Source organism: Cupriavidus numazuensis (assembly GCF_905397435.1).
Classification (GTDB): Bacteria; Pseudomonadota; Gammaproteobacteria; order Burkholderiales; family Burkholderiaceae; genus Cupriavidus; species Cupriavidus numazuensis.
The window spans coordinates 57,672-101,688 of sequence record NZ_CAJPVI010000035.1 but is presented as its reverse complement, the minus strand read 5'-3'; the positions used below and the strand labels follow the sequence as shown (position 1 = coordinate 101,688).

Annotated in this window: 44 protein-coding genes (1 of these 44 running past the window's edge); 13 read left to right on the top strand and 31 right to left on the bottom strand. The window is 66.0% G+C overall.

Features of this window, described 5'->3' with window-relative positions; all coding sequences use genetic code 11:
- Positions 1 to 230: 230 nt before the first annotated feature.
- Positions 231 to 1,631 carry a multidrug transporter subunit MdtD gene (gene mdtD, locus KHO41_RS25500; RefSeq protein ID WP_211956039.1) on the bottom strand — a complete coding sequence of 467 codons (1,401 nt, stop codon included), beginning with the start codon at positions 1,629 to 1,631 and terminating at the stop codon, positions 231 to 233.
- A gap of 164 nt (positions 1,632 to 1,795) precedes the next feature.
- Between mdtD and KHO41_RS25495 the strand changes: the two genes are divergently transcribed.
- On the top strand, positions 1,796 to 2,662 hold the full coding sequence (locus tag KHO41_RS25495) for a LysR family transcriptional regulator (protein WP_211956048.1): 867 nt from the start codon (positions 1,796 to 1,798) through the stop codon (positions 2,660 to 2,662).
- Here the strand turns inward: KHO41_RS25495 and KHO41_RS25490 are convergent.
- A complete protein-coding gene (locus KHO41_RS25490) occupies positions 2,659 to 3,762 on the bottom strand; it encodes an AGE family epimerase/isomerase (RefSeq protein WP_211956038.1) in 1,104 nt (367 codons plus the stop codon). The genes KHO41_RS25495 and KHO41_RS25490 overlap by 4 nt on opposite strands.
- Before the next feature lie 173 nt (positions 3,763 to 3,935).
- On the opposite strand from KHO41_RS25490, the gene KHO41_RS25485 reads away from it, so the two are divergent.
- The 3 genes from KHO41_RS25485 (at position 3,936) to KHO41_RS25475 (ending at position 4,964) form a co-directional block, all read left to right on the top strand.
- A complete protein-coding gene (locus tag KHO41_RS25485) occupies positions 3,936 to 4,184 on the top strand; it encodes a hypothetical protein (RefSeq protein WP_211956037.1) in 249 nt (82 codons plus the stop codon).
- 219 nt (positions 4,185 to 4,403) lie between these two features.
- Positions 4,404 to 4,679, top strand: a complete 276-nt coding sequence (locus KHO41_RS25480; protein ID WP_211956036.1) for a hypothetical protein — start codon at positions 4,404 to 4,406, stop codon at positions 4,677 to 4,679.
- Positions 4,680 to 4,691: 12 nt separating this feature from the next.
- Positions 4,692 to 4,964 carry a DUF6566 family protein gene (locus KHO41_RS25475; protein ID WP_211956035.1) on the top strand — a complete coding sequence of 91 codons (273 nt, stop codon included), beginning with the start codon at positions 4,692 to 4,694 and terminating at the stop codon, positions 4,962 to 4,964.
- Positions 4,965 to 4,972: 8 nt separating this feature from the next.
- On the opposite strand, the gene KHO41_RS25470 is transcribed toward KHO41_RS25475, so the two are convergent.
- Complete coding sequence (locus KHO41_RS25470) at positions 4,973 to 6,607, bottom strand: acyl-CoA synthetase (RefSeq protein ID WP_211956034.1); 1,635 nt, start codon at positions 6,605 to 6,607, stop codon at positions 4,973 to 4,975.
- Between the two features lie 137 nt (positions 6,608 to 6,744).
- Here KHO41_RS25470 and KHO41_RS25465 point away from each other — a divergent pair, with 137 nt between their 5' ends.
- Both KHO41_RS25465 and KHO41_RS25460 read left to right on the top strand, forming a co-directional pair.
- Positions 6,745 to 7,512, top strand: a complete 768-nt coding sequence (locus tag KHO41_RS25465; protein ID WP_376989705.1) for a Crp/Fnr family transcriptional regulator — start codon at positions 6,745 to 6,747, stop codon at positions 7,510 to 7,512.
- A 17-nt stretch (positions 7,513 to 7,529) separates the two neighbouring features.
- Entirely contained in the window at positions 7,530 to 8,270 is a 741-nt protein-coding gene (locus KHO41_RS25460; RefSeq protein WP_211956032.1) for an AraC family transcriptional regulator, read from the top strand.
- On the opposite strand, the gene KHO41_RS25455 is transcribed toward KHO41_RS25460, so the two are convergent.
- Positions 8,267 to 8,572 carry a hypothetical protein gene (locus KHO41_RS25455; RefSeq protein WP_211956031.1) on the bottom strand — a complete coding sequence of 102 codons (306 nt, stop codon included), beginning with the start codon at positions 8,570 to 8,572 and terminating at the stop codon, positions 8,267 to 8,269. The two genes, KHO41_RS25460 and KHO41_RS25455, sit on opposite strands and share 4 nt — an antisense overlap.
- Positions 8,573 to 8,752: 180 nt before the next feature.
- Between KHO41_RS25455 and KHO41_RS25450 the strand changes: the two genes are divergently transcribed.
- Positions 8,753 to 11,854, top strand: a complete 3,102-nt coding sequence (locus KHO41_RS25450) for an ATP-binding protein (protein WP_211956030.1) — start codon at positions 8,753 to 8,755, stop codon at positions 11,852 to 11,854.
- Positions 11,855 to 11,897: 43 nt separating this feature from the next.
- Positions 11,898 to 12,146, top strand: coding sequence for a nickel-binding protein (locus tag KHO41_RS25445; RefSeq protein WP_211956029.1), 249 nt, complete (start codon positions 11,898 to 11,900; stop codon positions 12,144 to 12,146).
- A 17-nt stretch (positions 12,147 to 12,163) separates the two neighbouring features.
- Here the strand turns inward: KHO41_RS25445 and KHO41_RS25440 are convergent, their stop codons facing one another.
- The 10 genes from KHO41_RS25440 to KHO41_RS25395 all read right to left on the bottom strand — a co-directional run bounded on the left by KHO41_RS25440 (position 12,164) and on the right by KHO41_RS25395 (position 21,752).
- The gene (locus tag KHO41_RS25440; RefSeq protein ID WP_376989704.1) at positions 12,164 to 12,601 is read right to left on the bottom strand and encodes an EamA family transporter; all 438 of its coding nucleotides are present in this window, start codon (positions 12,599 to 12,601) and stop codon (positions 12,164 to 12,166) included.
- Positions 12,602 to 12,676: 75 nt separating this feature from the next.
- Positions 12,677 to 13,972 (bottom strand): MFS transporter, encoded by a 1,296-nt coding sequence (locus KHO41_RS25435; protein WP_211956028.1) that lies wholly within the window; start codon positions 13,970 to 13,972, stop codon positions 12,677 to 12,679.
- Positions 13,973 to 14,772: 800 nt separating this feature from the next.
- The gene (locus tag KHO41_RS25430) at positions 14,773 to 14,940 is read right to left on the bottom strand and encodes a hypothetical protein (protein ID WP_011300433.1); all 168 of its coding nucleotides are present in this window, start codon (positions 14,938 to 14,940) and stop codon (positions 14,773 to 14,775) included.
- A gap of 207 nt (positions 14,941 to 15,147) precedes the next feature.
- Entirely contained in the window at positions 15,148 to 15,624 is a 477-nt protein-coding gene (locus KHO41_RS25425) for a DUF2501 domain-containing protein (protein ID WP_211956027.1), read from the bottom strand.
- Positions 15,625 to 15,719: 95 nt separating this feature from the next.
- Positions 15,720 to 16,142: a VOC family protein gene (locus KHO41_RS25420; protein ID WP_211956026.1), complete on the bottom strand. Its 423-nt coding sequence runs from the start codon at positions 16,140 to 16,142 to the stop codon at positions 15,720 to 15,722.
- A 42-nt stretch (positions 16,143 to 16,184) separates the two neighbouring features.
- Positions 16,185 to 17,300 (bottom strand): NADH:flavin oxidoreductase/NADH oxidase, encoded by a 1,116-nt coding sequence (locus KHO41_RS25415; RefSeq protein WP_211956025.1) that lies wholly within the window; start codon positions 17,298 to 17,300, stop codon positions 16,185 to 16,187.
- An 80-nt stretch (positions 17,301 to 17,380) separates the two neighbouring features.
- A complete protein-coding gene (locus KHO41_RS25410; RefSeq protein ID WP_211956024.1) occupies positions 17,381 to 18,610 on the bottom strand; it encodes a YbfB/YjiJ family MFS transporter in 1,230 nt (409 codons plus the stop codon).
- 132 nt (positions 18,611 to 18,742) lie between these two features.
- Positions 18,743 to 19,366 (bottom strand): TetR/AcrR family transcriptional regulator, encoded by a 624-nt coding sequence (locus KHO41_RS25405; RefSeq protein WP_211956023.1) that lies wholly within the window; start codon positions 19,364 to 19,366, stop codon positions 18,743 to 18,745.
- Positions 19,367 to 19,458: 92 nt separating this feature from the next.
- The gene (locus KHO41_RS25400; protein ID WP_211956046.1) at positions 19,459 to 20,799 is read right to left on the bottom strand and encodes an MFS transporter; all 1,341 of its coding nucleotides are present in this window, start codon (positions 20,797 to 20,799) and stop codon (positions 19,459 to 19,461) included.
- Positions 20,800 to 20,984: 185 nt separating this feature from the next.
- A complete protein-coding gene (locus KHO41_RS25395) occupies positions 20,985 to 21,752 on the bottom strand; it encodes an SDR family NAD(P)-dependent oxidoreductase (RefSeq protein WP_211956022.1) in 768 nt (255 codons plus the stop codon).
- A 141-nt stretch (positions 21,753 to 21,893) separates the two neighbouring features.
- On the opposite strand from KHO41_RS25395, the gene KHO41_RS25390 reads away from it, so the two are divergent.
- Positions 21,894 to 22,490 carry a TetR/AcrR family transcriptional regulator gene (locus KHO41_RS25390; protein WP_211956021.1) on the top strand — a complete coding sequence of 199 codons (597 nt, stop codon included), beginning with the start codon at positions 21,894 to 21,896 and terminating at the stop codon, positions 22,488 to 22,490.
- A gap of 124 nt (positions 22,491 to 22,614) precedes the next feature.
- Entirely contained in the window at positions 22,615 to 23,925 is a 1,311-nt protein-coding gene (locus KHO41_RS25385; protein ID WP_211956020.1) for an MFS transporter, read from the top strand.
- Positions 23,926 to 23,938: 13 nt separating this feature from the next.
- On the opposite strand, the gene KHO41_RS25380 is transcribed toward KHO41_RS25385, so the two are convergent.
- From KHO41_RS25380 to KHO41_RS25330, 11 genes are all read right to left on the bottom strand, one after another.
- The gene (locus KHO41_RS25380) at positions 23,939 to 25,804 is read right to left on the bottom strand and encodes an alpha-L-fucosidase (RefSeq protein ID WP_211956019.1); all 1,866 of its coding nucleotides are present in this window, start codon (positions 25,802 to 25,804) and stop codon (positions 23,939 to 23,941) included.
- A 59-nt stretch (positions 25,805 to 25,863) separates the two neighbouring features.
- Entirely contained in the window at positions 25,864 to 26,916 is a 1,053-nt protein-coding gene (locus tag KHO41_RS25375; RefSeq protein ID WP_376989703.1) for a porin, read from the bottom strand.
- Positions 26,917 to 27,132: 216 nt separating this feature from the next.
- Entirely contained in the window at positions 27,133 to 27,471 is a 339-nt protein-coding gene (locus KHO41_RS25370) for an L-rhamnose mutarotase (protein ID WP_211956018.1), read from the bottom strand.
- Positions 27,472 to 27,478: 7 nt separating this feature from the next.
- Positions 27,479 to 28,255, bottom strand: coding sequence for an SDR family oxidoreductase (locus KHO41_RS25365; RefSeq protein WP_211956017.1), 777 nt, complete (start codon positions 28,253 to 28,255; stop codon positions 27,479 to 27,481).
- Between the two features lie 14 nt (positions 28,256 to 28,269).
- Positions 28,270 to 29,151 carry an L-fucono-1,5-lactonase gene (locus KHO41_RS25360; RefSeq protein ID WP_211956016.1) on the bottom strand — a complete coding sequence of 294 codons (882 nt, stop codon included), beginning with the start codon at positions 29,149 to 29,151 and terminating at the stop codon, positions 28,270 to 28,272.
- 3 nt (positions 29,152 to 29,154) lie between these two features.
- Entirely contained in the window at positions 29,155 to 30,432 is a 1,278-nt protein-coding gene (locus KHO41_RS25355; RefSeq protein ID WP_211956015.1) for an L-fuconate dehydratase, read from the bottom strand.
- Between the two features lie 16 nt (positions 30,433 to 30,448).
- The gene (locus KHO41_RS25350) at positions 30,449 to 31,342 is read right to left on the bottom strand and encodes an ureidoglycolate lyase (RefSeq protein WP_211956014.1); all 894 of its coding nucleotides are present in this window, start codon (positions 31,340 to 31,342) and stop codon (positions 30,449 to 30,451) included.
- A 44-nt stretch (positions 31,343 to 31,386) separates the two neighbouring features.
- Complete coding sequence (locus KHO41_RS25345) at positions 31,387 to 32,136, bottom strand: SDR family oxidoreductase (protein WP_211956013.1); 750 nt, start codon at positions 32,134 to 32,136, stop codon at positions 31,387 to 31,389.
- A gap of 61 nt (positions 32,137 to 32,197) precedes the next feature.
- On the bottom strand, positions 32,198 to 33,181 hold the full coding sequence (locus tag KHO41_RS25340) for an ABC transporter permease (protein WP_244874022.1): 984 nt from the start codon (positions 33,179 to 33,181) through the stop codon (positions 32,198 to 32,200).
- Positions 33,182 to 33,226: 45 nt separating this feature from the next.
- The gene (locus KHO41_RS25335; RefSeq protein WP_244874021.1) at positions 33,227 to 34,735 is read right to left on the bottom strand and encodes a sugar ABC transporter ATP-binding protein; all 1,509 of its coding nucleotides are present in this window, start codon (positions 34,733 to 34,735) and stop codon (positions 33,227 to 33,229) included.
- Between the two features lie 8 nt (positions 34,736 to 34,743).
- Positions 34,744 to 35,799 carry a sugar ABC transporter substrate-binding protein gene (locus KHO41_RS25330; RefSeq protein ID WP_211956010.1) on the bottom strand — a complete coding sequence of 352 codons (1,056 nt, stop codon included), beginning with the start codon at positions 35,797 to 35,799 and terminating at the stop codon, positions 34,744 to 34,746.
- Positions 35,800 to 36,057: 258 nt separating this feature from the next.
- Here KHO41_RS25330 and KHO41_RS25325 point away from each other — a divergent pair, with 258 nt between their 5' ends.
- A complete protein-coding gene (locus tag KHO41_RS25325) occupies positions 36,058 to 36,852 on the top strand; it encodes an IclR family transcriptional regulator (RefSeq protein ID WP_244874020.1) in 795 nt (264 codons plus the stop codon).
- A 39-nt stretch (positions 36,853 to 36,891) separates the two neighbouring features.
- Here the strand turns inward: KHO41_RS25325 and KHO41_RS25320 are convergent, their stop codons facing one another.
- Both KHO41_RS25320 and KHO41_RS25315 read right to left on the bottom strand, forming a co-directional pair.
- The gene (locus KHO41_RS25320; RefSeq protein ID WP_211956009.1) at positions 36,892 to 37,524 is read right to left on the bottom strand and encodes a CDP-alcohol phosphatidyltransferase family protein; all 633 of its coding nucleotides are present in this window, start codon (positions 37,522 to 37,524) and stop codon (positions 36,892 to 36,894) included.
- Between the two features lie 11 nt (positions 37,525 to 37,535).
- Positions 37,536 to 37,826 carry an antibiotic biosynthesis monooxygenase family protein gene (locus KHO41_RS25315; RefSeq protein ID WP_211956008.1) on the bottom strand — a complete coding sequence of 97 codons (291 nt, stop codon included), beginning with the start codon at positions 37,824 to 37,826 and terminating at the stop codon, positions 37,536 to 37,538.
- A 154-nt stretch (positions 37,827 to 37,980) separates the two neighbouring features.
- Here KHO41_RS25315 and KHO41_RS25310 point away from each other — a divergent pair, with 154 nt between their 5' ends.
- Positions 37,981 to 39,942, top strand: a complete 1,962-nt coding sequence (locus KHO41_RS25310; protein WP_211956007.1) for an ExeM/NucH family extracellular endonuclease — start codon at positions 37,981 to 37,983, stop codon at positions 39,940 to 39,942.
- On the opposite strand, the gene KHO41_RS25305 is transcribed toward KHO41_RS25310, so the two are convergent.
- Positions 39,918 to 40,622 (bottom strand): copper resistance protein CopQ, encoded by a 705-nt coding sequence (locus KHO41_RS25305; protein WP_211956006.1) that lies wholly within the window; start codon positions 40,620 to 40,622, stop codon positions 39,918 to 39,920. The genes KHO41_RS25310 and KHO41_RS25305 overlap by 25 nt on opposite strands.
- Positions 40,623 to 41,469: 847 nt before the next feature.
- On the opposite strand from KHO41_RS25305, the gene oxlT reads away from it, so the two are divergent.
- Positions 41,470 to 42,786, top strand: coding sequence for an oxalate/formate MFS antiporter (gene oxlT, locus KHO41_RS25300; protein ID WP_211956005.1), 1,317 nt, complete (start codon positions 41,470 to 41,472; stop codon positions 42,784 to 42,786).
- A gap of 93 nt (positions 42,787 to 42,879) precedes the next feature.
- Here the strand turns inward: oxlT and KHO41_RS25295 are convergent, their stop codons facing one another.
- The 3 genes from KHO41_RS25295 to KHO41_RS25285 form a co-directional block, all read right to left on the bottom strand.
- The gene (locus tag KHO41_RS25295; protein ID WP_211956004.1) at positions 42,880 to 43,341 is read right to left on the bottom strand and encodes a DUF2127 domain-containing protein; all 462 of its coding nucleotides are present in this window, start codon (positions 43,339 to 43,341) and stop codon (positions 42,880 to 42,882) included.
- 98 nt (positions 43,342 to 43,439) lie between these two features.
- The gene (locus KHO41_RS25290; RefSeq protein WP_211956003.1) at positions 43,440 to 43,874 is read right to left on the bottom strand and encodes a hypothetical protein; all 435 of its coding nucleotides are present in this window, start codon (positions 43,872 to 43,874) and stop codon (positions 43,440 to 43,442) included.
- Positions 43,875 to 43,972: 98 nt separating this feature from the next.
- Positions 43,973 to 44,017: the 3' portion of an SRPBCC family protein gene (locus tag KHO41_RS25285; RefSeq protein WP_244874019.1), read on the bottom strand. 513 nt of this gene lie beyond the right edge of the window; only the last 45 of its 558 coding nucleotides appear in the window; the start codon falls outside the window, past its right edge — the gene reads right to left on this strand; the stop codon is at positions 43,973 to 43,975.

The following is a 44,017-nucleotide window of genomic DNA, read 5'->3' as shown; positions in this document are numbered from 1 at the left end:
TGGAATCTGGATGCCGTGGTCTACCTGAACCCCGAACGGGCCGAGCCGCAAACCACGGAGTACAGGAAAGCAGCATAGCGGCGGACGCGACAACTACCTTGACACACGCCGAAGCGCCAAAAAAACAGAAAACAAGCTGCACGCCCCATAGACCAAAGCGGTGCATCGTCTTGACCATATGGCCACGGGGACAGAGATGTTGGTTCTGAAGCTACACAAGCTTATTCAACTCAAGGCGCGCGCGCCGCAGCCGCGCGCCGCCCTTTTCCAAGTTCTGCAGTATCCAGGCGCCGGAACACCAGCGCCGACAGAAGCGTGATCGTGCCGACCACCACAAAGGCCAGCCGATAAGCGGGACCCGCATCCCCGATCCGATCGGAGAACAAGGTCACGAGCCCGCCGCCAACGGTCACGCCCAGGCCAATGGCCAACATCTGCACCATCGAGAACAAGCTGTTGCCGCTGCCCGCGTCCTCGACGCTGAGGCCTTTTAGCGTGACGCTGTTCATGGCAGCGAACTGCATCGAGTTGGTCGCGCCGAACAGCGCCAGTTGCGCAATGGAGAGCGCCAGCGGCCAGCCCGGGGACATCGCACCAAACGACGCGATCGATGCGCCGACCAGCGCGGTGTTGACGAGCAGGAAGTTGTCATAGCCGAAGCGTTTCACCAGCGGCACGATCCAGCGTTTGGACACCGCGCCCGCCAGCGCGGCCGGCAGCAGCATCAGCCCCGCGTGGAACGGCGAGTAGCCGAGCTGCAGTTGCATCAGCAGCGGCAGCAGGAACGGCACAGCGCCGGAACCGATGCGGCACACCAGGTTGCCGACCAGCCCCACGCTGAAATTCGGCTCGCGGAACAGTGCCAGCCGGAACAGCGGCGCACGGCTGCGGCGCGCATGCGGGATATACAGCAGCGCGGCAGCCACGCTGATCGCGGCAAGGCCGGCGCTCCAGCCTGCGTGGCTTTCCTGCAGCGGCGCATCGAGTGCGAGCGAGAACGCCACCATGCACAGCGACAGCAGGCCGCAGCCGATCCAGTCGAACGCCGGCGCGCCCCCTGTGTCGCCGACCGGCAGATAGCGCCGCACGGCGAGCAAACCCACAACGCCGACGGGCACGTTGATCAGGAAGATCCAGTGCCACGAAACGTGCTGCACCAGCCAGCCGCCCAGCACCGGCCCGAAGATCGGTCCCACCTGCCCGGCCACCGAGACAAAGGCGAGCGCGGCAATGTACTGCTCGCCCGATACATTGCGCAGCACGGCGAGCCGGCCGATCGGCAGCAGCATGGAGCCGCCGATGCCTTGCAGGACCCGGGCCACCACGAGTTCCGGCAACGTCTGCGCGCCAGCGCAGAACAGCGAACCGAGCACGAAGATCAGGATGGCGCAGAAGTAGACGCGCCGCGTGCCGAAGCGGTCGGCAAGCCAGCCCGACGCCGGGGTCAGCATCGCCATGGTCAGCGTGTACGCGACAACCACGGGTTGCAGCTCCAGTGGCTTGCGCCCGAGGCTGTGTGCCATCGAAGGCAGTGCGGTGTTGACGATGGTGGTATCGAGCGTCTGCATGAAGAAACCCGCAGCGACGATCCACAACATGGCCTTGAGAGAGGGGGCGGAAGCTTGGCTCATGGGCGTTGGGATTGTGCTTGGCAAGGCATGCAAACAAGGCAGGAGGAGATTCTGCAAAGCCCTGGCAGCCAGGCCATGGAACCGATCATAGTCACCACCCTTCCGATCGGGAACCCCGCTGGAGATATTGACTGCGATCGGATTTGCCGATGACAATCGCTTCCATGCTAAACCCGGTCTGGATTCAAACCTTCGCCACCGTGGCCGCCGCGCGCAGCTTTACCGAAGCGGGTCGGCAGCTTGGCTTGTCTCAGTCGAGCGTCAGCGACCATATCCGCCGCCTGGAACAAAGCGTGGGGCGCCGCCTGTTCGTGCGCGATACCCATTCGCTGTCGATGACGCCTGACGGCGAAGCGCTGCTCGTGCATGCGCGGCTCATCCTGGAGGCGCTCGCGCGCGCGGAATCCCAGTTCACAGCGCCACGGCTGCGCGGCCGCGTGCGGCTCGGCACATCGGAAGATCTGGCGCAGGGACCGCTGTCGGGCGTGTTGTCGGCGTTCCGCAATACGCACCCCGACGTGGAGATGGAGATCACCATCGCCATGACCAGCAAGCTGTACGAACTGATGGATGCCGGCTCGCTCGACCTGATGCTGGGCAAGCGTCGCCAGGGCGACCGCCGTGGCGTGCCGCTGTTCCGCGGCTCGCTGGAATGGCTGGCACGCCCCGGGACGGTGGTGGACTTGTCGCAGCCGCTGCCGCTGATCCTGGTGTACGAGCCGAGCGTGACACGCTCGGTCGTGCTCGATACGCTGGCCAAGGCCGGCTGCCAGTGGCAAGTCGTCTGCAGCAGCAGTAGCCATTCCGGATGCCTTGCCGCCGCTCGCGGCGGGCTGGGGCTGACCGTGCGCTCGCGCTACCTGTATGGCGAAGGCGTCGCGCCGCCGCTCAACTGGGAAAAGCTGCCGGTGCTGCCCGAGGTCGAGTTTATTTCCTTGTCTGCGCGCCGGCTGAGCCAGCCGGCCGAGACACTGCTGCGGCTGCTGCAGAAGAGCGATCTGCGCGCCGCCAGTAGCTGGACAGGCGCCTAGCTCTCCAGATCCGGCAGCTCGGCGTAGGCCGTGCAGAGGTGGTACGGCGACGTTGACGGCATTTCTGCCCGCACCACCTCGCCCGAGGGCGCCAGGCATTCGTGCCAGCCACCCTTGTGCAGGAAACGGGTGCGGTACTGGCGCAACTGCGCTTCGAGCGTCGCCAGCGATTCGGGCGTCCCATGCACGGCCAGCGCACGCGCATATTCCGTCTGGGCCCAGATGCGCTCGGTGCCATCAAGCAACGCGCCATGCTCGTCGAGCGCCGCGCTGACGCCGAACGTCCCGGGCACCACGCCGTGCGTCTGCGCAAACACGAAGGCCCGCTGCAGGGACTCGGTGAGCGGCGAGCCCTCGAACAGATCATGATTGCCCGCAACCAGTGAAAACCACTCGAACTGATGGCCAGGTTCGATGCGGTTACCGGGAGTACCCTTTGGCAGTTCGGCAATGCAGCCGGTGGCCGGATCGACGAATCGGCCATGCACCGCCGCGGCGATCTCGCGCAGGCGATCTGCATACCAAAGGTCGCCGATCGTTCCGAATGCCGCGAGGTAAGCCTCGGTCAGATGCATGATGGGATTCTGCTGCAAGCCAGCGCCCTGGTCCTTGAAGGATTCGGACAGCGCCGCATGGTACAGGCCCGTGCCATCCGCAAAGCGCTGTTCGATCACATCGCGTGTTTCCTCCAGCACATCGAGCGCATCGCCATTACGGCTGATGAGGTAGTAATGCGCGCACGCGAAGATCACGAAGGCATGCGTGTACAGATCCCGCGTGGAATCCAGCGGCATCCCCGCCGGATCCACGCTGTAGATCCATCCTCCCTCGCCATTGCCGAAGTAGGCCTGCAGTGAGCCGAACAGCGTATCGGCATGGCGCAGCATCCCCGCCATCGAAAAAACGTAGAGCTGGCGCGCGCAGGCCATGGCGCGATAGCGCACCGGGGGCAAAGCAGTGCCGGTGGCGCCGTCCAGCGCCTCATATGGCAGCATCAGGTCGGTATTCCAGCCGTTGCCCATCCAGGGCGGCACAACGGTGGTGGCATAGTGTGCGTGCAGCGACGCAACCAGTTCGGCGAGTTGAGGCGAGATGGGCATGCGAGTCTGGAAAAGCGGGCGCCACCCGGCGCCTCCGCGCAGAAGATACTGGAAACCGCGCCGCGACGGAAGATGCACAGCCAGTCACTGCCTTGGCTCAGCCTGGATAACCGGCTGGAATTGGGCCTGCACAGTTGCTAGCATCTAAGTCGTCGCCGTTCCCGGAGACTGTCATGTCGACTCAGCCCCTTACCCTGGCCGACAGCCACCGCACGCTCGTGCTCCATGTCCTGGAAGATCCGCCGGGCCTTTACACCTGGCGCATCGTGATGGAAGAGCACTGCGGCGCGGCCGATGCTGACTGCACCATCGAAGCCAGTTCTTCCTACCCCTCGGAGGCCGAAGCCGAAGCCGCCTGCTGGGCAGCAGGCAACTACATGCTCGACGGGCCACGTGCCGCCGGAGAAGTGCGGCCTTCCTGACCTGAGGCGTCCGGCGGCTTTTCTCCGCCGGACGTATCGCCTAACCTGAAATCGTTGGCAGTGGCAACGCGGGCGGCTTTTTTGTTCGCGCTTCCTCCGGCCACCCCGCTACCGCGCGGGGCTCACGCCACTTGCCCGAAATCTTCCTGGCCTTTACTACGCGTATGCCGGCCCCGTGCACGCATCGTGCGCCCGACGGCAGCGCCGCAGGAGCTCGCTATGGAAAAGCCGGTCGTCAGTCCCCAGCGTTTCGTCGAGTTGATGAACGAGCGCCTGGTGAAACACCCTCTGTTCCAGGAGGGCATGCACGTGTACGCCATTCCGCAGCACACCGACCATCCGCGCAGCCTGGTCTGCGTCGGGCCGCGTGGCACGGCGGGCGTATGCACCACCATCGAGAACATCGTGCGTGGTGAATTCGAGGTGTTCCCGGAAATCTCACAGGAATGGCACAGGCCCGGGCCGCCGCCGCCACAGCACGCCGGCCTGCGTTGATTTGCATCTGCCATGCCCAGCGGTTCACACGAGCACAGCGCCCCCTATCGCGGCTACCGCATCCACATTGCGGCACTTCGCTACGGGGGCCTGCATGACGGCTGGTGGACGCTGCGCGTGCACATCTGGCAGCAAGGCCACGCCCTGCCCGACCATTACCCGGACAGTGGCGTGCGCTTTGCGTGTGCTGCCGACGCCAGCCGCGCAGGGCTGGCGTGGGGCCGCGAAACGATCGACCGGCTCATCGCCAGCCGGCAAGCCGAGGAAGAGGCTTCCTTCTCCTGATCGTCGCGTCAGACGTCGATTGCCGAATCCGACTTGACCTTGCGCCGCAGCTCGAACTTCTGGATCTTGCCGGTCGAGGTCTTCGGCAGCGGACCGAAATACACCGCCTTGGGCACCTTGAAGCCCGCCAGCAACGTGCGGCAATGGGCCATCAGTTCCTCCGCCGTCGCACTCGCGCCATCCTTCAACTCGACGAACGCACACGGCGTTTCGCCCCACTTGGCGTCCGGCTGCGCCACGACTGCTGCCGCAAGCACGGCCGGATGGCGGTAGAGCGCATCCTCCACCTCCACGCTCGAAATGTTCTCGCCGCCGGAGATGATGATGTCCTTGCTGCGATCCTTGATCTTGATGTAGCCGTCCGGCATGCATACGCCGAGATCGCCAGTGTGGAACCAGCCGCCCGCGAAGGCCTCGCGCGTCGCCTTCTCGTTCTTGAGGTAACCCTTCATGCAGATGTTGCCGCGGAACATGATTTCGCCGATGGTCTCGCCATCGGCGGGCACCGGCTGCATCGAATCGGGATCGAGTACGGCCACGCCCGACTGCAGGTGATAGCGCACCCCCTGCCGTGCCTTCTTCACCGCGCGCTCTTCCTGCGACAGGCTGCCCCAGCCGTCCTGCTCGGCGCATACCGCTGCCGGCCCGTACACCTCCGTGAGGCCGTACACGTGGGTCAGCTCGAAGCCCATCGTCTCCATTTGCGCCAGTACGGCAGCGGGCGGCGGCGCGCCGGCCACCATGCCACGCACCGGCCCGCGCAGGCCTTCGCGCCATGACGGCGGTGCATTGACGAGCGCGGTATGCACGATCGGGGCCGCGCAGTAGTGGGTCACGCCTTCGTCGCGCATGAGATCGAACACCAGCCGCGGCTCGAACTTGCGCAGGCACACATTGACGCCCGCACGCGCCGCAATGGTCCACGGAAAGCACCAGCCATTGCAGTGGAACAACGGCAGCGTCCACAGGTAGACCGGATGCTTGGGCAGGTCCCACTCGAGGATGTTCGAGATCGCATTCATGGCCGCGCCACGGTGGTGGTACACCACGCCTTTCGGGTCACCCGTCGTGCCCGACGTGTAGTTCAGCGCAATCGCGTCCCATTCGTCGTCAGGCATCTTCCACGCGTACTCCGGATCGCCCGAAGCCAGGAACGACTCGTAGTCGGTGTCGCCGAAGCGCTCGGCCTGCGGGCCCAGCGCATCTTCCACGGCGATGACCTTCAGGCCCGGGATTTCCAGCGCCATCTGGCGCGCAAGGTCTGCGAACTCGGTATCGGCCAGCAGCACCCGTGCCTCGCCATGGCGCAGCATGAACACGAGGTTCGCGGCGTCCAGGCGGATATTGAGCGCATTGAGCACCGCGCCGGCCATGGGCACACCGAAGTGCGCCTCGATCATGGCTGGCGTATTGGGCAGCAGCGCCGCCACGGTATCGCCCTTGCCGACGCCGGCACGCGCGAGCGCGCTGGCCAGGCCGCGCGCCCGCACGTAGGTGTCGCGCCAGTTCTGGCGCACCGGGCCGTGCACAATGGCTGGCCGGTCGCCGTACACCTCGGCGGCGCGGACCAGGAAATCAATCGGGGTGATCGGCACGAAATTGGCCGCGTTGCGGCCGAGGCCGCTGTCGAAATCGGTGGGCATGGCTTGTGTCTCCGCAGAACTGTCTGGCACCGGGGCGCTGTAACTTTTTCTTCCGCAAGGCTATCATCGCACACGCCTGCGCACTGTCATCCGGACGACAAACCTCCCGGAAAGCCGCGCCAGGCAAGGCTTACAGGATTCTTACAGAGCCAGCGCCACGACCCCGCAAAACCCCGTTTGCCCGGCGTTTCGCAAGCTCGCCCACCATGACCGCGCCCGACCTTTCCCCGACCGCATCCCCACTCGCCGGCCATGCCTGGTTCCATGCGCTCGCGCCGGAGCACCAGGCACTTGCGGCACGCGAGACCGTGCTGCAGGAGTTTGCCGCAGGCGCCTTCATCGCGCGGCGTGGAGAACCATCGCGCGACTGGATCGGCGTCGACAGCGGGCTCATCAAGCTTGCCGTCTACACGCCTGACGGGCGCGGTTGCACCTTCTCGGGCGTGCCGGCCGGCGGCTGGTGCGGCGAAGGCAGCGTGATCAAGCGCGAGCTGCGCCGTTACGACGTGATTGCGATCCGCGATTCGCGCGTACTGCTGGTGCCGGAGCCGGTGTTCAATACCCTGCTCGCACAAAGCCTGCCGTTTTCCAGCTTTGTCGTCACGCAGCTCAATGAGCGCATGGGGCAATTCATTGCCACGGTGCAGAACGACCGCCTGCTCAGCGCCGATGCACGCGTCGCACAGGCCATTGCGCAACTGTTCCATCCATCGCTGTATCCGCGCACCAGCCCCGTGCTGGAGCTGTCGCAGGAGGAAATCGGGCTGCTTACCGGTCTGTCGCGACAGCGCGTCAACCAGGCCTTGCGGCGGCTCGCCGACGACGGACTAGTCCACCTGGCGTACCAGACCATACGCGTGACCGATCTGCCACGGCTGCGTCACTTCGGGCTGTCCGAGCTGTAGTCCCCGGCCGAAATGTCATGGCGCCGGCAGCCTTGAAGGTTGCGCCGGCCGCCGAATGCTGCGACAGTTACCGGCCGCGCGCCTGCGCCACCGCCATTGCCCGCATGCCCCTTGTCAGCCGCAATCCCGTCCGCATCACCCGCCTGCGCTTTCCGTTCGCCGTGCGCGTGGAAGCCGTGCAGGGTGCGGCCCGGCTGCGCGACGTCAATGCGCGGCGCGACGTGCGGCCCGGCGACCCGTTCGTGGTCCCGGCGTTCGCGCACTTCGACTGCGAACTGCAAGCCGCGCCGGGGCAAGCGTGCACCATCACGTTCGAGGCCGTGCCGGACACAGTCTGCCCGCGCATGAACGCGATCCATCACGACAAGCACTGGTCCCGCACGCTGGCGCGGCTCGTGTTCGAGCATCCGACGACGGACTGGAATGCCACGCTGCTTGCCGAACAGTGGCAGGTCGCGCAGCGCCTGGTCCGTGCGCGCCTGTTCGCCGAAGGCGAGGCCCTGCACCCGCTGGTGCGCGAACAGCGCACCGCGCGGGCGTTCTACATGCTGGCGCTGTCCGATGCCGCGACGGTGCTGCCAGCGAGCCGCCTGGATTTGCTGGCGACCCAGTCCGGGCTGCGCTCGGCCGCAGCGTTCGCGAACGCCTGCGCCAATCTGTTTGGCATAGAGCCGGCCCAACTGCTGCCCGGCACGCACGATGGCCGGCGCACGCACATGCCGGCCTGGGCCGCGTGGCCCGTGCCCGCTACGGCCTAGATGACGCGATAGATTTCCCAGCGGGCGGTGCCGGACACCACGAACGGTTCCAGCTCACGCCCCCATTGCGCATGCGCGGGAAGCTGGCCGAGTTTCTGCCACGCACAGTCCAGCTCGGCCAGGTCGGCCACTTCCCAGTCGTGGACGACGGTGGCCTCCAGCGCGCCGATCGATCCGGTCAGCAGCCGGCCGCACTGCAGGCCGACCTGCGGCGCGATGTCCTGCGCCCACTGTTGCAGGCGGCTGATCACCTCCTGCTTGTGCCCGAAGCGGGCGTCAATCTGCCATCTGGCGATCAGCATGATGTCTCTCCAGTTTCAAGGTACGCCGCCGTAGCGACGCGCGATTCCGTGTGCTACCTTTTTTGCAGGCCACGCCGGGCGGTGCCGCGCGGTTGGCCGGTGAATCCGCCCAGCGCGGTCCGCGCCGTCCAACCGGTTCCACTATGTGCCGGCATCGTTGAAACCACGGTTGAAAGCAGCGTGGCAGCCCTACCCTCTCGTTCCCTGTCGCCCGCCACCGCGCCTGTCGATGACCGGCTGCGCATCCGCCTGCTGGGTGATCTCTGCGTCATGCACGGTACGGCGGCTGTACCGCTGCCGGCATCCCGGCGCACGCGCGCGCTGCTGGGCTACCTTGCCGCGACCGGTACGGCCCAGTCGCGCCAGGCCCTGTGCGACCTGCTCTGGAACAGCCCCGATGATCCGCGCGCGGCGCTGCGCTGGAGCCTGACCAAGCTGCGTCCCGTGGTCGATGTGCCCGGCGATGCGCGGCTGCGGTGCGACCGTGAACGCGTGCATCTGGAATGCGGCGATGTATGGCTCGATATCGCGCGCGTGCAGGCGCTCCTGGCAGCCGGCGCCACGAACGCCACGCTGCAGTCGCTGGAAGAAGCCGCCCAGCTCCTGCAAGGCGAATTCCTGAGCGGCCTGGACCTGCCCGGGTGCTATCGCTTCTATCACTGGTGCACGGCCGAGCGCGAGCGCTACGCCGGCATGCGCAGCGCGGTCCTCGCCGAGCTGGTCGCGCGATTGCAGGACGCCCCGGATCAGGCGCTGCAATATGCGCGCGCCATGGTTGCGGCCGATCCGCTTGCGGAATCCGCGCATGCCACGCTCGTCGGCATGCTGTCGGCAGCGGGACGCTATCCCGATGCAGAGCAGCACTACACTTATGCGCGCGACCTGCTGCAGCGTGAGCTGTCCATGCCCGCCGACGGGCCGCTCGATCAGGCCATTCGCCACGCGCGACGCCGGCAACAGGAACGTAGCGCCGTGCCGCAAACGTGCGACGAACGGTCGAGCGCGTCCGATACGGCCATCACGCCACCACCGTCCGCACCGTTCGTGGGGCGCCAGCGCGAACGGCACGCCATGGACGCCCTGGTCGCGGCCCGCCACGCAAACGTGCTCACACTGCTCGAAGGCGAATCCGGTATCGGCAAGACGCGGCTGCTCGACTACCTGGCCGATGCCGCGCGCCACGCCGGCTTGCGCGTCTTGCGCGGGCGCTGCTACGAAGCGGAGATGATCCGCCCCTACGGCCTGTGGAGCGATGCGCTGCGCGCGATGGCGCATGACTGGCCGCCCGCGTCCTCACCGGATAACGCCTCGGGCTCGCGCGAGCAATTGTTCAGCGACACCGCGGCATGGCTTGGCCGACAGGCCATGGAGCAACCGATTGCCGTGCTGCTCGACGACGTGCAATGGATGGACGAAGGCTCCGCGGCGCTGTTGCACTACCTGTGCCGCACCTTGCCCGCGCAGGCTCCGATCGTTACCTGCGCCGCCGCGCGCGTAGCGGAGACCGCAGACAATGCCTGGACGCGCAGCCTGCTGCAGTCGCTCGCGCGCGATGGCCGACTGCGGCGCCTGCCGCTGGGTCCGCTAGACACGGCGGAGGTCGCGGCCCTGCTCGGGCCGGGCTCTACGCTTGATGCCACAGCCGTGGCACGCGACAGCGGCGGGAATCCGCTATTCATCCTTCAGCTTGCCGACGCCGCTTCATGCGGACAGACCGGCGCGATATCGACGCTGGACGAACTCGTCATGCAACGGCTCGATGCACTGGACCACGACGCACGCGAACTGCTGTTGCGTGCATGCGCACTCGGTCGTGAAGTCCGGCCACGCCTGCTGGCGGACGTTGCGGGTGCGCCGCTGGCACAGGTGCTCGCCACGCTGGAACGCCTCGAACGGCATGGCCTGCTCCGCCCAGGCACCATGTCCGGCATTGGCGATGACGCTTGCTATGACTTCAGCCATGACGTGGTGCGGCAGGCCGCCTATCGCAGCATGTCGGCGCCGCGGCGCCGCATCGTTCATGGCTGGATCGCCCAGCACCTGCAGGCGCAATGCGCCACCGATCCCGCACTGCATGGCGAGCTGGCCCATCACGCGGCGCTGGCCGGAGATTCCGCGCTCGCGGCGAAGGCCTGCGCGGATGCCGCGGATCACTGCCTGCGCGTCTGCGCCAACGACGAAGCCGTATTGGTCACCGAGCGTGGGCTGGGCCTGCTCGAGGCGCTGGTGTCGGGCCCCGCACGTACGCGCCTGGCTGTGCGCCTGCTCAAACTGCGCGTCGTAGCAGCCAGCAACCGGCCGGAACGGCGTACGCCGGCACTGGCCGAGGCACTGCGCCAAGCGGTAGAAGATGCCGACGCGTTGGGCTTGCACGAAGACGCGGCCGAAGGCCTCCATATGCTGTCGTGGCTGTCCCAGCAGGACAATGACATCGAAGGCACCCGCCTGGCCACGCTCGCCGCCGAGCGCATGACCCGCAAGGCCGACGCCGCCACGCGTTGCCAGCAGCTCGCCAACACGGCGCGCTGCCTGCTGGAAGTCGAGTCCGACCTGCCACAGGCACAAGCGATGCTGGCCGATGCCGAGAGGCTCGCGCAGTCGCTGGCCCTGCGCGTCATCGAGCTCGCATGGGGCCAGGGCCTGCTGGCACGTGCGCATGGCGACGCGGCCACCGCGTTCGACCGCGTGTCGCTTGCCGTTGCCCTGGCCCGCCAGCGGCAGGATCACTGGCGCGAGTACGAATGCCTGGTATGGCTCGCCACCCTTGCGCTGGAACTTGGACGCGACGTCGAACTTGCCGGCCTCAGCGCGCGCATTGCAGAGGCCGCACGGCGCATGGGCGAGGCCGACGCCCCGTTCGCGCGTGCGCTGGCGGCCCTTGCCGGCCTGCGGCAAGGCGATGCATCCGCGCTGCCGACACTCGAACAGGCGCTGGAAGACCTGCGTGCCATCGACGACAAGGCGCATCTCGCGTACGCGCTCAACAGCACGTCCAGCCTGCTGCGCGACAACGGGAGCGATGTTCCGACCCGGCCCCTCGCACTCGAAGCGCTGGCCGCCGCGCGAACCGTACGGCGCCAGACCGAAACGGTCGTCGCGCTGGCGCATCTGGCAATGGTGGATGCGGAAAGCGGAGACGTTGCCAGTTCCGCACACTGGCTCGCGGAACTCGCAGAGGCCGGGCACCAGCATGCGTTGAACGCCCGCGCCACCGCTGCCGCCAACGGGGCTCGCGAAGCGTGCCGCGCGATTCCAACGCTGGCGCCAACGCGGCCCGCCTAGCCTGCAGGCATCAAGCAGTGGATGTCACGAGAAGGAGCCCGCCATGTCCCGCATCGTTGTAGAACGCAGTTTTGCCACGCCGCAGTCCGATGAAGACATGAAGATCGTCGCCGACCGCGAGCGGCCTTGCCTGGCGCTGTACAACGTCGCGTGGCGGCGCAGCCTGATCTCCGCGGACCGCATGCGCATGGTGTGCGAGTACGAAGCGCCCGATGCCGAGACGGTCCGCAAGATCCAGCGTGAAGCAGCGGCGAGCTTTGACCGCGTGTGGGTGGGCGATGTCGTGGAATGACGCGACCGTGCCGCGCGCTAGCGCCGCAGGCTCAGCACGATCACGCCGGCCGCGACCAGGCCGATGCCGAGCCATTCACGCGGCGCCGGCCGTTCGCCAAGGAACAGCACGGCGAACAGTGCCACCAGCACCAGGCTGAACTTGTCGACAGGGGCCACCTTGGACGCATCGCCGATCTTGAGCGCGCGGAAGTAGCACACCCATGAGGCGCCCGTGGCCAGCCCAGACAACGTGAGGAAGACCCAGTTTCTGGCCGAGAAGGCCGATGGGTCCATCCACTTGCCGGTGCCCACCACGAACGCAGCGAGCACGACGAAGATGATCACCACGCGGACCAGCGTGGCCATGTCTGAATCGATGCCGGCAAGGCCGACCTTGGCAAAGATCGCGGTCAGGGCCGCGAAAATCGCGGAAAGCACGGCCCAGGCGAACCAGCTGGAAGCTGCAGGCATCATCGTGAACGCTCCGGAGCGTCCGGGCCGCATGGCCCGGCAAAGCCTGCAGTATATCGGCGAGCGCGACCGCTATCGTCAGGCGTGCGCGGCGCGCGCGTCCGGCGCGGCTGCCCCTTGCTGCTGCAGACCAGCGACACGCTGCTTCGAACGCTCCGGATTGATCAGCGCGGCGCCACCGAGCCCGCCAACGATCATCAACGCGCCGCAGACGGCGAAGCCGGTCTCGTAACCATGCGCCCCAGTGGCGCTCTGCACCAGATAGCCCGTCACCAGCGGCGCCAGGATGCCGGCGATCGATGAAATCGAAGCGTCGATCGACAGCAGCGCGCCGCGCTGCGCCGGCGGGCACACTTCAGCCAGCATGGCCGGCCCGAGCGAGTAGATCGACGGTGCGAGCGCGCAGCTTGCCGCGAGCAGCGCCACGCGCTGCCAGTTGTCCAGCCCCGGCGCCACCAGCGCCGCCAGGCAAGCCCCGGCGCCCACGAGCATCATCGCAGCCAGGCGGCCCCGGGCAATGCGCGACGGCGTGCCCCGGCGCAGCATGCGCTGTGACCACCACGCCACCGCCATCGTGACCGGCATATTGACGGCGATGATGACCGCAAACAGCCGGCCCGACGTGGCATGGTCGAAACCAAGCCCGCGCTGCAGGTAGGCCGCGAACCACGTCAGCGACAGCGCCAGGCTCCAGTACGCCACAAAGCGCAGCAGGAAGCAGCCCAATACCGTGGCATCGCCCAGCAGCGCCCGATACGGAACGCGCTGTTGCGGGGTTGCCTGCGTCGAAGGCTGCTCGACATTGCCCTCGCCACCGAAGAGCAGCCACAGCACCGCCCAGGCCGCGCCGAGCGCGGCCAGCACGTAGAAGTTCGCGCGCCAGCCCCAGTGCGCGGTGATGGATGGAATCGTGATACCGGCGAGGATCAGGCCCGTGGCACCGCCCTGCGTAAAGAACGCCACGGGCAGCGTGCGGCGATCATCGGGGAACCACTTGTAGGCCGCATGGATGGCAATGGCGGTCGACGGCCCCTCGGCAATGCCCAGCAGCACGCGCGCCGCGATCAGCACGGCCAGGCTCGACGACCATGCCAGCGGAATCTGAAACAGGGACCATGCCACGGCCATCAGCAACAGCAGCAACGTGCAGGACACACGGTTGGCAATAAAGCCACCGGCCACGCCGGCCACCGCGAACAGCCAGAAGAAGCTGCTGCCGACCAGCCCGAATTGCGCCGGCGTGAGGCCGAGTTCATCCATCATCGGGCCGGCAAGCAGCCCCACGCTGATCTTGTCGAGGAAGTTCACCACCACGAACAGGAATAGCAGCACGGTGACCACCCATGCACGGCCCCGCTGATACGTTGCACTCATTCGTCCTTGTCTCCGTTTTCTTGTTTGTAGAGCCGGCCCGGGGCTTGCGCAAATTGATTGTGGGCGACGCGCGGGGGCGACACCGCTTGGCCGGGCCGTCTCGGAAAAATTCTGGACAGGGTCGGGTGAGGGTTACTCGTCGTATCCGACGATTTGCCGGGCATGTCGGGGAATGCCTTATGGCTCGCCGAGCGAATTTGCGAGCGGGGGACTGGTGGTTTGGGTTTTGCTGCGCGAATTGTTGTGGATTTTTATTGGGGCGGAGTTGTTGTGGTTTGGCGGGCGTCGCTGGGGCGATAGTGTGGTCGGCGGGGGTTTTGGGGTTGGGGTTGGGGGTGTCGCTCTTTGCTGGCGTGGCTGTTTCGCCGGCGTAGCCGGCGAGTCACTTTTTGTCCGAGCGACAAAAAGTAACCAAAAAGCGCGTCGTTGCCGCTGGCCATCAATTCCGCGGCGGCAGTGGCTCAAACGGCTTTGGACGCCTGCGATGGTGGTCGGCCGTTCCAACCTGCTACGCCATGTGAGTCAGAACCTGTGCCTCGCGCGGCACGGCTTTTGGACGATCCCCAAGACGGACTCGGGTACAGCGTTTCAATAGCGGCAGTGGTGGGACGCCTTCGGCTGCGCTGCGCGCGCGTCGTAATCGGAGCGAACAGCAGGCATGCCAAGAGCGGCTAGCCCCCGAACGAGGTTACGCCGGCGTACAGCAGCGCATACCAAGCACAGCACCTCGCAGTGCTGCGAGGATCCGTTTTGCTCACCTGTGCGGCCTGGTGGCGGCCACCAGGCCGCCGCGCGGGCACTCAGCCCACGGCGTGCATTGGCGACATGGAGTACACCAGCACCAGCACCGCGACGATGGCCGGGGAGCCCAGCCTGATCGCCGTGCTGCGCGTCAGCACGCCAAGATAGACATACAAGCACACCAGCACCATCGCAGTCAGGTACACGAGGCCGTCATAGACTTGCATGGATGTCTCCCGTGGGGTCTTGCCCCGGATGTTTTTATAGGTCTACATCGTGCTGCCGCCAGGCCGCTTTGTTGGGGGGACGCCCTGGCGCAATGCGTTTGCTGTCTGTTGTGAATCATGGTCGCCACTTCGCGGGTAGGTGGCAATCATGGAAATCCCTGCGAAACCAGGTGAAAAGGGACTAAAAATTTGATGCGCTGCGCAAAATCACAGCAGTGACTTGCCCTGCGAAAGTATCTTTTCGCACACCTGTTCAGTCGCTTTGGCCTTGAGGCCGCTACCGCTCAGATCCAGCGTCTTGCCATGGCCATCCTGCAGGATGCCTTGCGCGCCGCTGGTGTAGCCATTGTCCGTCGATGCCTTGGATGGCCCGCCAAGCTTGTCCATCAGCTTGTCCTTGACGGAACCCGCGCCGCCAGCGCCGAGGTAATTGTTCTTGATGCAGAAATCGAGCAGGCCCGTGACATTGCCCATGCTGCCCGATGACAGCGACTGCAGCGAAAGACCGCTGCCCAGTCCTCCGAGCGCGCCGGTTGCACTGTCCGCGCCGCCACCCAACGGATTCTTCAATACGTCGCCCAGCTGGGCCCACGAGAACGGGGCCATGCCCATCAGCACGGCCGATGCCAGTACCATGGCCGCCACGCGACGATGCCGCCCCAGCGTTGTCTTGCATGCCTTCATCGTGCCTTCCCTCCGGCCATGTGCCCTGCAGGTCAGCTTCTACTATAGTGCGCGCGGCAGCGCCGCGACCCCGCGCGCACTTCTGGCAAGAATGATCAGTCTGCGGGCAGCATCTGCGGGTTCCAGGCGACTTCCCAGAGATGGCCGTCCGGATCGGCGAAATACCCGGCGTAGCCGCCCCAGAACGTCGCCTGCGCGGGCTTGACGATGGTGGCGCCCGCCGCCGCGGCCTGCTGCATGACCGCATCGGCCTCCGCCTGGCTGCCGACGTTGTGGGCCAGAGACGCCCCGGCCGCAGCGCGAACGGACACCGGCAATCCGGTGTCATGCGCAAGGCTCGCACGCGGCCAGATGGCAAGCTTGAGGCCCGGCTGCAGGTCGAAGAACGCCACGGCGCCATGCTCGAATTGCTCGCCGACGATGCCCTGCGTCGGCAGGCCCAGTCCGTCGCGATAGAAGCGCAGCGACCGTTCCAGGTCATCGACGCCCAGCGTGATCAGCGTGACACGTGGTTTCATGGGCCCTCCTCCTCTTGGGGAGTGAAAAGGTGCAGCGCGAATTCAGCGCTGACCGAAGTTCGCACCGGAAAACAGGTCCTTCAACTCGCGCGGCTGCGAACGCCAGTACTGTTTCGGCGCCGCCACGCTAGCCCCGAGCTTCGCTGCGGCATGCCACGGCCAGCGCGGATCGTAGAGCATCGCGCGCGCCAGCGAGACGGCGTCGGCCTCGTTGCCCGTGATGATGGCCTCGGCCTGCTCCGGTTCGGTGATCAGGCCCACGGCGATAGTGGGCAGGCCCACCTCTGCCTTCACGCGCTGCGCATACGGAACCTGGTAGCCCGGACCGAGCTTGATCGCCTGTGCCGGCGAAACCCCGCCCGTGGTGACATGGATCGCCGCGCAGCCTCGCGCCTTGACCGCCTGCGACAGCGCCACCGTGCCCTCGATATCCCAGCCTCCCGGCACCCAGTCCGTGGCCGAGATGCGCATCCATACCGGCCGGTCCGCGGGCACGGCCGCGCGCACCGCGTCGAAGACCTCGATCGGGAAACGCATGCGGTTTTCTAGGCTGCCACCGTACTCGTCGTCGCGATGATTGGCCAGCGGCGACAGGAACTGGTGCAGCAAGTAGCCGTGTGCCGCGTGAATCTCGATACCCTGGATGCCGAGCCTGACCGCTCGTACCGCCGCCGCCACGAAGTCGTCGCGCACCTTGTCCATGCCGGCGCGGTCGAGCGCGGTGGGACGCGCCTCGCCTTCGGCATGGGGCACCGCCGAGGGTGCAACCGCCTGCCAGCCGCCCGGCGCATCGGGTCGCACCTGCTGGCCGCCCTCCCATGGCACCTGGCTCGACGCCTTGCGCCCGGCATGTCCAAGCTGAATCGCCACGGCGATCGGCGCGTGTGCGCGGATTGCCTTGAGCACGTGCCCGAGCGCGGCTTCGTTCTCGTCCGAATAGAGGCCGAGGTCCCCTGCCGTGATGCGCCCTTCCGGGGAAACCGCCGTCGCTTCCAGGATCAGCATGCCCGCGCCGGACAGCGCCAGCGAGCCGAGGTGGATCATGTGCCAGTCGACCGCATTGCCATCCTGCGCCGAGTACTGGCACATGGGCGCAATGATGATGCGGTTGGACAGCGTGAGATTGCCGATGTCTAGAGGATCAAACAGGTGGCTCATGCGAATACCTTGTCTTGCAAATCAGGGGACCAGAGTCGGCGCACCGAGGGGACCGTATGCGACGGGTGAACCGCTCGATTCTAGGCCGATGCGGAATTTGCCGCTTGCCGCCGTGCGCCGCCGAAGTCGAGCGCCAGGGCGACCACCATTGCCGCTGCGCCGCAAGCGAAGATCAGCGCGTAGCGCTGGCCCGAATGCGCAAACAGCCAGGAGTAGCCGTAGCCGGACAAGGCCTGCAGCAGCGCGAATGCGCTGGTCGCATGACTCCAGGAAGCCCGTTGCGCAGCAGGGTCATGCGGAATCAATTCCTGGATACGGCCAAGCGCCAGCGGCGCGATGCCTGGCGTGAATACGCCGAGCATGACCGTCGCGACGCCGACGACAAGCGCATGTCCAGACACCGCAAGCAGCGCTACCGCCAAGCCTTGTAGCAGCATGGCGCCGCGATACGCCAGGCGAAAGCCGATGCGATCCGCAATGAGCCCGCACAGCGGCGGCCCGGCGATGGCAGCGACGCCGTAGAGCACCCAGTAGCCGGCACCAATACTGCTGCCCCGGCCGAGTCCGCGCGCGATGTAGTCGACCAGCAGCAGCATCACAGGCACCAGGCCCAGCGCGTTGAGGGCGTACTGCGCGTAGAGCCGACGCATGCCTGCAGGGATTGCGGTCGATCGCGAGGCATTCGCTGGCTGATGCGCTGGCGTATCGGCCGCAGGCCAGCCGAACCAGCTCAGCAGCGTGAGCGCCAGCGACACCAGGCCCAGGCCGATCCAGGTTTCGCGCAAGCCGAGTTGCAGCAACCACGGCACCAGCGTGCCCGAAGCCGCAATGCCAAGTCCAAGCCCGAGAAAGATCATGCCGCTGACAAACCCGCGCCGCGGTGCCGGGATATGCGGCAGGATCGACGTGGCCACGAGCACCATGATGGCGCCTCCGGCGAGGCCCGCGGTAAAGCGCCACGCGAAGTACCAGATCACCGACAACGGCCATGCACACGCGATGAATGCAACGCTCGCGGCCAGCATCAGTGTGCGCAACGCGGTACGGTTCGACACCGCTGAGGCGTACGGCCGCCCGAGCATCGCTCCGGCGAGGTAGCCCGCAAAATTGGCCGCGCCGAGTGTCACGGCTTGTGCTGCGGTGAACCAGTGCGCCTGGATCAGCGTTGGAATCAGCGGCGTGTAGGCAAAGCGTGCCAGCCCGATGGCAACGAGGCTGGCGCAAAGACCCGCCAGCGCGGCATAGATGGCGGCGCCGTCGAGTGGTACCTGGGGGACCGTGCCGGGTCTGGCGGTGAGCGGTTGTGACATGGTGGACTCCGGGAAACGACACGCATGGGTGTCGGCAAAACGCGGACGTAAAGGCGCCCCCTCCGCAAGCCGGGGGCGTGCGGAAACGGAAGCAGCGAACGGATCGGGACGATGCAGCCGGTGCTGCGGGGATCAGCCGGTGCCAGCTGTGGCAGGGGCAAGCGGTAACGGCGGCAGGCCCAGTGATGCGAGCGCAGGCCGTACGACGCTTTCGAGCAGTTGCGGGTCGGGTGCCGTGCGCGCCAGTACGCGCACACCGAGAACCAGGGCCAGCAGTTGCGACGCGTTGTCTTCAACCGGCCCCGCAGCAGGGATTTCGCCGGAAGCTTGTGCGGCAACCAGGCTGTCGCGGAAGAAGTTGCGCATGCGCTCGAACTCTTCCGACACCTTTTGCCGCAGTTCCGGCTCCTGCGGCGTGACTTCCAGCGCCGTGTTCACGAGCAGGCAGCCACGGTGCTCAGGGTCCGCGAGCGAGCGTGCGATGCTTTCCGCAAAGAATGCACTGATGGCCGCCGCCGGCGAAGGCAGCTTGCTCAGGCGCGCAATCCTTTCGCGGAGGTTGTGGTCCAGGTAGAAATCCAGCGCCTGCAGGAACAGCGAGCGCTTGTCGCCGAACGCGTTGTAGAGGCTGGGCTGGGTCATGCCCATGGCGCTGGTGAGGTCGCGCGTGGACGTGGCCTCGTAGCCGCGCGCCCAGAAGGCGTCCTGGGCAGCGGTCAGCGCAGTCTGTTCGTCGAATTTACGGGGTCTGGCCATGGCGGATGCCGTTTTGTATCAATCGATATGAAACCGATTATAGATCGATCGATATAAAACGCAAGCCGCTCGGCTTCCCGCCGACCGTGCGGTCAGTGCTTCACTTCCGGCATCACCAGCCGCAGGCCGCTGGCAATGGCCGCAACGCCGGCAAAACCGGCGCCCAGCGCAAGGGCCAGACCGGGCCCATGGTCGCCAGCGAGGCCAAAGCTCAGCGCGACGAGCGCCGCGCCCGTGGCCTGGCCCAGCAGCCGCGCGGTGGCAATCACGCCGCTCGCACCGCCGCTACGCTCGCGCGGTGCACTGGCCATCAGCGCCTTCAGGTTGGGCGACTGGAAAAAGCCGAAGCCCGCACCGCAGATGCACATGCGGATGCCGATCTCCAGCGTACTCGGGTTGGCCGGCATCAGCGCCAGCGACGCCATGCCGACGCTCATCACAGCCAGCCCGACGCCACCGAGCAGGCCCGGCGGATAGCGATCGGACAGGCGCCCCGCGATCGGCGCCATCAGTGCGACCACAACGGACCATGGCGTCAGCAGGAAGCCCGTTTCCACCTGGCCGCGCCCGAGCACATGCTGGAAATAGAACGGCAGTGAAACGAAGGCGAGGCCTTGCGCGGCGAATGAGCAGATCGCGGTCAGCGTCGACAGCGCGAACATCGAGCGGCGGAACAGGTCCACGGGCAACATCGGCGCCGGGTGGCCGCGCTCGCGCCACAGCAGCAGGCCGAAGGCGACGACGAAGATCGCCGCGGCCGCCAGCGACTGCTCCAGCGGTGCGCGCTGCGCGCCCTCGCCGAGTGCGAAGATCAGCGCGGCGAATGCCACGACGTTCAGCAGCGCCGCCACGCGATCAAAGCCATGCTGGCTGCGCGGCGTCTGCGGCAGCGCGCCGCGCGCGATGCCGAGCGCGAGCAGTCCAATCGGCAAGTTCACGGCAAACAGCCATGGCCACGAGCCGAAGGACAGGATCACCGACGCCACGGTCGGTCCAAGCGCGAACGATACTCCCACCACCAACGCATTGAGCCCTACCCCGCGGCCGAGCCGCTGAATCGGAAAGATCGCGCTGATCAGCGCCGTATTGACGCTCATGATGGCGCTCGCGCCGATGCCCTGCAGCACCCGCGCCGCCGCGAGCGACGGCAGCGACCACGCCAGCGCGCAGACGACGGAAGCCGCGATGAACAGCGTTACCCCGCCGATATAGATGCGCCGGTGGCCAAGAATGCCGCCCAGCGCCGCGAACGGCAGCAAGGTCGCCACCATGGCGAGCTGGTAGGCATTGATCACCCACACCGACGCCGCCGGCGTGGCGCGCAGATCCGCGGCGATCGAAGGCAGCGCGGTGTTGGCGATCGCCGTGTCCAGCGTGGCCAGGGCCACGGCAATCATGATGGCGGCCATGCCCCGGCGCTCGCGCGCGGTCATGGCGTGGGCGGAAGCTGGCTGGGAAGCGGCTTGGATGGGGGCGGGACTGGACACGGCGCGAGACTCGTTGCGGCCGGTTCATCGCCCGGCACGGTTCAACCGAGACAATACGGCAAATCTCTTCAGCGCGCTGAAGACGGCTTCATATGTATGCACATTTGAAGCCGTCCGACCAACGTGACGCGTCAGGCTACGGACAGCCCGCCGTCCACGCTGATGCTCTGCCCGTTGATGAAGCGTCCGGCAGGCGAGGCCAGCAACACCGCGAGCCCAGCCACGTCGTTGGCCTCGCCGATGCGCCGCATCGGGATGCGCGAAGCCAGTTGCGCCTCGCGTGCGGGGTCGCCCCACAGCGCTTCACGCGAGAATTCCGTTCGGACGGGACCCGGATTGATGGCATTCACGTTCACGCCGTTCGCGCCAAGCTCCAGGGCAAGGCTGCGCACGGCCTGGTCGACCGCACCCTTGGTGATGCTGTACATGCCGAGGAAGGCCGAGCCACGCTTGGCCGCGATACTCGACATGAAGGTGATCGAGCCGTCGCCCCGCTCCACCATCTGCGGCGCCAGCGCGTTGACCAGCTGCAGGTTGCCGCGCACATTGCCCGCCATCGCCGCATCGAACACCTCGGGGCCCTGAGTCAGCAAAGAACCGACGGCGCCATCCGCCGCAGCGTTCAACACCAGGGCATCCACCCTGCCAAACGCGGCCAGCGCCTGTTCCGCAAACGCGTGCACGCTGGCCAGGTCGGCGATATCGCAGGCGATACCCACGGCGCGGATACCGTCGCTCTCCAGTTGCGCGGCGACCGTACGGGCGACGTCGCCATTGCGTCCGGAAACGATGACGCTGGCCCCGGCGCTGCCCAGCGCACGTGCCATTTCAAGGCCCATGCCCTTGGTCGAGCCGGTCACGGCGGCCACGCGGCCGGAAAGGTCAAAAAGGTTCTGCATTACAGCGACTCCTGTCGGTTGGGGTGAAGTGCGAGGCCAAATGGATTGGAATGACCTCTTAAATTACGCTCAACATCTATTGAACAAATTATGACCATCATCTAAAATTCGTCAAGCACCAAATTTCGAAGGAGTCTTCACATGGCGCGCGCATCACGGGAACAAGCCGACAAGAACCGGGAAGCGATCGAACAGGCGTCGTCGCGCCTGTTCCGCGAACGCGGGCTCAATGGCGTCAGCGTGGCCGAACTGATGGCAGGCGCCGGGCTTACGCACGGGGGCTTCTACGGGCATTTCGCGTCCAAGGACGCGCTCGCGGCGCAGGCATGCAAACGCGCGTTCGAGGAAGCCACGGGACGTTGGGAACGCCGCCTTGGCCGCGCAGCGGGAGATCAGCAAGCCATGCTGGCGAACCTGGTCGAGCCCTACCTCACGCGGGCGCATTGCGACAACCCGGGCGAGGGATGCGCAGCCGCCTCGCTGGCCAGCGACGTGGCACGCGAGCCGGCCGACAAGCCGGTGCGGCTCGCTTACCTGGAAGGCTTCAAGGCACTGGTCGGAGACATGGAAGCGACCGTCGCCAGCGACAGCGCCGAGACGCGCCACAAAGAGGCGCTGATCCGCATGGCCATGCTGGTAGGCGCGGTCACGCTCGCCCGGGCCGTCGAAGGCGACACCATTTCCGACACCATCCTGAACGCCGTGCGCGAGCGGCTGCTCGGGCCGTCGTCCGGCTGATCGTTCGGTCGCTCCGTCAGCCGCTCCATCACGCATTGATTGATTGTCTTCCGCGCCCGATACCGGGACGCGGATGGCCCGACTCACCCGTCACGCTCGCAAGCGCCCCCTGAGAAAGAGACCCATGTTTGCCCAAGCGATTTCCAGCCGGCTCGACCGGCGCGGCATCCACTACGCGTGGATCGTCGCGACCATCACGTTCCTCGTCATGCTGACGACCTCGGCCGCGCTCGGCCTGCCCGGCGCCTTTCTCAAGCCGCTGTCCCTCGAAATGGGATGGAACACGGACCAGATCTCATCGATCCTGGCGTTCCGTTTCGCGCTGTTCGGGCTGATGGCCCCGTTCTCGGCGATCCTGATGGAGCGCTTCGGCGTGCGTAACGTGGTGTGCGCAGCGCTGGCGCTGATTGCCGGCGGCATGGCGCTGGCCACGGTCGCCACGGAACTGTGGCAGCTGTTCCTGGCGTGGGGCCTGATGCTCGGCATCGGTTCCGGCATGACGGCGCTGGTGCTCGCCGCCGTGGTCGCCAACCGCTGGTTCAGCGCACGCCGCGGGCTGGTGATCGGCCTGCTTACCGCGAGTTCGGCCACCGGCCAGCTTGCGTTCCTGCCGGCGGCGGCCTGGCTGATCGAACACATGGGCTGGCGCGTCGCGGTGCTGCCCGTGCTGGCCGCCTGCGCGGTGCTGGCCGTATTGGTATTCGGGTTCATGCGCAACCGTCCCGGCGACGTCGGCCTGGCCGCGTTCGGCGAAGTGCCCGCTGCCGTTCCGCTTACGCCGTCCGCGCCACCCGCCCCGCTCACGCTGCGCGGCCCGTTCGTCGTGCTGCGTGACGCCATGCGCAACCAGACGTTCTGGGTACTGGCCGGCACCTTCTTCATCTGCGGCTTGTCCACCAACGGGCTGATCCAGACCCACTTCATCTCGCTGTGCGGGGATTTCGGCATGGGCCCCGTGCTGGCCGCCTCGGCACTGGCGATGATGGGCGCCTTCGACTTCGTCGGCACCATCCTGTCCGGCTGGCTGTCGGACCGCTATGACAGCCGCAAGCTGCTGTTCTGGTACTACGGACTGCGCGGCCTGTCGCTGTTCTGGCTGCCGCACTCGACCTTCACGCTGTACGGCCTGTCGATCTTCGCCATGTTCTACGGCCTCGACTGGATTGCCACGGTGCCGCCCACCGTCAAGCTCGCGGGCACCGCGTTCGGCCGCGACCGCGCGCCGATGGTATTCGGCTGGATCTTTGCTGCCCACCAGGTTGGCGCCGCCACAGCGGCCTTCGGTGCAGGCCTGAGCCGTACGTTGCTGCTGACCTATACGCCGGCGCTGTATGCCGCCGGCGCGGCCTGCCTGGTAGCGGCACTGCTGGCGCTGGCGGTCAGGCGCAATGTCCTGCCCGGCAACGCCACGCCGGCGCAGGCTGCAAAGGCCTGAGCCAGCGGCATCATCAGTTGCCCGTCGAAAACGCCAGGAACGTGTAAAGGCTCGGCGGGCGCTGGTCGCGCGACACCACACGGATTCTCAACGCCGAAGCGGTGACCGGACTGGCCAGCGAGACATAATGGCTCGCGCCGATGCCCGAGCCGCTGGCCACCGCCTGCCACTGGCCATTCACCTGCGCCTCCAGCGCGTAGCTGCCGGTACGGTAGTCCGACTCTGTCGGGTCGAGGTATTCAGCGAGCTGCACCAGACGGATCGTCGCAGGCGCCGCAAATACCTGCGTAAGCGTGGCAGTAGATGCTTCCGATGCCCACCGCGTTGCCGGATCGCCATCAGTCGCCATCTCCGGGCCATAGCCCGGATCGCGCGTCCACGACGAGGTCGCCGTCGTCGTCGCACCCTTCGAGACATTGACCGGCATGTGCACCGTGGCGGCAAGCTTCAGCACCAGCGGTTCGCGCGGCGCACGCGTGGCGCCAGACAGGTCGATTTCCGTCGTACCCGACGCCGTATCGCTGCGAACACCGAGCGGTGTGCCGTCGACCAGCGTCCGGGCACTGCGCACATCCGCCAGTGCCGCGGGCAGGCTCACACGGGATGCCGACGCATCGCGCACGAACAGGTACAGGTCGGTCTTGCCATCGGGTCCGGTGCGCGTGGTCGAGTCAATGCCGGGCACGCCGACCCGCGTTCCATAGATCGCCTCGGCGTTACGGCGCAACCATGCGCCCACGGCGCCGAATTCCGTGGACAACGCATCCTGCCAGCTGCCATCCGCGCGCGGCCCGACATTGAGCACGAAATTCTTGCCGGCCGATGCACTGGCGATCAGTTGCCCGAAGATCCATTCGCGCGGCTGGATGCCCCCGCCCTCGACATAGCCCCAGGTACCGGCCGGACTGCTGCCGGTCTGGCTGGTATCGACAGTCTCGCCGGCCCTGGAAGCATCGCCCGCGGCGCTGCCGCGCTCGCCGATCGTGAAGTCGTCGTCCTCGGCCTCCTTGCTCAGGCCGATGCCGTGGTTGTTGCCGATCAGCGTGGCCGGCTGCGCCTGGCGGATCGTCGCGTAGATGTCGGGCAGTTGCCAACGCGACTTGTCGTCCTGCGCCCAGTAGCCATCGAACCAGATACCCGCGATCTCCCCGTACTGCGTCAGCAGTTCGCGCAGCTGCGTCTTCATGAAGGTGCGGTATCGGTCCCAGTTGCCCTGCTGGTTCTCATAGACGCGCAGGTGCGGCTGTTGCGGCGGCGAACTGGCGACGGGGTAGTCCGGGTGCGTCCAGTCCAGCAGCGAGTAGTACAGCACGAGCCTGATGCCCTGCTGCTCGCATTCCTTCGCGAACTCCCGCACCACATCGACATGGGCGCCGCGTTGCGTGGCATTGAAGCCGGCTGAGTACGTGTCTGCCTTCGTGTCCCACAGGCTGAAGCCATCGTGGTGCCGTGTCACCAGCACGATGTACTTCATGCCGGTGTCACGGGCCAGCGCGACCAGTCGCCGGATCGCGTCCGGTGACGGCGCAAAGCGGTCGGCGTTCGCCTTGTAGCGGTCAAGGCCGCCCTGCTGCCCGTCGTTGAACTCCGGCAGCGTGCTCAACGCCCACTCACCCTTGCCGACAGGACTGTACAGGCCCCAATGAATGAACATGCCGAACCTGGCGTCCTTGTACCAGGCGAGCGTGTCTTCACGTGTGGCAATACGCTTCGGGCCAGCCTCTACGGGTCCGCCCGGCTCGACCGGCGTCGGCGCCGCGACCGGGACGGCCGGCGCCGGCGGGGTCCCGGAGTCCGAATCTCCTCCGCATCCAGTCAGCAAGGCCGCGCCGGCGAACAGTAGCGCGCGGACTCTCCAGTGCCGCTGATGTGTCCTCATGGTTGTCTCCTCCAGGATAAAGGCTGCACCCTCGGGGATAGGTGCCGCTGCAGGTGCAGTCAGAACGAGTGGGCGATGCCGGTATAGGCGCCAAGCTGGCTGCGGCCCGGTGCCGGGTTGTTGTTGCTGGCCTCGACCGAGAAGTTCGCGGTCGCGCTGTTCTGTACCGTGCCAACGCTCGCATACAGCAGCGTGCGTTTGGACAGGTTGTAGTTCGCCCCCAGCATGTAAAGGTTGGCGTTACCGCCGCCGCTGTTCACCATCACGCGGTAGAACGCACCGATCAGCGTCAGCGCAGGTGTGAGCTGGTAGTTCGCGCCGAGCCAGTAGTGGTTGGCCCGGGTCGGCGCGCCTGCGGGACTGTCTGGCGCCGAGAGATTCTCGTAGGCGGCAAACAGCTTCAGGTCGGCGATCGTGAACGTACCGCCCAGCGTCAGCTCCTTCGATGCGGTGAACAGGTCGCTGTAGTTGCCATTGCCGTCGCGCGCCACGTCGTAGACCGCGCGCACTTCGAACTTCGGCGCGGTGTAGGTCAGCGAAATCGCGTCTTTGCGCAGCTTGCTGGCGGAGTCCGGCCGCTCGCCTAGGCTGGTCAGCGCCAGCGCGCTGAACCCGCCAAGGTTCGGCGTCTCGTAGGCCACCATATTGTCGTGCCCCTGCCAGTTGCGCCCGCGCACGAGCGTGGCGGAGCCGATGAACTGCTGGCCCGTCGGGTCAAGTGCCCACACCGCGTCGGCAACGGGCAGGTTCTTGCCGAGCGTCAGCTTGCCCCAGCCGCTCTGCAGGCCAACGTAGGCACGGCGATTGAACAGCGCATCGCCGTTGGTCCGGCCCTTGGTGGCACCGAAACCGGACTCCAGCTGGAACAGCCCTTTGAGCCCGCCACCAAGATCCTCGGTGCCCTGCAGGCCGAACATGCTGGTCCCCCACTGGTTGTCCGCGCCGCGCCATAGCGTGCCGGAACCACCATCGGGCCTCTGCACGTTGGTCTGGACATCCACCCCTGCCACAACACGGCCATATAGCGTGACGTTGGTCTGGGCCGCCGCGTCCATGGCGGGCACGCCGCACAGCACGGCGGTGCACGCCAGTCTTCTTGTTATGTTCCTCACTGCTGTCTCCCCTGATGGGACTGCTGCTGTCAGATGTGGGGCGCCGCGGTGACGCGGCGCACTGCGTTGGTCGATACGGAGTCAATGCGTCATCAAGTCCTCCTTCCCGCAACCGCGGGCATTAGCGAAAGAAAGCAAAAACGCGGGCGAAAAATAGGACGAGCGATCCCCTCCGTCGTCGCGCAAGCGAAGACGGCTGGCATCGGAAGACAGTCCTTATTGGTCCTTCAGGTCAAAGATCCGGGTCATGGGCATCCACTTCTGGTCCGGTGGTGTCCATGGCGTACGCAGCTGGAAATTCCACATCAGGGCTTCCCATTCCTGCACGCGCGGGTTCGTGGCGGCCGCGCGCGCCATGCTGTCGGCGTCGTAGCGGGCGTCATCGGTCTCCATCACCATCACAAGCCGGTTGCCGAGCCGCCAGATCTCCATGCCGATGACGCCGTGGTCGCGCAGGTGTTCAGCGATCTCGGGCCAGATGCATTGGTGCAGCGCTTCGTAGCAAGCAATGAGCCCCGGGGCATCGCGCAGGTCGAGAGCCAGGCAATGGCGCATGTCGGCCTCACCGCAGCGCCCGGTCGAGATGGGTGTAGCCGCCGTCGACGAATACCCACTGGCCGGTGGTATGCGAGGCCTGCCGGGACAACAGGAAGACGGTGGTAGCGGCAATTTCGTCGGCGGTGGTCATGCGATGACCGAGCGGGATACGGGCCGTGATGGCCGCAAGCTTCTGTTCCGGCGCTTCGAAGCCGTCGATCCACGTACGGTACAGCGGCGTCATGACCTCGGCCGGAATGATGGCATTGACGCGCACGCCATCCGCTGCAAGCGCTGCGGCCCACTCGCGTGTCAGCGACAGTTGCGCGCCCTTGGCCGCGCAGTAGCCACTGGTATTGCCCTGCCCGGTCAGCGCAGTCTTGGATGAGATGTTGACGATGGCCCCACGGCTCTTGCGCAGGTATGGCACGCAAAGATGGGCCATCACGTAATAGTGGACCAGGTTATGGTCGAGCGAGCGCAGGAACGCCGCACGCCCGGCCTCCAGCCCGACACAGTCGTTGACGCCCGCATTGTTGACGAGACCGTCAATGCCGCCGAACGACGCCACGACTTCGCCAACCATGTCGCGGCACGCCGCCTCGTCGGAGAGCTCCAGCTCGAACAGGCGTGTACGCGGCTGCAACTGCAGAAGCTGCGCGCGAAGTTTTGGCGGCATCGGCGACCTTCCCGCTATCACCGGCACCGCGCCCTCGCACGCGAGCGCCGTCGAAATGGCCGCGCCGATGCCGCTGGCGCCACCGGTGACAATCACCACCTTGTCGTGCAGATGCAAATTCATCGAGATCCCCTTGATCAGCCGTCGGCGGACAAGCCATAGCAGCGTGCCGCCGTCGCGCCCCACAGATCGTGTCGTTCGCCGGCGTTCAGCCAGTCCTCTGCCCATTGCGACACCACGTCGTGCATGTCCGCATACGACGCCGCCAGCCGGCATACCGGCCAGTCGGAGCCAAACATGAGCCGCCGTGGCCCGAAGACGTCGAGTGCAACGTCAAGACATTCGTGCATGCACGCAATGTCGCGCGCGCGTGCACCGGAGCGCCAGTCAGCCTCGGTCACCAGCCCGGACACCTTGCACACGACATGCGGCAGGTAGCGGAACGGCTGCAGCGCGCGCCGCCAGTCCGCCATCGGCACACCGCCACCCGCGCGGGTGTGGATCGGCGGCTTGCCCAGGTGGTCGAGCACGAGCCAATGCGCGTCATGCCGGGCGCAAAACACGGAAGCCGCTTCGAGCTGATGATGGAACACGAGCACGTCATACACATAGCGCCTGGCCTGCAGCAGCGCCATGCCGCGAGCGAATGCCGGCGCGGCCAGAAAGCCGCTCGCGTCGGCCTCGTCCTGGACCTGGTGACGGAAGCCGCGCAGCTTCGGCGCGTCGGCCCAGTGATCGAGCCGCGCTGCCAGGTCATCGGCGCACAGGTCCTCCCAGCCGACCACGCCGGCTATCCACGCTCGCCGCGCCGCAAGATCGAGCAGGAAGCGCGTCTCCTCTGTCGAACCGCGCGCCTGCACCGCGATGCACGCATCGAAGCGCTCGGCCTGCAGGTGCGGCAGCAAGTCCTCGGGCATGTGGTCTTGCGCCAGCACGGCCATATCCGTGCCGATCCATGGGTAGCCGCCGGGGCAATAGCGCCAGAAGTGCTGATGCGCGTCGATACGCAACGACGGCATGGTTCAGCCCCGGAAGCGGTTCTGTTCGAGCGAGGCTGGCTTCATCGTGATCGAGAAGCCCGGCGCCTGCGGAGCCAGGTAGGCGCCGTTGCGCACCACGCACGGATCGACGAAATGCTCGTGCAAATGGTCGACATACTCGATCACCCGCCCTTCGCGAGTGCCGGAGATGCAGATGTAGTCGATCATCGACAAATGCTGCACGTATTCGCACAGTCCCACTCCACCCGCGTGTGGGCACACCGGCAAACCGCGCTTGGCTGCCATCAGCAACACCGCCAGGATCTCGTTGACGCCACCAAGCCGGCAGGCATCGATCTGCACCACGTCGATCGCTTCGCGGGTCATAAACTGCTTGAACAGCACGCGGTTCTGGCACATCTCGCCGGTCGCCACCTTCACCGGCGCCACCGCTTGGCGCACGGCGCGGTGTCCTTCCACGTCGTCCGGGCTGGTCGGCTCTTCGATGAACCACGGCCGCGCGAAGCCGAGTTCGCGTACCCAGTCGATGGCTTCACCGACCTCCCAGACCTGGTTCGCGTCGATCATCAGCTCGCGATCCGGTCCAAGCACTTCGCGCGCAATGGTGACGCGGCGGATGTCGTCGTCGAGGCTGCGCCCGACCTTGAGCTTGATATGGCGAAAGCCGCTGTCGACCGCCTCGCAGCACAGGCGCCTCAGCTTGTCGTCGTCGTAGCCAAGCCAGCCGGCAGACGTGGTGTAGCACGGGTAGCCCTCGTTTTCGAGCGTGCGGATGCGCTCAGCCTTGCCGGGTGCCATGCGGCGCAGCAGTGCCAGTGCTTCCTCTTCCGTGATCGCGTCGGTCAGATAGCGGAAGTCCACGGCACGCACGAGTTCCTCGGGCGACAAGTCGGCCACCAGGCGCCAGAGCGGCTTTCGCTCCGCCTTGGCCCACAGGTCCCACACCGCGTTGACGACCGCACCGGTCGCCAGATGGATGGCCCCCTTGTCCGGGCCGATCCAGCGCAACTGGCTGTCCGAGGTCACGTGGCGCCAGAAGCGGCCCATGTCTTCACGGATCCAGTCGAGGTCCAGCCCTTCCACGAGCGGGCGCAGCGCTTCGATGGCGACGCAGCAGATTTCGTTGCCACGGCCGATGGTGAAGGTAAGTCCGTGCCCTTCCAGCCCCGGCCGGTCGGTTTCCAGGATCACGTAGGCCGCGGAATAGTCCGGGTCGGCATTCATGGCGTCCGAGCCGTCCAAGTGCGCGGAAGTCGGGAAACGCACGTCAATGACGCGCATGGAGCGAATCAGGGTCATCGGTCTGCTCTTTGAATTACTCGAATAGCGCTGTCTGGCGCTGCGCAACGGGTGCCACGGCCGGTACCGTGCATTGGGTCTGCTCGCCGAGACCATCAATGCCGAGCCGGATCACCTGGCCGGCCTCCAGGAAAACCGGCGGCTTCTGCCCCAGACCGACACCGGGTGGCGTGCCGGTGGCAATCACATCGCCGGCTTGCAGGCTCATGAAGCGGCTCAGGTAGCTGACGATCTGCGCGACGCCAAACACCATGGTGGCCGTCGAACCATCCTGGTAGCGGTGCCCGTCCACCTCGAGCCACAAGCGCAGCGCCTGCGGGTCCGGCACCTCGTCGGCGGTCACCAGCCACGGCCCGATCGGGCCGAACGTGTCGCACCCCTTGCCCTTGTCCCAGCTCCCGCCGCGTTCAAGCTGATACTCGCGTTCGGACACATCGTTGATGACGCAGTATCCGGCGACGTGCGACAGCGCATCCGTTTCGGCGATATGGCTGCCGCCCTGCCCGATCACCACGCCGAGCTCGACTTCCCAGTCCGTCTTCACCGAGCCGTACGGAATCTCGATATCGTCGTCGGGACCGCTGATCGCGCTCGTCCACTTGCCGAATACGACAGGCTCGGCGGGGACTTCCATTCCGGATTCCGCCGCGTGGTCGGCATAGTTCAGGCCGATGCAGATGAACTTGCCGACACGGCCCACGCAGGGGCCCAGCCGCAAGTCCTGCTGGGGTACGCCGGCCACGATCGGCAGCGTCTCGATATCGAGCTCGCGCAGGCGCGCCAGCCCCAACGGACGCAATACCGCACCGGCGATGTCATCGACAACGCCGGACAGGTCGCGCACATTGCCGACAGCATCGAGCACTCCAGGCCTTTCCTGGCCAGCAGGGCCGTAACGCAGCAGTTTCATCGCTTGGTTCTCAGAGTTGAATTGAGTCGTCAGTACAGGCGCGCTCAGTTGGACCAGCCGCCGTCGATCACATTGACCGTGCCGGTCACGAATGCCGATTCGTCCGAGGCGAGATACACCGCCAGCGCGGCGATCTCCTGCGGTGTCCCCACGCGGCCCATCGGCTGCCGGGCCACGAATTCGGCGCGGACGTGGTCCGGATCGCGCTGTTGGCGGCGCGCCTGTTCGTCGATGCGCGCGGCCAGTGACGGCGACTCGACCGTGCCCGGGCAGATGGCGTTGCACCGGATGCCGCGCTTCACGAAGTCCGCCGCAATGGCCTTGGTCATGCCTATCACGGCTGCCTTGGTGGTCCCGTAGACGAAGCGGTTCTGCACGCCTTTCACGCTGGACGCGGCCGACGACATATTGATGACCGACCCGCCGCCCGCTTCGAGCATCTTCGGCAACAGCGCCTGCGTCAGCCGGTACATCGACGTCACGTTGAGCTGCCAGGCATGCGCCCACTCGGCCTCGCCGCAATCGAGGATGGTGCCGTCGTGCACGTAGCCGGCGCAGTTGAACAGCACGTCGAAGGCGGGCTCGTCGTTCGCCAGCGCTTGGATCGCCCCGACGTCGCACACGTCGAGCACCATGGTGCGGATACCGGCTTCGCCGGCCAGCGCCTCCAGCGCGCCTGGATTGATATCGGTAGCCAGCACCTGTGCGCCTTCGGCGGCAAAGCGCCTGGCACTGGCCAGCCCGATGCCCTGCGCAGCGGCCGTGACAAGAATGCGTTTCCCGTAAAGTCTCATGATGGCGTCGTGTTGGATCGGGGATGTCTGGGAGGAAGAGAGACTGCGCTGCCAGTGCGCGCTAACACTGGTTCTCGCCCGTAAGGCGTGCAACCATGAGCGCGCCGAGGATGATTGCGCCGTAGATCGCCTGAATCCAGAACGACGGCACCTGTGCCAGCGTCAGCAGGTTCTGCACGACGCCGAGCAACAACACGCCGCACAGCGCGCCGAGCATCGACCCCTTGCCGCCGTCCAGCGACACGCCGCCGATCACCGCTGCGGCAAACACCGTGAAGATCATCCCGTTGCCCTGGTTGGCATTGATTGCGCCCACATAACCCGTCACGATCAGCCCACCCACCGCAGCGAGGATGCCGGCGAGCACGAACACGCCGAGCGTGATGCGGTCAACATTGATGCCCGCAGCGCGCGCGGCCGGTGCGTTGCCGCCGATGGCATACAGCGCACGCCCAAGCCGGTGATAGCGCAGCATGAAGCCCGCCACGCCGAACGCAGCGCCCGCGAGCCATACCGACAATGGCACACCAAGCAGCGTGGTCGTGGCCAGCGAGAAGAAGGCCGGCGGCATGTCGAACAGCGTGCCGCCCTTGGTTGCGCCAACCAGCATGCCGCGCAGCACGATCAGCATGGCCAGCGTGACGATGAACGCGTTGAGCCGCAGCTTGACGACAAGGAAGCCATTGACCAGCCCGGTGATCGCCCCGACCGCCAGCACCACCAGCAACCCGGCCGCAACCGGCCATTCCGTGCCGAAGCCGGCCGACGCTGCCGGGATCACCAGCATCGCCCCGAGCGCGGGCGCAATGCCAACGATCGATTCGACGGACAGGTCAAACTTGCCGGTGATGATGATCAGCGATTCGGCAAGCACCACAAGCGCCAGCGCCGCCGAGGCACCGAGCACGCTGATCAGGTTTGCCTTGGTCAGGAAGCTGGGGCTGATAAAGGCGCCCAGCGCGACAAGGATCAGCAGGGCCGGCACCAGCGCGATCTCTCGCAGTTGCTCGGCTCGCAGGACACGCAAACGCGGCGGCACCGCCATCGTGATTGCCGGGCGCGGGGCGCCAGCCATTTCATGCGTCTTCATTCAGTTGACTCCTTCGATCGTGGCAATCAGTTCGTTCTCTTCCCAGCCCGCGGGAAACTCGGCACGCACGGCGCCGCGCTGCATGACCAGCACGCGGTCGCATGCGCGCAGGTCGTCCGGTTCGGTGCTGACGAGCAGCACGGCCTTGCCCTCGTCGCGGACGCGGTCGACCACGGACAGCAAGGCTTGCTTGGACTTGACATCGACCCCGGCCGTGGGATCGATCAGCACGAGCACATCGGGATCGTTCGCCAGTGCCCGCGCCATCACGACCTTTTGCTGGTTGCCGCCAGACAGGTTGCCAACCGCCTGCGTTTCGTCGCGCGCCACCACGCCGAGCGCCTCGATCATCCCGCGCGCCATGGCACGCTTGCGCGCCGGAGACAGGAAGCCGAATTTACCCAGGCGGTGCGGCACGGTCATGGTCGCGTTCTCGCCGATCGACTGTCCCAGCACCAGGCCCTCACGATGGCGCTCCCGGGGTACGCAGCCGACGCCACGTGCAAGCGCCCGTGCGACATCACCCGATGGCAGGCTCTCGCCATGAATGCGGATGCATCCGGCTGCAATACGCCCGAGTCCGGCCACCGCTTCGCCCACGCCGACATGGCCGCTGCCTGTCGTGCCGGTCAGGCCCACAACCTCGCCTCGGCGCACCTGCAAGGACACGTCGTGGTAGTCGGCGCCACCGAGCTGCTCGAGCTCAAGCACCACCGGTGCATCGCGCAGCGGCTTGCGCTCACGTGCGTCCATGGCGCGCAGGTTCTCGCGCTCGCCGGTCATCGCTTCGATCAGCCTGGCCTTCGGCATGGCAGCCACCGGCGCAGTGACGATATGCCGCGCATCGCGCAACACGGTCACCGACTGGCAGATGTCATAGATCTCCTGCAGATGGTGCGAGATAAAGAGGAACGTCACGCCGTCCTGCTGCAGGCCTCGGACGCGCCGGAACAGGCGTCTGATCTCGTCGCCGTCGAGCTGCGCGGTGGGCTCGTCAAGCACGATGAAGCGCGCACCGTATGACAGCGCCCGCGCGATCTCGACGAGCTGGCGCGCTTCCACCGACAGGTCGCCGGCGCGCGTGTTCTCGTGGACATCGACGTTCCAGGTATCGAGCTGCCAGCGCGCGAGCCGGCGCATGGTCCGCCAGTCGATCCGGCCGTGCCGCACGGGCTGGCGATTGATGTACAGGTTCTCCGCGACGGTCAGATCCGGGATGATCGTGGAATGCTGGTACACGCACGCCACGCGGCGGCGCCAGCCATCGCTGTCGGACAGCGGCGGTGCGGCCATGCCGCTGAAATGGATCGTGCCGGTATCGGGCTGGCGCAGGCCCGTCAGCATCGACACCAGTGTCGATTTGCCCGCGCCATTGCGGCCAACCAGCGCATGCGACTCGCCTGGCATGATGGTCAGGCTGACATCGTGCAGCGCGACGGTGGCGCCGAACCGCTTGGATATCCCGCGTGCTTCGAGCACCGGCGCCTCCGACTGCTTCGCGGCCTGCATCGCCGCGCTCATCGCTGGTTGGCCCAGAAGGCCTTGTCGTCGACGTTCTGCCTGGTGACGACCGGCGCGGGCAACTGATCCTCAAGCACGCCCGGCGCCACCTCTACGATGGTGCTGCCATGGTCGGTGGGGCCGGGCCGGAAGGTCTTCCCGGCCAGCGCGGCCTTGATGTAGTGCAGGCCGTACCTCGCATAGAGATCGGCGGGCTGGGATATGGTCGCGTCGATCTCACCCTTGCGGATCGCATCGAACTCCTGCGGAATGCCGTCATTGCTGATGACGACGACATGCTTCGGATCGCCGGCCGGATGAAGCATTCCCTTGCGCCGCAGCGTCTGCAAAGTCGGCGACAGGTAGACGCCACCGGCATGCATGTAGATGCCCTTCACATCGGGGTTGGCCGACAGCAGGCTATCGAGCGCCGCAGCCGCGGCGTCAGCCTTCCAGCTCGCCGGAATCTCCAGCACCTTGAGGTTGGGATAGCCCTTCATGCAGGCCCGGAACGCTTCGGCGCGGTCCCGGCCATTGATCGAGGCAAGGTCGCCCATGATCTGGACGACCTTGCCGGCCGCCACATGCTGGCCAAGGAACTGGCACGACTTGGTGCCATAGGCACGGTTGTCGGCGCGGACCACCATCGCGACCTTGCCTTTGGTCGGCGCCACGTCGACAGCCACCACCGGGACATTCTTCTTCTCGGCAAGGTCCAGCGCCCGGCTGATCGCGGCTGAATCCAGCGGCGCCACCACCAGCCCCGCCGCGCCGAGGTTGATCAGGTTCGAAACGTCAGTGATCTGCTGTGCGGGATCCTGGTTCGAATTGACCGGGGCAAGGATATCGACGCCCGTGTCCTTCGCCATCTTCGGGATGTAGCCGCTGTAGGCCTGCCAGAACGGCGAGGTGAGCATCGGCAGGTTGACGCCAACCTTGCCGGCGTCTGCCGCCTGGGCCCATCCGGCGCCGAGCACTGCACCCAGCGTGACTGCTGCTGCCACGGCTGAGGCCAGCGGGATTTTCCGAGCGCGAATCCATCCGGTCCCAGCGTAACTGCCACGAACTTCCATGTTGTTGCCTCCGTCGTGCGGGTGCGTGACGGCGCTTGGGGAAGCGCGCCCGTCACCCCATTGGTCAATTTACTTGTGAATACATTATTCATACATGAATTCATGAGCGTCAAGACGGATAAGGGCTGGGGTTTTCCCTGCGACACGTCTCTGCGGTTGGAATCGGGTGGATAGCTCTCGCCATCACTTGTCCGGGCTGGCGAACACCTCGTAAGATGCAACGCACTGCATAGACAAAGACAAACAATCGGACATTTCGTGGACGACAACGACCGCTACCGCGCCCCTGCACTGGACAAGGGACTCGATATCCTCGAACTGCTGGCCGAGTATCCCGACGGCCTGACCCGCGCCGAGATCGTCAAGGCGCTTGGCCGCGGGCAAAGCGAGATCTACCGGATGCTCGAGCGCCTGGTGGCGCGGCAGTACGTGACCCGCTCGGTCGGCGGCGACCGCCATGCGCTGAGCCTGAAACTGTTTGCACTCGCGCACCGGCACCCACCGGTCAACCGGCTCGTGACGCAGGCTCTGCCTGTGATGGATGTGTATGCGCGCCAGGCGGAACAGTCGTGCCATCTGGGCATGTACGACCGCGGCAACGTGCTGATCGTGGCGCAGGTGCCCGGCCCCGGCGAGTGGGGGCTGTCAATCCGCCTGGGTGCGCGCGTTGGCCTTGTCGACACCGGTTCCGGCCATGTGCTGCTGGCCTGCCAGACTGAAGAGCGGCGCACGCAGATGCTCGACGAGCACGTCGCGGTGGTCGGGGAAGTGAAGATTCCGGAGGACGAGTTCGCGCAGACGCTGGCGTCTATCCGCGAGCTTGGCTACAAGCAGCGCGAAAGCCTGCAGTCGTTCGGCGTGGTCGATATCAGCTGCCCGATCTTCGATCCGCAGGGATATGCGCTCGCGGTGCTGACCTCGCCGTATATCCGCCGCATTGACCGCCATGCAGGGCCGTCGCTGGACGAGGCGCGCGAGTTGCTGATCGAGGCGGCACGCTCGCTGTCGCTCAATGCAAAGGTGGAAATAGAGCAGCCGGAGCAGCCAGAGTAGGCAGATGAAGGCGCCGGCCCGCAGGCGGGCCGGCGTCGATCAGAACTTGGGAATACGCAGCGTCTTGCTGACCATCAGCGAGCCCGACAACGCGAACAGCAGCACCAGCGGGTGAAGGTCGGCGGGACCCAGGGTCCAGACGCCGCCGGGCAGCGCCGCGCCAATACGCTCCTGCGCCGCGCACCAGGCAAGTACGCCGGTCAGCAGCACGCTCGTCGGAATGGGCGTGCCTTCGAAATACTTGACCTTGTCGCTGCCGGCCGACAGCGTTTCCGCGGTGACATTGAATCGGGCAAGCCGGCTCACGCCACAACACACGAAAAAGATCAGCACGGCCAGGTCCCAGCCACCGCGCATGCCCGCGGCAAAGGCCAGCGTAGCCGGGCCAACGCCGAAGGAAATGATGTCGGCCAGCGAATCGAGCTCGCGCCCGAGCGCGGAATGCTGGTGGCGCCAGCGCGCGATGCGCCCGTCCAGCACGTCGAAGATGAACGCCAGCGGCGCGAGCGCTGCGGCCGTGAAGAAATGCGCCGGCGTCGGCGTGCCCACGTAGAACATGGCGAAGAACACCGACCCCATGCCGCACGCCGCATTGCCGAGCGTGAACACATCGGCGAGCTGCAGCTCGCGCAGCATGGAAAAATGGCGGGGCCGCTCCTGAGGCGCCGACATGAGCGTTGCGCTCAGAGAACCTTGGACACGTGGCCGACCTGCGGCGGGGCCGCGAAGCTGTCGCTGACCAGTTCGCGCCACTGCTGGAATTCCGGCGATTCGCGGAAATGCACCATATGGTCTTCCACCGTTTCCCATTCGACCACCAGCGTGTATTGCTGCGGCTGCTCGATCGAGCGGAACAGCTGCACGCCATGGCAGCCGCGCGAACGCAGGAACAGCGGCGTGGCCTTGCTCACGCCCTGTTCGAACTGGCTTTCGCTGCCGGGCTTGACGGTGATTTGCGCGATTTCCTTGATCATGATGTCCCTGTATCTGGTTGGGGTGGCTGCCGGCGCGTGCCGGCCGAATGACATTACCTTAGCACGTTCATGCGCAGGGGTCGTGTGGCCGCAACGCTTTCGTCACTGCTGCCCCTTAGCATCGCGGCTTTCCATGAACCTCGGATGAACTGCCATGTCACCCACGCTGCCGAACGCCCTGCTGTCCGGACTGCTGCTCGCCGCAAGCACGACCCTCGCCGTTGCGGCCACCGCGCCGTGCGGATCACCGTCCACGCTGATCGCCGATGTGCAAGGCGCATCGGCCACTTCGCCGCTGGCGGGCAGGACAGTCGAGATCGAAGCCGTCGTCACCGCCGATTTCAGCGGCGCCGACGGCTTCATGGGCTTCTTCGTCCAGCAGGACGATGCGCGGCGCCAGCACCGGGCGGGCGTGTCGGAAGGCCTGTTCATCTACGCGCCGCGCCATGCCGCGCGCGCCGGGGACCTGCTGCGCCTGGCCGGCACGGTCGAGGAACGGTATGGTCAGACCCAGCTCGCCTTGTCGGACATGCCAACGGTTTGCGCCACGGGGCGGACCGTCACGCCCGCCAGCGTGACGCTGCCTGTCAGCAACGAGGCCGCGCTGGCCGCGCGCGAAGGCATGCTGGTCAGCCTGCCCCAGACCCTGACCGTCAACGACACGCATGAACTGGGCCGCTACGGCAGCCTGCTGCTCGGACATGGCAGGCTGCGCATTCCCACGGCAGTCGCTGCACCGGGCCGGGATGCGGCGCAGCTTGCTGCCGCCAACGCGCTGAACCGGCTGGTGCTCGACGACGGATCGAGCCAGCAGAATCCTGCGGTCGTGCCCTACCCCGCGCCCGCGCTAAGCACGGCAAACCCGGTGCGCACCGGCAACACCGTCAGTGGCGTGCGCGGCGTGCTGGAAAAGCGCTACGGCACCTGGCGGCTGCAGCCTGTGCCCGGCGATGCGCCACCGCGCTTTACTGCAACGAATCCGCGCCATGCGGCGCCTGCCAGGACCGCCGGCACCGACGTACGCGTGGCAGCATTCAACGTGCTCAATTACTTCAACGGCAACGGCCAGGGCGGCGGCTTCAATGCGCCCGATAACCGTGGCGCCCGCAACGCCGCCGAGTTCGATCGGCAGGAAGCCAAGTTGCTCGCGGCGCTGCGCGCGCTCGATGCCGACGTGATCGGCCTGATGGAAGTGGAGAACAACGGCTATGGTCCGCACAGTGCCGTGCAGCGACTCGCGGCGCTGATTGGGCCCGACTGGCGCGCGGTCGACCCCGGCATGCCCAGGCTTGGTACTGACGCCATTGCCGTCGCGCTGCTCTACAACCAGCGTGCCGTGAAGCCGCTGGGCATGCCCGCCACCACAGTACTCGATATGCGCAACCGGCAGCCGCTCGCACAAACGTTCCAGCTGATCGGCAACATGTCGCAAACCTTCACCGTCGTGGTCAATCACCTGAAATCCAAGAGTTGCGCGGACGCTGACGGCGCTGACCGCGACCAGGGCGATGGGCAAGGATGCTGGAACACGACCCGATCACGTGCGGCGCAGGCGCTGGCCGACTGGCTTGGCACGTCGCCGACCGGCGTCGCGGATGCCGGCACGCTCGTGATCGGCGACCTGAACAGCTATGCCAGCGAAGATCCGGTTACGCTGCTCGCCCGCCTGGGTTACGAAGACATCGTGGCAAGGTTCGCCGGACGCGATGCCTACACCTATGTCTTCGACGGCCAGGCCGGTTACCTCGACTACGCGCTCGCCGACGCTGCGCTCGCCCCACGCATTCGTGCCGTCAGCATCTGGCATGTCAATGCGGACGAGCCAGTCGCCTTTGCCTACGCGCAGGCGTATCGCAACGCTGCCCAGCAGGAACGCTACTACGCACCGGATGCATGGCGCGCCTCCGACCACGACCCCGTGCTCGTGGATTTGTCGTGGCGAGAGGCGGCTCCGGACGCTGGCCGCCTTGAAGCCAGCCCCGGGAACGGCATCGGCGTGACCGAGCCGGATGGTGGCGGCGGCAGCGTCGGACTCGCCGCGCTGCTGGGAATCATGCTGGCCGCATGCGCAACGCTGGCCGCCCCCGCGCGTCAGACGCGCCAGTCGTTCCGGTAAGGATCGAAGCTGCGGCCGGGCGTACCGGACACACCGCGCGTGTCCATGCCCGCGATGGTCCGTCCACCGTCGGTGAATGGATCGGCCTGGCGCACGCGCGCGCCATCCGTGTACGGATCGACGCTGCGGGCCGGCGACGCTGACACACCTGAAATGTCCATGCCTGCGAGGGTACGTCCACCATCGGTGAACGGGTCCACCTGCCGCGTGCGCGTGCCGTCGCTGTACGGATCAAAACTGCGGGCCGGCGACGCCGATACGCCTGAAGTGTCCATTCCGGCGAGGGTACGTCCACCATCGGTGAACGGGTCCACCTGCCGCGTGCGCGTACCGTCGCTGTACGGATCAAAACTGCGGGCCGGTGACGCCGATACGCCTGAAGTGTCCATTCCGGCGAGGGTACGTCCGCCATCGGTGAACGGATCCACTTGCCGCGTGCGGCCACCGTCGCTGTACGGATCAACGCTGCGGGCCGGTGACGCCGATACGCCTGAAGTGTCCTTCCCGGCCAGGATCAGCGCGCCATCCGTGAACAGGTCGATCTGGCGGGTGCGAGCGCCGTCGCTATAGGGATCAGGCGTGCGCACCCCAGTGCTGCCGGCAGCCTGTACGGAACCGATCGAAAGCGTCGCGGCAGCTACGGCGGCGGTCAGCAGGGTCTTGGCGATGGTGGTGGGCATGGCAGTCTCCAGGCGGGGTGAATGTTCCTGTTGGTCGGCTGGCCTCGCCCGGCATTACATCAATCTGGATCTTTTTTTTGACTCGATGATCTGCGACGTTCGGAGGTGTTGATTGCGTGACTTATCACGCCTGTACCGGCCCGGTCACCTGCTGCCGGCCGCAGTCTCCGCGATCCGGGACACGTTCGCCGGTAGTAGCCCAATCGAATCACAGCGTGTGATAAATACCCCGGAGAAAACCCTAATACAATTGCGCGAGTCGATAATTCAATAATTTATGACGTCCGCACCAGATTAATCCAAGCCAGCGCAATACGTGTTGCCGCCCTGTGGTGGAGTCGCGCATCACGCCTCAAGCCCGCAAGCCTTGCCTGCGGGCTTTTTTTTGCACAGCAATAATCATTCCGAAGCCGCGTGAATTCCCGATTCCATTTGTTATCGGAATAAATACATTCAAGCTAATTCATGATTGTTTCTTTTTCTTGACTTACTTGATATATCACATACTGTGTATCCAAATGCGGCCCGAAAAGCGGCTTCGCACCGGACAAGCATGACAAATTTGTAATGTATCAACAGGCAGACCATCTCCTGAGGAGGACTCGCCCGAGCATTTACCAGACATTTCTTCCATCGTCAGATTATTGGATCTGACAAAACCATTTTTGAGCCATTTTCCGCTACCGGAATATACCGGAGAGCCGGGCATTCCTGCGCCTCGAAAAATCAGGAAACCCCAGACTTAATAAGCCAACGGAACAGGAGACATGAAAATGACAGCCACCCCACGAAAACCCGGTAGTCACGTCGCCGGATTGCACCGACCAACCCATTCACGGAGCGCGCAATGACTCATCCATCGGCAGCTCTTCCTTCGCAGCAGACTCCGGAAAACACGCGCTGGATCCAGTTGATCGTCGGCGTCGTCTGCATGATCGCCACGGCGAACATCCAGTACGCGTGGACGCTGTTCGTGCCCGAGATCCAGGAAACCTATGGCTGGTCCCGTGCCAGCATCCAGATCGCCTTTACGGTATTCGTGCTGGTCCAGACCTGGCTCGCGCCGATCGAAGGTTACTTTATCGACAAGTTCGGGCCGCGCATGATGGTCGCGTTCGGCGCGGTGTTCATCGGCACCGCGTGGGTCATCAACTCGCAGGCCACCACGCTGATGGGCTTCTACATCGGCGCGGCGGTGGGCGGCCTGGGGGTGGGCTCCATCTACGCGACCTGCATCAATAACGCGCTCAAGTGGTTCCCCGACCGGCGCGGCCTGGCCGTGGGTCTGACGGCGGGCGGCTATGGCGCAGGCTCCGCGGCCACGATCCTGCCCATCGCGGCGATGATCGAATCGTCCGGCTTCCAGCACACCTTCCTGTTCTTCGGCGTCCTGCAGGGCTCCCTGGCATTCGTCGCCGCGTGGTTCCTGCGCGCGCCGAAGACCAATGAGGTCCGGGCGTCGCAGAAGCTCGTCCAGGCAACGCGCGACTACACGCTCAAGGAAGCGATGAGCACGAAGCTGTTCTGGCTGATGCTGGTGATGTTCGTGCTGGTCGTCACTGGCGGCATGATGGCCGTGGCGCAACTCGGTGTCATCGCAAAGGATCTTGGCGTGAAGGAGTTCCAGGTCGACCTGCACTTCTTCGTCATGGCCGCCCTGCCGCTCGCACTGATGCTCGACCGCATCATGAACGGCATCTCGCGCCCGCTGTTCGGCTGGATCTCGGACAACATCGGCCGCGAGAAGACCATGGTCATCGCGTTCTCGCTCGAAGGCGTCGGCATCATCGCGCTCGGCTACTTCGGCAGCGATCCGTATGCGTTCCTGATCCTGTCCGGCGTCGTGTTCCTGGCCTGGGGCGAGGTGTATTCGCTGTTCTCGGCACTGGCGGGCGATGCGTTCGGCACCAAGCACATCGGCAAGATCTACGGCGTGCTTTATACGGCCAAGGGTATCGGCGCGCTGTTCGTCCCGATCGGCAACCTGCTGATGGAGGCGACCGGCACGTGGTCGACCGTTCTCTACACGGTCGCCGCCATGGACCTTAGCGCCGCGTTCCTGGCGATGATGGTGCTGCGCCCCGTGCTGGCCTCGCATGTGGCGACCGCCCGGAGTCTCCATTCCAAGGAGACCGCGGCAGCCGGCGCGCAGGTTCCCGCCTGACGCTGGCGGAACGGGCTTCCGCAACAAACAAGCGGGCTTCTTCGGAAGCCCGCTTGCCACTTCAGACTGGCACGTTCCGGCGGCGCGCCTTGCTCAGGTCTGGACTTCGCGGCGCGCCAGACTTTTGACCAGGTACAGCACCACCAGCAGGTTGGCCGCTGCCAGGCCCGCGTGCATCCAGCTCGGGTGCGCCAGCGCCTCATAGAGTTCGATCGGAAGGTAGATGCCACCCGACCACACGCCGAGCCAGTTGCCCCAGGCCAGCCGATGCCACAGCCCCCAGGCCTCCGCGAACCGCATCAGCGCATAGACGGCTGCGGAGCCACCAATGGCCCACAAGCGCGCATCGCTCGGGTTCGAGAGCAGCGACAGGAAGATAGTGGGATAGCGGCTGGCCGGGTTGATATGGAGCCGCATGATGATCGATTCGGCCAGTGCCTGCGCGTCACGGTGCAGCAGGGCCACGAGCCCGAGCCCCGCAACGATGACCAGCGCGCCCTTGGCGGCTTCGAACAGCGCAATGCTTCTGAGGCCAACTACGGCCGGTTTTGCCATGGTGGGCTCCGGGGTTGTGATGCAAGGCCCATATTGTGCAATACAGGCTGCCCCGGGTTCCACCTCCTCTCAAACTCTGCGCCGTCTCCTGGCGCGCGTCAGCGCCCGTAGGAGCGTTCGCGCATGGGTCCGTCGGCGTCGATACCGCCACTCGCTTCGAGCGGTCCGTCAACGGTGAGTGGGCCGTCTACGAGCAGATCGCCCTTGACGACCATCGTGCCATGTACGGTAACGGGCCCATCGAAGACCTTGTAATACCCGCCTGCGTAGGGCAAACCAAGCGCCGCGGCTGGCCCGGTGAAGTACGCCGCCGTCAGCGGCCCGCGCGCATGGACGCGTCCGGCGACCACGAGGGTGCCGTGCACGACCACCGGCCCGCGCACGTGCGCGGAGCCGCCAACAGTCATCGACCCCGTTTCATGAGGCTGAGCATGCAAGGGGACGGCCGCGCACAGGGCCAGCGCGGCCAGCAGCGCCAACGCCATGCCACCGCGCGGCCACTTCAGGCGAATCAAGGGACGAATAGGACTCATGACAGGTGTCCGCGGTGCGGACGCTCGTTCAGCAGTGATATTTCCAACTTAGTGGGGATGCAACGGCCGCGCAAGCGACGCGCTGGCGCAGCACACGGTCAGCGCCTGGCTTCCAGCGTGGCCTTCAGGCGCCTGACGGCTTC

Coding starts and splice junctions, on each gene's coding strand:
- mdtD (WP_211956039.1), bottom strand. CDS start 1,631: ATGAGCCAAGCTTCCGCCCCCTCTCTCAAGGCCATGTTGTGGATCGTC.
- KHO41_RS25495 (WP_211956048.1), top strand. CDS start 1,796: ATGCTAAACCCGGTCTGGATTCAAACCTTCGCCACCGTGGCCGCCGCG.
- KHO41_RS25490 (WP_211956038.1), bottom strand. CDS start 3,762: ATGCCCATCTCGCCTCAACTCGCCGAACTGGTTGCGTCGCTGCACGCA.
- KHO41_RS25485 (WP_211956037.1), top strand. CDS start 3,936: ATGTCGACTCAGCCCCTTACCCTGGCCGACAGCCACCGCACGCTCGTG.
- KHO41_RS25480 (WP_211956036.1), top strand. CDS start 4,404: ATGGAAAAGCCGGTCGTCAGTCCCCAGCGTTTCGTCGAGTTGATGAAC.
- KHO41_RS25475 (WP_211956035.1), top strand. CDS start 4,692: ATGCCCAGCGGTTCACACGAGCACAGCGCCCCCTATCGCGGCTACCGC.
- KHO41_RS25470 (WP_211956034.1), bottom strand. CDS start 6,607: ATGCCCACCGATTTCGACAGCGGCCTCGGCCGCAACGCGGCCAATTTC.
- KHO41_RS25460 (WP_211956032.1), top strand. CDS start 7,530: ATGGCGCCGGCAGCCTTGAAGGTTGCGCCGGCCGCCGAATGCTGCGAC.
- KHO41_RS25455 (WP_211956031.1), bottom strand. CDS start 8,572: ATGCTGATCGCCAGATGGCAGATTGACGCCCGCTTCGGGCACAAGCAG.
- KHO41_RS25445 (WP_211956029.1), top strand. CDS start 11,898: ATGTCCCGCATCGTTGTAGAACGCAGTTTTGCCACGCCGCAGTCCGAT.
- KHO41_RS25440 (WP_376989704.1), bottom strand. CDS start 12,601: ATGATGCCTGCAGCTTCCAGCTGGTTCGCCTGGGCCGTGCTTTCCGCG.
- KHO41_RS25435 (WP_211956028.1), bottom strand. CDS start 13,972: ATGAGTGCAACGTATCAGCGGGGCCGTGCATGGGTGGTCACCGTGCTG.
- KHO41_RS25430 (WP_011300433.1), bottom strand. CDS start 14,940: ATGCAAGTCTATGACGGCCTCGTGTACCTGACTGCGATGGTGCTGGTG.
- KHO41_RS25425 (WP_211956027.1), bottom strand. CDS start 15,624: ATGAAGGCATGCAAGACAACGCTGGGGCGGCATCGTCGCGTGGCGGCC.
- KHO41_RS25420 (WP_211956026.1), bottom strand. CDS start 16,142: ATGAAACCACGTGTCACGCTGATCACGCTGGGCGTCGATGACCTGGAA.
- KHO41_RS25415 (WP_211956025.1), bottom strand. CDS start 17,300: ATGAGCCACCTGTTTGATCCTCTAGACATCGGCAATCTCACGCTGTCC.
- KHO41_RS25410 (WP_211956024.1), bottom strand. CDS start 18,610: ATGTCACAACCGCTCACCGCCAGACCCGGCACGGTCCCCCAGGTACCA.
- KHO41_RS25405 (WP_211956023.1), bottom strand. CDS start 19,366: ATGGCCAGACCCCGTAAATTCGACGAACAGACTGCGCTGACCGCTGCC.
- KHO41_RS25400 (WP_211956046.1), bottom strand. CDS start 20,799: ATGACCGCGCGCGAGCGCCGGGGCATGGCCGCCATCATGATTGCCGTG.
- KHO41_RS25395 (WP_211956022.1), bottom strand. CDS start 21,752: ATGCAGAACCTTTTTGACCTTTCCGGCCGCGTGGCCGCCGTGACCGGC.
- KHO41_RS25390 (WP_211956021.1), top strand. CDS start 21,894: ATGGCGCGCGCATCACGGGAACAAGCCGACAAGAACCGGGAAGCGATC.
- KHO41_RS25385 (WP_211956020.1), top strand. CDS start 22,615: ATGTTTGCCCAAGCGATTTCCAGCCGGCTCGACCGGCGCGGCATCCAC.
- KHO41_RS25380 (WP_211956019.1), bottom strand. CDS start 25,804: ATGAGGACACATCAGCGGCACTGGAGAGTCCGCGCGCTACTGTTCGCC.
- KHO41_RS25370 (WP_211956018.1), bottom strand. CDS start 27,471: ATGCGCCATTGCCTGGCTCTCGACCTGCGCGATGCCCCGGGGCTCATT.
- KHO41_RS25365 (WP_211956017.1), bottom strand. CDS start 28,255: ATGAATTTGCATCTGCACGACAAGGTGGTGATTGTCACCGGTGGCGCC.
- KHO41_RS25360 (WP_211956016.1), bottom strand. CDS start 29,151: ATGCCGTCGTTGCGTATCGACGCGCATCAGCACTTCTGGCGCTATTGC.
- KHO41_RS25355 (WP_211956015.1), bottom strand. CDS start 30,432: ATGACCCTGATTCGCTCCATGCGCGTCATTGACGTGCGTTTCCCGACT.
- KHO41_RS25350 (WP_211956014.1), bottom strand. CDS start 31,342: ATGAAACTGCTGCGTTACGGCCCTGCTGGCCAGGAAAGGCCTGGAGTG.
- KHO41_RS25345 (WP_211956013.1), bottom strand. CDS start 32,136: ATGAGACTTTACGGGAAACGCATTCTTGTCACGGCCGCTGCGCAGGGC.
- KHO41_RS25340 (WP_244874022.1), bottom strand. CDS start 33,181: ATGGCGGTGCCGCCGCGTTTGCGTGTCCTGCGAGCCGAGCAACTGCGA.
- KHO41_RS25335 (WP_244874021.1), bottom strand. CDS start 34,735: ATGCAGGCCGCGAAGCAGTCGGAGGCGCCGGTGCTCGAAGCACGCGGG.
- KHO41_RS25330 (WP_211956010.1), bottom strand. CDS start 35,799: ATGGAAGTTCGTGGCAGTTACGCTGGGACCGGATGGATTCGCGCTCGG.
- KHO41_RS25320 (WP_211956009.1), bottom strand. CDS start 37,524: ATGTCGGCGCCTCAGGAGCGGCCCCGCCATTTTTCCATGCTGCGCGAG.
- KHO41_RS25315 (WP_211956008.1), bottom strand. CDS start 37,826: ATGATCAAGGAAATCGCGCAAATCACCGTCAAGCCCGGCAGCGAAAGC.
- KHO41_RS25310 (WP_211956007.1), top strand. CDS start 37,981: ATGTCACCCACGCTGCCGAACGCCCTGCTGTCCGGACTGCTGCTCGCC.
- KHO41_RS25305 (WP_211956006.1), bottom strand. CDS start 40,622: ATGCCCACCACCATCGCCAAGACCCTGCTGACCGCCGCCGTAGCTGCC.
- oxlT (WP_211956005.1), top strand. CDS start 41,470: ATGACTCATCCATCGGCAGCTCTTCCTTCGCAGCAGACTCCGGAAAAC.
- KHO41_RS25295 (WP_211956004.1), bottom strand. CDS start 43,341: ATGGCAAAACCGGCCGTAGTTGGCCTCAGAAGCATTGCGCTGTTCGAA.
- KHO41_RS25290 (WP_211956003.1), bottom strand. CDS start 43,874: ATGAGTCCTATTCGTCCCTTGATTCGCCTGAAGTGGCCGCGCGGTGGC.